The organism is Amycolatopsis sp. SB7-3, from assembly GCF_041021335.1.
Classification (GTDB): Bacteria; Actinomycetota; Actinomycetes; order Mycobacteriales; family Pseudonocardiaceae; genus Amycolatopsis; species Amycolatopsis japonica.
The window spans coordinates 679624-736461 of record NZ_JBFPJQ010000002.1 but is presented as its reverse complement, the minus strand read 5'-3'; the positions used below and the strand labels follow the sequence as shown (position 1 = coordinate 736461).

Sequence of the window (56838 nt, the reverse complement as noted above, 5' to 3'; positions counted from 1 at the left end):
GCGGTCGGAATGGCGCTGGGGCTCGCCCTCGTGCTCGGTCTGTGGAACGGCTGGCTCGTGGCGGTGCTCGGCATCCAGCCGATCATCGCGACGCTGATCCTGATGGTCGCCGGCCGCGGCATCGCCCAGCTGATCACCGGCGGCCAGATCATCACCGTCAACTCGCATCCGTACGAATGGATCGGCAGCGGCTTCACCTTCGGCCTGCCCAGCGCGATCCTCATCGCGCTGGCGGTGTTCGCCATCGCCGCCGTGCTGGTCCGCCGGTCGGCGCTGGGGCTGCTGGTCGAATCGGTGGGCGGTAACCCGGAGGCGGGCAGGCTCGCCGGGCTCCGGTCGGCGCGGCTGATCTGGCTCACCTACGTCTTCTGCGCGCTCTGCGCCGGTATCGCCGGCCTGATGATCAGCGCGAACGTGCACAGCGCCGACGGCAACAACGCCGGGCAGTTCATCGAACTGGACGCGATCCTCGCCGTCGTCATCGGCGGGACGCAGCTGACCGGTGGCCGGTTCTCGCTCACCGGTTCGGTGATCGGCGCACTGCTCATCCAGACGTTGACGACGACGGTCTACGCGCTCGGCATCGCGCCGCAGGCGATCATGCTGTTCAAGGCCGTGGTCGTGCTGGCGGTCTGCCTGCTGCAGTCGCCGGTGTTCCGCAGGAAGCTCGCCCGGCGGCGGAAAACGGCCCCGCCGTCGCCCGCCGTCCTGCCGGAGAAGGTGGAGGCCGGGGTATGACGACACTCGACCGCATCAAGGGTTATCGGCCGCGGCAACGGCATCTGCCGATCCTGGCGACGATGGCGATGCTCATCGGCGCCTACGTCTACGGGGCTTCGAGCTACACGGCGTTCGGCTCCGGGCAGGTCGTGCTCGACCTGTTCATCAACAACGCCTTCCTGCTGGTCGTCGCCGTCGGGATGACGTTCGTGATCCTCACCGGCGGGATCGACCTGTCGGTGGGCTCGGTGGTGGCACTGTCCACTGTGGTCTCGGCGGACCTGCTGCAGAACCAGGGCTGGCCGGTGCTCGCGGTGATCCCGGCGGTACTCGCGATCGGCGCGGCTCTCGGCTTCGGCATGGGCGTGCTGGTCCAGGTGTTCGAGATCCAGCCGTTCATCGCCACCCTGATCGGGATGTTCTTCGCCAGGGGGCTCTGCTACACGATCAGCACCCAGGCGTACTCGATCGACGATCCGACGGTCGCGAGTCTCGCGCAGACGCAGATCCCGCTCGGAGGGGAACTGCACATCTCGATCGGCGTGGTGGTCGCGCTCGTGGTGGTCGCGGCGGCGGCGTACGTCCTGTATGGAACGCGGTTCGGGCGGACCGTGTACGCGATCGGCGGGAATCCGAAGTCCGCGCTGCTGATGGGCCTGAACGTCGGCCGCACACGGATCACGGTCTATACGCTCAGCGGGTTCTGCTCGGCGCTCGGCGGGCTGCTCCTGGTGCTGTACAAGTCCTCCGGCGATCCGCTCAACGGTGTCGGGCTGGAGCTCACCGCGATCGCGGCGGTCGTCATCGGCGGCACGCTGCTCACCGGCGGCTCCGGCTACGTCCTCGGGACGGTGCTCGGCATCATGGTGCTGGGCATCATCCAGACCCTGATCACCTTCGACGGCACCTTGAACTCCTGGTGGACCTCGATCATCACCGGTGCGCTGCTGTTCGCCTTCATCGTGCTGCAACGCCTCGTCGGGAGACGGGCCACGTAAGACGGAACACGCGTGATCAGGGCCGTGACTCGCGTGATTGGAGCCGGACCGGCTTCAAACACGTGAGTTACGGCTCCAAACACGGGTGATCGTGGTTTTCGACCAGAAATGTGAACGCTAACAGTTGGAGAAGAAGTGAGTACAAGGGAGCCGCTGGTCGTCGGCGTCGACTTCGGGACGCTGTCCGGCCGGGCCGTCGTGGTCCGCGTCCGCGACGGCGCGGAACTGGGCAGCGCGGTTTCGGAGTACCGGCATGGCGTGATCGACCGGATCCTGCCGCGGACCGGCCACGGTCTGCCGCCGGACTGGGCGCTCCAGGTGCCGTCGGATTACGTCGACGTCCTTCGCACCGCCGTGCCGGAGGCCGTCCGTGCCGCCGGGGCGGATCCCGCCGACGTGATCGGCATCGGAACCGATTTCACCGCGTGCACCATGGTGCCGACGACGGCCGACGGCACGCCGCTCTGCGAATTGCCCGAGTTCGCCGACGACCCGCACGCCTACGTGAAGCTGTGGCGTCACCATTCCGCCCAGCCACAGGCAGACCGGATCAACGCGCTGGCGCGGAAGCGCGGTGAGTCGTGGCTGCCGCGCTATGGCGGGCTGATCTCTTCCGAGTGGGAGTTCGCCAAGGCACTGGAGGTCTACGAAGAGGCGCCCGAGGTCTACGCCCAGATGCGCCACTGGGTCGAACTCGCCGACTGGATCGTCTGGCAGCTCACCGGAACCTACGTCCGGAACGCCTGCACCGCCGGCTACAAGGGCATCCTGCAGGACGGCCGCTACCCGAGCACGGAGTTCCTGGAGGAGCTGGCTCCCGGCTTCGGGTCCTTTGTGGACGACAAGCTCGCGCATCCGCTGGGTGCCCTTGGTGCCAAGGCGGGGAGCCTGAGCGCTCAAGCGGCGGAATGGACCGGGTTGCCCGAGGGGATCGCGGTCGCGGTCGGCAACGTCGACGCGCACGTCACCGCCCCCGCCGTCCAGGCGGTCGAGCCCGGTCAAATGGTCGCGATCATGGGCACCTCCACCTGCCACGTGATGAACGGCGCCGAACTGCGCGAGGTACCGGGCATGTGCGGCGTCGTCGACGGCGGGATCGTGTCCGGGAAATGGGGCTACGAGGCCGGCCAGAGCGGCGTCGGCGACATCTTCGCGTGGTTCGTCGAACACGGCACGCCCGCGTCCTATGTGGACGACGCCAGGGAAGCGGGGATCTCCGTCCACGAACTGCTCACGCGGCTCGCTTCGGTGCAGGAGATCGGCGAGCACGGACTGGTCGCGCTCGATTGGCACAGCGGAAACCGGTCGGTGCTGGTCGACCACGAACTGTCCGGCGTCGTCGTCGGCCAGACCCTCGCGACCCGGCCCGAGGACACCTACCGCGCGCTCCTGGAGGCGACCGCGTTCGGGACCAGGACGATCATCGAGACCTTCGAACGCGCCGGGGTGCCGGTCACCGAACTGATCGTCGCCGGTGGCCTGGTCAAGAACCCGCTCCTGATGCAGATCTACGCCGACGTCACGAACCTGCCGCTTTCGGTGGCCGGCTCGGCCCAGAGCCCCGCGCTGGGCTCGGCGATCCACGCCGCCGTCGCAGCCGGGGCGCACGCCGACGTCCCGGCCGCCGCGCTCGCGATGGGCTCGGTCCGCCGGGCCGTCCACCGGCCGATCGCCGAGAACGTCAAGGCCTACAACGACCTCTACGCCGAGTACGCCGCGTTGCACGACTACTTCGGCCGTGGGGCCAACGACGTCATGCACCGGCTCGCCGCCCGCCGCCGTTCCGTCCGGAAAGGACCGCACCGATGAGCCTCGCCGTGGAGATCACGGACACCTTCGAAGAGCTGCGTGACACCGTCGCCCGCTTGCACAGCGAGCTGACCCGCTACGAGCTGGTCATCTGGACCGCGGGCAACGTGTCGGCGCGGGTCCCCGGACACGACCTGATGGTGATCAAGCCGTCCGGGGTGTCCTACGACGAGCTGAGTGCCGACACGATGGTCGTCACCGACCTGTACGGCGAGGTCGTCCACGGCGACCTCGCGCCGTCCTCGGACACGGCGGCACACGCCTACGTCTACCGGCACATGCCGGAGGTCGGCGGGGTCGTGCACACGCATTCGACGTACGCGACCGCTTGGGCCGCGGTCGGGGAACCGATCCCGTGCGTGCTCACGATGATCGCGGACGAGTTCGGCGGCGAGATCCCGGTCGGGCCGTTCGCGATGATCGGTGACGACTCGATCGGCCGGGGCATCGTCGAGACGCTGCGATCCAGCCGGTCGCCCGCCGTCCTGATGCGCAACCACGGCCCGTTCACTGTCGGCCGCACCGCACGCGACGCGGTCAAGGCCGCCGTGATGGTCGAGGACGTCGCCAAAACCGTCCACATCGCTTCCGCGCTGGGCAGGCCGGAGCCACTGTCCGAACAGGACGTGGACCGGCTCTACGCGCGCTACCAGAACGTCTACGGCCAGGGAGAGAAGTGAGCACACAACGCAAGACCGAGGTCTGGTTCCTCACCGGGAGCCAGGCGCTGTACGGCGAGGAGACCCTCGAACAGGTCGCGGGCCAGTCGTTGCAGATCCAGCGGATGCTGGCCGACACCGGCCGGATCTCGGCCGAGATCGTCGCGAAGCCGGTGCTGACGGAACCGTCGGCGATCCGGCGCGTGATGCTGGAGGCGAACGCGGACGACGCGTGTGTCGGGGTGATCGCCTGGATGCACACGTTCTCGCCGGCGAAGATGTGGATCACCGGGCTCGATGCGCTGCGGAAACCTTTGCTGCATCTGCACACCCAGCTCAACGAGGCGCTGCCGTGGCAGTCCATCGACATGGACTTCATGAACCTGAACCAGGCCGCGCACGGCGACCGCGAGTTCGGCTACATCCAGACCCGGCTCGGGGTGCCGCGCAAGACCATCGCCGGGCACGCCGCGGATCCCTCGGTCGCCGACCGGATCGACGCCTGGGTCCGCGCGGCGGTCGGGCGCCAGACCATCGGCTCGCTCAAGCTCGCGCGGTTCGGCGACAACATGCGCGACGTCGCGGTCACCGACGGGGACAAGGTCGAGGCGGAGCTGAAGTTCGGCGTCTCGGTGAACACCTACGGCGTCAACGAACTCGTCGCCCTGGTCGACGCGGTGCCTGACGCCGAGGTCGACACTCTCGTCGACGAGTACGCCGAGACGTACGCGCTCGCGCCGGAACTGACGAAGGCGGGGGAGCGACACGAATCGCTGCGGTACGCGGCCCGGATCGAGCAAGGGCTTCGCACGTTCCTGACGAGCGGCGGTTTCGGCGCTTTCACCACTAATTTCGAGGATCTCGGCGGCCTGCGGCAGCTTCCGGGTCTCGCCGTGCAGCGGCTGATGGCCGACGGCTACGGCTTCGGCGGCGAGGGCGACTGGAAGACGTCCGCGCTGCTGACCGCGGTGAAGGCGATGGGCCGCGACTCCGAGCGCGGGACGTCCTTCATGGAGGACTACACCTACCACTTCGGCCCCGGTGAACCGAAGATCCTCGGCGCGCACATGCTCGAGGTCTGTCCCAGCATCGCCGCTGCCCAGCCTTCGTGCGAGATCCACCCCCTCGGCATCGGTGGCCGCGAGGATCCCGTCCGGCTGGTCTTCGACGCCGCCGCCGGCGACGCGGTCGTGATCGGCCTCGCCGACCTCGGTGACCGGTTCCGCCTGGTGGCGAACGAGGTCGAGGTCGTCGCACCGGATGAGCCGCTGCCGAATCTGCCGGTGGCGCGCGCGGTGTGGAAGCCGGCGCCGTCGCTGGCGACGTCCGCCGAGGCCTGGATCACCGCGGGCGGGCCGCACCACACGGTGCTCACCCAGGCCGTCGGCGCCGAAACGATCCGGGATTTCGCCACCATGCTCGACGTCGAACTGCTGGTGATCGACCAGGCCACGACGCCCGCCGCGATCGCCGACCGGATGCGCTGGAACCAGGCCTACTACCGGCTCGCACAAGGATTCTGATCGGTCCCCACCGGAGAGAAGGAACAATGAAGTTCACGAAACTGGCCACACTGGCCGTGGCGGTCGGCCTCGGTGCCGCGCTCACGGCCTGCGGTTCGAGTGAGAAGACCGTCGATCAGCAGGCGGCCGCGGGAGGCGCGGCCGGCGGCCTCGTCGGCGTCACCATGCCGACCAAATCGTCGGAACGCTGGATCCACGACGGCGACAACATCAAGGCGGCGCTGGAGAAGCTGGGCTACCAGGTCGACCTGCAGTACGCCGAGGACGACATCCCCACCCAGGTGAACCAGATCGAGAACCAGATCACCAAGGGCGCGAAACTGCTCGTGATCGCCTCGATCGACGGCACCGCGATCACCACCCAGCTGCAGGAGGCCGCGGACAAGAAGATCCCGGTCATCGCCTACGACCGGCTGATCCGCAACACCCCGAACGTCGACTATTACGCCACCTTCGACAACTTCAAGGTCGGCGTTCAGCAGGCGACGTCGCTGCTCACCGGGCTCAAGGTGCTCAAAGAGGACGGTTCTCCCGGCGAGGGCAAGGGACCGTTCAACATCGAGCTTTTCGCTGGTTCGCCGGACGACAACAACGCGACGTTCTTCTTCAACGGCGCCATGTCCGTGCTGAAGCCGTACCTCGACAACGGGACGCTGGTCGTCAAGAGCGGCCAGACCGCCTTCAACGTCGCGGCGATCCTGCGCTGGCAGGCGGCGACCGCACAGCGGCGGATGGAAGACCTGCTGACCAAGACCTACAGCTCCGGCGACAAGGTGCAGGGCGTGCTCTCGCCGTACGACGGGCTCTCCATCGGCATCCTTTCGGCGCTCAAGAGCAACGGCTACGGAACGCCAGGCCAGCCGTATCCGGTGGTCACCGGCCAGGACGCCGAGGTCGCGTCGGTGAAGTCGATCATCGCGAACGAGCAGTACTCGACGATCTTCAAGGACACCCGCAAGCTCGCCGAGACCACGGTCAAGATGGCCGACGCGGTGCTCAAGGGCGGCAAGGCCGAGACCAACAACACGACGGACTACAACAACGGGCAGAAGGTCGTCCCGGCGTTCCTGCTGGAGTCGGTGATCCTCAACAAGGGCAACTACCAGAAGGAACTCATCGACTCGGGCTACTACAAAGCGGAACAGCTGAGGTAGCGACGTGACCGACGAAATCCTTCGGATGCGGGGGATCACCAAGACCTTCCCCGGGGTCAAGGCGCTGCAGGACGTCAACCTGTCGGTGCGCCGGGGAGAGATCCACGCGATCTGCGGCGAGAACGGCGCGGGCAAATCCACGCTGATGAAGGTGCTCTCGGGTGTCTACGCGCACGGCTCGTACGACGGTGAGATCGTCTTCGACGGCGAGCCGTGCGCGTTCTCCGCGATCCGCGACAGCGAACGGCGCGGCATCGTGATCATCCACCAGGAACTCGCGCTGTGCCAGCAACTGTCCATCGCGGAGAACATCTTCCTCGGCAACGAGAAGGCCCGCGGCGGGCTGATCGACTGGAACCGGACCAACGCCGAGGCGGGCGAGCTGCTGCGGCGCGTCGGCCTGCGCGAGAACCCGGTGACGCCGGTGCTGGACATCGGCGTCGGCAAGCAACAGCTGGTGGAGATCGCCAAGGCACTGTCCAAAGAGGTCAAACTGCTGATCCTGGACGAGCCGACGGCGGCGCTGAACGACGACGATTCGGCGCATCTGCTCGAACTGCTGCGAGGCTTGCGCGAGGACGGCGTCACCTGCGTCCTGATCTCGCACAAGCTCAACGAGATCGCCGCGATCGCCGACTCGATCACCATCCTGCGCGACGGCAGGACGATCGAGACGCTGGACGCGGGCGCGGTGACCGAAGACCGGATCATCGCCGGGATGGTCGGGCGGAAACTCGAGAACCGGTTCCCGCCGAGGGAACCGCGGATCGGCGACGAGGTCCTGCGGATCGAGGACTGGACCGTGCACAGCCCGACGCAACACGGCCGGGTCGTCGTGGACGGCGCGAGCCTGACGTTGCGGCGCGGCGAGATCGTCGGGCTGGCCGGCCTGATGGGCGCCGGGCGGACCGAACTCGCGATGAGCGTGTTCGGCCGCTCGTACGGCAAGGACATCTCCGGCCGCCTGATCAAGGACGGCAAGGAGATCGACGTGCGCACGGTCGGCGACGCCGTCGCGAACGGGATCGCCTACGCCACCGAGGACCGCAAACGCTACGGGCTGAACCTCATCGAGGACATCCAGCGCAACGTCTCCGGTGCCGCACTGGGCAAACTCGCGCGCCGCGGCTGGGTGGACGAGAACGAAGAACACCGTGTCGCCGAAGAATTCCGCAAGAGCATGAACATCAAGGCACCGGACGTGCGCAGCGTGACCGGCACGCTCTCCGGCGGCAACCAGCAGAAGGTCGTGCTGTCCAAATGGATCCTCACCGATCCGGACGTGCTGATCCTCGACGAGCCGACGCGCGGCATCGACGTCGGCGCGAAGTACGAGATCTACACGATCGTCAACCGGCTCGCCGAGGAGGGGAAGGCCGTGCTGGTCATCTCGTCCGAGCTGCCGGAACTGCTCGGGCTGTGCGACCGGATCTACACGTTGTCGGCGGGCCGGATCACCGGTGAGGTCGACCGGGCCGAGGCCACCCAAGAGGTCCTCATGCGGGCGATGACCAGGGAACAGGAGTAAGACATGAGCACCGCCTCCGCCGACACCGTCACCGGTGCCGGTGACCAGCAGGGAGCCGCGCCGGCCAGGGCGCCGCGCCGGATCTCGTTCAACCCGCGCGAGAGCGGCATCTACGTCGCGTTCGCGCTGATCGTCGTGTTGTTCTCGATCCTCACCGGCGGCGCGCTGCTGGAACCGCAGAACATCTCGAACCTGATCGTGCAGAACTCGTACGTGCTGATCCTCGCGATCGGCATGATCCTGATCATCATCGCCGGGCACATCGACCTGTCGGTCGGCTCGGTGGTGGCGCTGACCGGCGCGATCTCGGCCGTGCTGATGGTGAACCTCGGTGTGGCGTGGCCGATCGCGCTGCTCATCACGCTGGCCGTCGGCGCGGTGATCGGGGCATGGCAAGGGTATTGGGTCGCCTACTTCGGCATTCCGGCGTTCATCGTGACGCTGGCCGGGATGCTGATCTTCCGCGCGCTGACGCTCACCGTGCTCGGCAACCAGGGGATCGGCCCGTTCCCGGACGAGGTGCGCACGCTGGCGAACGGGTTCACCGGCGGCTATCTCGGCAACATCGGGCTCGGCCCGCTCGGCGGCGCCGACGTCGTCAGCCTGCTGGTGGGTGCCCTGGCCATCGCGGGAGCGATCGTTTCGCGGTGGCGCAAGCGGACGGCCCGGCTGAACTACCTGCAAGAGGTCGATCCGCTGCCGATGTTCCTGCTGAAGATCGCCGCGGCGGCCGCCGTCGTGCTGTTCGTGGTGGTCCAGCTGGCGCGGTACAAGAACCTGCCGTGGGTACTGATCCTGCTTTCGGTACTGGTGATCGGTTACTCGCTGGTGACGACGCGGGCGGTGTTCGGCCGCCACATCTACGCCATCGGCGGGAATCTGCAAGCGGCGACGCTGTCCGGCGTGAAGGTCAAGAGCGTGACGTTCTGGATCTTCGTCAACATGGGCGTGCTCTCCGCGCTCGCCGGGATCATCGTGGCCGGACGGCTCAACCAGGCCGGGCCGACCGCGGGCAACATGTTCGAACTCGACGCGATCGCCGCGGCGTTCATCGGCGGCGCCGCGGTGCAGGGCGGGGTCGGCAAGGTGGTCGGCGCGATCACCGGCGGGCTCATCATGGGCGTGATCAACAACGGCATGTCCCTGATCGGCGCGCCGACCGAGAGCGTGAACCTGGTGAAGGGATTCGTGCTGCTCGCCGCCGTCGCCTACGACATCTGGACCAAACGGCGGGCCCGTACCGCCGCCTGATCACTCCGGTTCCTCGCAACGTCGCGAAAGGAAGTGCTGTGCGCAGCAGATCAGTCCGGCTCGGTGTGCTGTCCCTGACCATCACCGCCGGTGTCCTCGTGCCCGTCCAGACCGCTTCGGGCCAGACACCGACGACCGACTACACCCTCGCCGTGGACGCGGCGGGACGCGGTGCCACGATCGACCGTTCGATGTACGGCGTCTTCTTCGAGGACATCAACCGCGCCGCGGACGGCGGACTGTACGCCGAACTCGTGCAGAACCGTTCCTTCGAGTACGACAAGGCCGACAACGCGTCGTACACCCCGCTGACCTCGTGGGCGCCCACGTCGCTCGACGGGGGAATCGGCACGGCGACGGTGGCCGACGACGATCGGCGCCTCAACGAGCGGAACCGGCGCTATCTCAAGCTCGAACTCACCCGTGGCGAGTACGGCGTCGCGAATTCGGGCTACAACTCGGGGATCCGGGTCGAGAGAGGCAAGCAGTACGACTTCTCGGTGTTCGCCCGGACGGATCGCGCGGCGGGCACCCCGCTCACGGTGGCCGTCACCGATCCGGCGGGGAAGGCGCTCGCCGATCCGCTGCGGGTCCAGGTCCGCGGCGACGGCTGGGTGCGCTACACCGGCACCGTCCGGGCGCGGGAGTCGAGCGCGCTGGGCAGGCTCGCGCTCACCGCGTCCGGCGGTGGCACGCTGCGGCTGGACATGGTGTCGCTCTTCCCGCGCGACACCTACAAGAACCGCCCCAACGGAATGCGTGCCGACCTCGCGGAGAAGATCGCCGCGCTCAAGCCCGGTTTCGTCCGCTTCCCCGGCGGCTGCCTGGTCAACACCGGCAGCCACCAGGGTTACGAGGCGCCGAACTGGGAGCGGAAGCGCTCGTACCAGTGGAAGGACACGATCGGTCCCGTCGAGCAACGGGCCACGAACGCGAATTTCTGGGGCTACAACCAGTCCTACGGCATCGGCTACTACGAGTACTTCCAGTTCTCCGAGGACATCGGTGCGATGCCGCTGCCCGTGGTGCCGGCGCTGGTCACCGGCTGCGGGCAGAACAAGGTGACCGACGATCCGGCGCTGCTGCGGCGGCATATCCAGGACACCCTCGATCTGATCGAGTTCGCCAACGGCCCGGTCACCTCGACTTGGGGCAGGAAGCGGGCCGAGATGGGGCATCCGGCGCCGTTCAACCTGACGCATGTCGGCGTCGGCAACGAGGAGAACCTGCCCGACGAGTTCTTCGCCCGGTTCACCGAGTTCCGCAAGGCGATCGCGGCGAAGTACCCGGGGATCACCGTGATCGGCAATTCGGGACCGGACGACACCGGCACGACGTTCGACCGGCTGTGGGACCTGAACCGGAACGCGAAGGTCTCGATGGTCGACGAGCATTACTACAACAGTCCACAGTGGTTCCTGCAGAACAACCAGCGGTACGACGCCTACGACCGCAACGGCCCGAAGGTGTTCCTCGGCGAGTACGCGTCGTTGGACAACAAGTTCGGCAACGCGCTGGCCGAGGCCGCGTACATGACCGGCCTGGAACGCAACGCCGACGTCGTCAAGCTCGCGTCGTACGCGCCCCTGCTGGCGAACACCGACTACGTGCAGTGGAAGCCGGACATGATCTGGTTCGACAACCAGCGCTCGTGGGCTTCGGCCAGCTACGAGACGCAGAAACTGTTCATGACCAACGTCGGTGATCACGTGGTCCCGAGCAGGGCGTCGGCCACGCCTGCCACGGTCGCTCCCATCTCGGGCGCGATCGGACTGTCCACCTGGGCGACGAGCGCGGCGTACGACGGCGTCAAGGTCACCTCGGCCGACGGCGCGCAACTGTTCTCGGACGACTTCTCCGGCGACGACTCGCGCTGGTCGAAGGTGACCGGGCGGGGATCGTGGGCGGTGTCGAACGGGGCCTACGTCCAGTCGGATCAGGCGGCCGAGAACACCCTCGTGACCGCGGGCGATCCCTCGTGGAGCAACTACGACTTCTCCGTGAAGGCGACCAAGACGGGCGGCAAGGAAGGCTTCCTGGTCGCGTTCGGCGTCAAGGACACCGGCAACAACTACTGGTGGAACCTCGGCGGCTGGAACAACACCGTCTCGGCCGTGGAGAAGACCGAGGGCGGCGGCAAGCAGACCCTCATCCAGAACGACACGAAGATCGAGACCGGCAGGCAGTACGACCTGCGGGTCGAGGTCAGGGGCCGTCAGGTGACGCTCTTCCTCGACGGGCAGAAGTGGGGCTCGTTCACCGACGACAAGGTCGCCGAGCCGTTCCGCCAGGTCGTCACCCGCGACGTCAAGACCGGGGAACTGGTGGTCAAGGTGGTCAACGCGCAGGCTTCCGCGGCCCGGACCCGCGTCGACCTCGGCTCTCGCGTCCAGCCTGGCGCGACCGCCCGCGTGACGACGTTGCAGGGCTCGCCGGATGACGTCAACACCGCTTTCACCACGCCGATCGCACCGCGCGAATCGCGATTCTCCGGCGTCTCGAACACCTTCACGTACACCTTCCCGCCGAACTCCGTGACCTTCCTGCGGTTCCCGGCCCGAGTGAGGGGATGACCATGACCATCGATCGTCGTGACCTGTTCAGAGCGGGAGGCGGACTGCTGGCCGCCACCGCCGTCGGAAGCCTGGCGCCGGGCACGGCCCAAGCCGCCGAAGCCGCTCCCGTGCCGTTGACCACGCGGAACCCGTTGGTCGAGCAGCGGGCTGATCCGTTCATCACCCGGCCGGTGAACGGGATGTACTACCTGACCGGTTCGGTGCCCGAGTACGACCGCATCGTCGTCCGCGGTGCCGCCACACTCGACGGCCTGGCCACAGCCAGGGAGACGACGATCTGGCGACGTCCGTCGTCCGGGAAGATGGGCGGCCACATCTGGGCGCCGGAACTGCACCGGATCGACGGGCGCTGGTACGTCTACTTCGCCGCAGGCGACTCCGACGACGTGTTCCGCATCAGGACGTACGTGCTGGAGTCCACTTCGGACGATCCGCGGGCAGGCACCTGGGTGCTGCGCGGACAGATGGTGACGAAGTGGGACACCTTCACCCTGGACTCGACGACGTTCGAGCATCGCGGCAAGCGGTACTTCGCCTGGGCGCAGAGCGAACCGGGGATCGCGACCAACAGCAATCTGTACCTCGCCGAGATGGCGTCACCGCTCGCGCTCAAGGGTGATCCCGTCCGGCTCGCGGTGCCGACGCTGCCCTGGGAGATCCAGGGGTTCAAGGTCAACGAAGGGCCGGCGGTGCTCGTCCGCAACGGGCGGGTGTTCATGACCTACTCGGCCAGTGCCACCGACGCCCGCTACTGCATGGGGCTGCTCACCGCCGACGAACGTTCGGATCTGCTGGACCCGCGCTCGTGGACGAAGTCGCCGCAGCCGGTGTTCACCACGAACGAGGCGACCCGGCAGTACGGTCCCGGGCACAACTCGTTCACTGTCGCCGAGGACGGCTCGGACGTCCTCGTGTACCACGCCCGCGACTACCGCGACATCACCGGCGACCCGCTGTACGACCCGAATCGGCACACCCGGGTGCAACGGCTGTACTGGAACGACGACGGGACGCCGAGTTTCGGTGTGCCGGTCGGCAAAGGCGGACCTTGCGTGCGACTGTCCCCGTTGGACGATCCCGCGTTGTACGTGCGGCATTACGAGTACCGGCTGACCGCCGATGGCAATGTCCGTGAGCTGGCGGATTCCCAGTTCCGCATCGTCGCGGGATTCCGTGGCGCGGGCACCGTCGCTTTGCAGTCGGTGAACTTCCCGGACCGGTACGTCCGGGTGGTGGACGCGACGACCGTGCGGATCGATCCGTACGACGAAAGCGACGCCTACGGCCGGGCGGCGAGTTTCACCCAGGTGCCGGGGCTTTCCGACCGGCTGGCGGTGTCGTTCCGCCTCCCGGGTGAACCTGCCACCTATTTGGCCCACGACAAGGGAAGGATCTTGGTCTTCCGTCCGGGTGCCACGGTGCGGGATCGTCAACGGGTCAGCTTCCGGCTCGGCTGAACTCCCTGGGAGGTTGAACGCAGTGCTGCGAACACGCCCCATCGTCCTGGTCCTGGCGATGCTCGCCGGGACCCTCGTCGCGACCGGCTCTCCGGCGGCCGCCGACGTCCAGTCCTATCTCGACGATCCACGAAAAGTCTCCGAAGGACAGGAGCCACCACACGCCCACCTTCGTCCGTACGCGGACGTTTCCTCCGCCGCCCGCCACGACGAACGCAGTCCCTACACGATGTCGCTCGACGGCAAATGGCGGATCGCCATGGCGGACAACCCCTCTCAGGTGCCGAAGGGTTTCCACGACGACGGATACGACGCGTCGCGCTGGCGTGAGGTGTCCGTGCCGCACACCTGGCAGACGGACGGTCTGGACCACCCGATCTTCCGCAACATCGCCACCGAGATCCAGCCCGACGACCCGCCGCGCGTTCCCCGTGACGTGAATCCGACCGGCGCCTACGTCCGCGATTTCACCCTGCCCGCCCAGTGGTCGGAACGCGAGACGTTCCTGCGCTTCGAGGGGGTCACGTCGGCGTACTTCGTCTGGGTGAACGGGACGTACATCGGCTACGACCAGGGCGGCTACACACCGGCGGAATTCGACATCTCGTCCGCGCTGCGGCCGGGGCCGAACCGGATCGCCGTGCAGGTGCACCGCTGGAGTGCCGGCGCCTACCTGGAGGATGTCGACCAGTGGCGGTACTCGGGCATCTTCCGCTCGGTGAACCTGTATTCGACACCGGGCACGTTCGTCCAAGACGTCGGGCTGACGACCGACCTCGACGCGACCTACACCGACGCCACCCTCAAGGCCGCGGTCGAGGTCGCCACCAAACCCGGCGGAACCGCGGGCAAGCACCGCGTCGGGCTCAGCCTGCGTGACGCGGCGGGCAAGGAGGTCGGGACCACGAGCGGGGAGGTCGACGCGGGCGGCAAGACCACGTTGAGCCTGCCCGTCCGCGACCCGGCGAAGTGGACGGACGAGACACCGAACCTGTACACGGCCGTCCTCACGCTGACCGCGCCCGACGGCCGCGTCACACACATCACCAGTGAGACGACCGGGTTCCGCGAGATCGAGATCCGCGACAAGCAGCTGCTGGTCAACGGGAAACGGGTGCTGTTCAAAGGCGTCAACCGCGCCGAGACCGACCCCGACCACGGCAGGCACGTGCCCCGGCGCGCACAGGAACGCGACGTCGCGCTGATGAAACAGCTCAACGTCAACGCGGTCCGCACGTCGCACTACCCGTCGGATCCCTATTTCTACGAACTGGCCGACCGGCACGGGCTCTGGATCGACGACGAGATCGACATCGAGACCCACAACCACGAGAACTGCGCCAGGTATTGCCAGGCGAACGACCCGGCCTGGCGGGACGCGTTCTTCGACCGCATGATCGGCATGGTCGAACGGGACAAGAACCATCCGAGCGTCTTCCTGTGGGACACCGGTAACGAGGCCGGTCTCGGCGCGCACCACTTCGCGCTGGCGGAATGGCTGGACGCGAACGAGCCGACCCGGCCGATCTACCACCAGTCGAACAGCCCGGACGGCGACGCGCCGTTCGCCGACGTCTGGGGGCCGCGGTATCCGTCGCCGGAGAAGTTCGCCGAGCAGGCGAAGAGCACCACCAAACCGCTGATCTTCGGCGAGTACGCGCACGCGATGGGCAACAGTCTCGGCAACTTCCGCGAGTTCTGGGACACCATCCGGGCGAATCCGCAGACCCAGGGCGGGTTCATCTGGGACTGGGCGGAGCAGAACATCCGGCAGCCGATCCGGCTCACGCCCGATTCGTCGGGCAACGCCATCTCCGCGCATCTCAGCGGAAAGCCGGATCTGGTCGAAGGTCATCGAGGCAAGGCGCTGGCGTTGTCGGGCCTCGACGACTTCGTCGAGGTCTACCGCGACCGGAAACTCGACATCACCGGGAAGGCGCTCACGCTCGACGCCTGGGTGAAACCGGGGAAGTGGACCGGTGACTTCCGCATCCTCGGCAAGGGCGACCACCAGTACGCACTGAAGATGAAGACGGAGGACACGCTGGAGTTCTTCATCCACAGTGGAACGTGGCAGGCGGTGCAGGCGAAGGTGCCCGCCGACTTCTACGGGAACTGGCACCGGGTGAGCGGTACGTACGATGGCACGGCCCTGCGGCTGTACCTCGACGGCAAGGAGATCGGGAGCAAACCGTTCACCGGCGCGATCGACTCGTCCTCGGCGGAGGTCAACATCGGCCGCGACTTCGAGACGTCGTGGAACGACCCGTCGACCATCGGCTGGATGGGCCGCGGAGCCGTCGACGACGTCCGCATCTACGACAAGCCGTTGTCCGCCACGGAGTTGTCAGGCGCGGCTCCCGCGGACGGGGCCGTGCTGGCGCTGGACTTCGACAGTGTCACGGAGCGGGGGAGTCACCTGTCGTACGGCTCCAGCCTGTCCGGTGTGGACGGTCTGATCGGCTCGGACCGGTCGGTGCAGCCGGAAACCGCGCAGCTGGCCTGGGCGCATCAGCCGCTGCGCTTCGCCTACTCGGGCGGCACGGTCTCGGTGACCAATGAGCGGCAGTTCAAGGGCACCGACGAGCTGAACCTGCGGTGGCGGATCCAGGAAGGCTCGCGGGTCGTCGCGCACGGGGAACAGCCGTTGCGGGTCGCCGCGGCATCGACTGGAAAGGTCACCGTTCCGGTGCCGCCGAATCCCGCGGACCGCGAACGGTTCCTCATCGTCGAAGCGGTGACGACCCAAGGCGAGCCGATGCCGGCGCGAGGACATGTCCTGGCGCACGATCAGTTCCCCCTGGGAGGGAAGCGGGTTCCGGGCCTGGACAGGACGCCGCTCGACGGGAAGTCCGTGGGAGTCGTCGAGGACACCACATCGGTGACGGCGACGGCGGCAGGCGTCACATATCGGGTCGACAAGACCAACGGAACGCTGGCCTCCATCCGGTATCAGGGCAAGGAACTGCTGAGCGGCGCTCCGAAGCTCGACGCTTGGCGGGCACCGATCAGCAACGAGACGTTCGCCTGGGGCAGGGCTGAGGGCGAGGACTGGCGCAAGGCCGGGCTCGATCGGCTGAAGACCACGGTCACGGGCGTCCGGGTCGAGCAGGACGGCTCGCGCGGCGTTCGGGTGATCGTCGACAGCCGGGTCGCGGCGCCGGACGTCGCCGGGGCGTGGTTCGACCAGACGATGACCTACACCGTCGACCGGACCGGGACGCTGAGCCTCGCCAACCGGGTGGCTCCGCAGGGGAGTGTGCGCACTCTGCCGTATCTGCCGCGGATCGGTGTCTCGCTGGCGGTGCCGGACCGGTATGACCGGTTCGCCTGGTACGGACGGAAAGCCGAGAGCTACGTCGACCGCAAGGACGGGACCCCGATCGGCGTGCAGTCGAGCACGGTGGACGAACAGTACGTCGAGTACCACCGGCCGCAGGACCACGGCAATCACACCGACAGCCGGTGGGCGCTGCTCACCGACGGCCGGACCGGTGGCCTGCTGGTCGGAGGCGCGAACGACGTCAGCGTGACACCGTTCGACGATCTCGACCGGGCGGCGTACCCGTTCCAGTTGCAGCGCAACAAGGGCTGGTTCACGCTCCACGCCAGTCACGCGGTGACCGGGGTCGGGGACACGCCCAACCCGGTGCGGGAACGCAGCCAGGTCCAGCCGGACAGCACGTACGAGTACACGCTGTCGTTGCGTCCGTTGACGTCGCAGGAGGCACGGGCGGGGCTGCCGACCGGCGGCTGACTCGGCGGGCCTCGTAAATGGGTGGTGAAGGCCTCCTTGCCTACTCTGAAGGTAGGGAAGGAGGCCTTCACGGCTGCCCGGCTAGCGGAACAACTTGTAATTGAGGACGATGTAGCCGGAATTCGCGGCGATCTTGACATCGTTCACGCTGAGCCATCCGGCCGTTCCCTGGGATGTCCTCAGACAATGTTGACCACCGGCGAATATCACCTCCGGTCCGGGGACCGGTCCCTTTCCCTCCGAAACGATCTTCGGGCACTGCGTCGCGGCTTCCTGCTCGGTTCCGTAGTAATAGAACAGGCCTGATCGATTGGAGGACAGATTGCTTCCGTCGAAGTGGAGGTCCATGTCGCCATTGGGGCCTGTCGCGGATGCCGCGGTGGCGCCGGGCTTGTCGAGGTCGAACGCCGTATCCGCGTCGAGTTTCACCTGCTCTGGGACGGCTTCGGCGGGTTTGTTCTCCTGGTGCTGTGTGCCGGTGGCACTCTGCGACGACGGCGTGGACGGCGTACTCCGGTCGTCGGCGCCTTTCGCCGGCTGCGCACTGGTGTTGATGAGTGCCACGAGCACCGCGCTCACCAAGCCCACCACCGCGGTTATGAGGGCCGCCAGAATTACTCCACGTCGGCTGACAAATGCCGCGGTCACCGCCGGATCCGAAGTTTTGACATTTCCCGGCCGGTTGGTTTTCTTCCGGTCGCGATCATTGTTCGTCAAGTGGTCTCCCCTGCCAAAAGATGCTGAAGGAGGCTACAACAAGATCAAGGACCAACCGGTGTCGAGACACGTACGGGCGGCCGCTGTCCGGGTGATGTCAGGCATGGGTCGGACTCTTCGTCCTTGCAGCCGCTAGTCTTGATCTTCGACTGCGAGGGAGACTGAATTCATGGCGGAATGGGCCGATCTGGTCGCGTTCGTACGACACGAATATCGGGTGATGAAGGACGAACCGGACGAAATTCGCATCCGGTTGTCCTACGGTGACGACGACTACGAAGAGCGGGCCCAAACCGTGGTCATCGCGCGGGAGATCTTCGACCGTCGCGAGGACTGGGTGCAGATCGCGACGCCTTTCGCCCGGGTAGACGAGGTCGACCTGGCGACCGTGCTGACCGAGATCGGCAACACCATCGTCGTCGGGGGATTGGTGGTCATGGGAGAGCATCTGGTGTTGCGCCATTCCCTGCCGCTGGTGAATCTCGACATCAACGAGTTCACCGACCCGCTCGAGCTCGTCGCGGGTTCGGCGGAGCTACTGGAGCAGCAGTTCACCGGACGCGACGACTACTGATCCCCGGGATCTCCTCGAAGGAGGTCACGCGTTCGCATTCCTCTTCGGAGAGCTTGTCGATGGCTGCCCGGTACGCCTGCGCTTGAGCCGTGCCGGGCAGCTGTCCGCCGAGGAGAAGCGGAAGCCCGAGCTCGAAACCACAGCGGGCCCGCGTCCCGTGGCGGTGCCGGGCGCGGGCGACCGCGGTGGCGACGCGGAGCCCGTGCTCGGTGCCCGGCGGCGTCGCGGGACGGTCGGTTTCGATGGCCGCGAACCGGAATCCGTCGGCCTGGTCGCATTTGTCGCACCCGACGGGCCCCGAGCCGAGGCGGCTGCCGCAGTCGGTGCAGGTCAGCCTGTCGTAAGCGGCGTCGACGACCCGCCACTCGAACAGGGAAGTGTCGACGACCACCGTTTCGGCGAGGTCGGTTTCCTCCGTGGTCCCAGCGGAGACACCGTATTCGGCGAGGAACAGCCGCCAGCGGTCTTCGATGCTCGCCTCGACGGCCGCCAAGGCCTCGGCGGGGCGCCCGCCGCGTGGAAGAGCGGTCATGGACAGGATTCTATTTCGCGCGGATGAGGGTGTCCGCGTCGATGCAGAGGCGACCGTCGTGCGGGACGACCGTCAGCTCATGCGTTTCCGTGGGGGAAGGACGGCCATCGCGATAATGCAGGGTGATCCGGACCCGGACGGTGGTCGCGGAGGTGGCCGACGCACTGTGCACGTCCACCGCGCTGATCCTGCCCCAATGGGCTTCGTAATCGCTCTGGCCGCGGCGCTGGAGGTTCGGGCCGATCAACGGCCAGCCGGCCCGGGTGTCGGGCATCAGGCGGTAATAGGCGGTGACGAACTGGGCGATGTCCTCGTTCGTGGCGGGCTGGGGCACGGTGGACGTCGTACTGGTCGTGGTGCTGGTCGTCGGGGTCGGCGCGATCACGGCGGGAATCGGTGTCCCGGCCGTCTGGAAGGACCCCGCGAAATGGACGCCCACGAAAATGGCCGCCAGCAACGAACCCGAGACCCCGAGGATCAGGAACACCAGCCAGGCGTTGACCTGTGAGTGCCGCACGTTGTAGACGTTCGTCGTTCCGGTGGTGCTCGGATTGGCGCCGTCACGGCGGACGAGTACCTGCGAGATACCGCTGATCAGCCCGGTCGCGAGGGTGAACGCGACCACCAGACCCCAGGCCAGGAAGTTGGTCTTGAGGTCGGTCGCGAAATTGATCGCGGTGCCGAGGGCGGCCGCGATGCAGGCGCCGAGCAAGGACCAGAACCATGTCGAACCCGCCCGGTTCAAGATCTTCTCCTCTGCCGAAGCCGTCGGCTTACAACTCGCGAGGCGGCGAGGCCTTGTTACGACAGGCGTCATCCGTGGCCCTATCGTGATCGGCTTAGGCGGTTTGGGGGAGCGAATGACATCTTCGCGCTGGGGTGGTCTCGCGGCTCTGCTGGCGGGATTCTTCGTGCTCCTGCTGGACACGACGATCGTCGCCGTGGCGAGCCCGAGCATCCAAGCCGACCTCGGCGGGGATGTCGCCGCGTTGTTCTGGGTGACGGCGGGCTACCTGCTCGCGTTCTCGGTTCCGTTGCTGGTGGCCGGCAGGCTCGGCGATCTCTTCGACCCCAAGCGGGTCTACCTCTTCGGCATGGGAGGCTTCGCCCTCGCCTCCGCGCTGTGCGGGATCGCGCCGTCGATCGGCTGGCTCATCGCCTTCCGGATCCTGCAAGGCCTGGCCGCGGCCGCGATGTCGCCTCAACCGCTCACGCTGATCCGTCGGCTCTTCGCCGACGATGAGCGAGGTCGCGCTTTCGGTATCTGGGGCTCGGTGGCGGCGGCCGCCACCTTGCTCGGTCCGGTGCTGGGCGGACTGCTGACCGCGAGCTTGGATTGGCGCTGGATCTTCTGGGTGAACGTGCCGCTCTGCGCCGTGGCCGTCGTCATGGGTGTTCGCCTGATTCCGGGAAGCCGGGGAGGCACCGCCCGTTTCGACCTGCTCGGCGCCGCGCTGAGTACGGCCGGCCTGAGCCTTCTCGTCTGGGCGCTGCTGTCGTGGAGCCCGCTCTCGCCGCCTGCCGCCGTCCTCGCCGTCGTGCTGTTGGCTGGCTTTTGGTTCCAAGAACGCAGACAAGGCGCGGACGCGCTCGCGCCTTTGCGCCTCTATCGTTCGTCCGGGTACTTGTCCGCGAGCCTCGCGATGGCGTCGCTCGGCGCGACCGTGCTCGCGATGGCGCTTCCCACAATGCTGTACATCCAGGAAATGCGACGCTTCGGACCGATCGAGGCGGCGCTGGTCCTCGCACCGGACGCCGTCGTCGCGATCCTGCTGTCACCACCGGCCGGCCGCTGGGTCGACCGGGTGGGTGGGCGCCGACCGGCGATCCTCGGCATGAGCCTGCTCGCGACGAGCCTGCTGCTCATCGGGCTGGTGGTGGTGCTGAACCTGAATCCGTGGTGGATCTCCGTGGGCGCCGCGCTGCTCGGTGCCGCCAACGCGATGGCGTGGTCGCCGCTTTCCGCCATCGCGATGGCATCCGTCGATCCGGAGGCCGCGGGTGGCGCTTCGGGCCTGTTCAACACGGTGAGGCAGGTGGGTGCGGTGGGCGGGGTCGCGGTGACCGGGGCGATTCTGGCGGGGTTGGAATCTCGGCCGGGGTTGGGTTTTGGCGTTGTGTTCGGGTTCGTGGGGATTGTTGCTGTGGGTGGGGTTGTGGCGGCGTTTCGGTTGCCGGGGGTTGTGCGGGTCGAGGTTGGTTGATTCGGTTTCTGTCGGGTTTGTTGCCGGGGTACGCGAGGGTGACCGGGCCGGGTGAGCGAGCCTAATCAGATCACTCTCCAGTGTTGTTCGTGAGTTTTTGATTGTTGCTTAAAATTACGAACGCATGTTCGATTTCTTCGGGTATTATGGAGTTGTGTCCGAGACCTTCCTTCCCGAGTTGCCGCAGGAACTGTGGCGCGCTGGCAAGCTGGAGCTTGCACATGGCGTGCAGCACGCTTTGCAGGTGATCCGGATGGCGACCGCCTGCCTGGGGCGGTTCCTGGCGGAGATCGAGGATCGCGGCGTCAAAGACTTGTACGGGCATGGCAGTACGGCGAGCTGGTTCGCCGAAATCGCGGGACTATCACGCGGCGAAGCGGGTGCGGTGGTGAAGCGGGCGATCGCCCTGAATCCCACCCGGGCTCTGGATGGCACGGAGGTTCCGCCTGTTGCTCCCGCCACTGCTGCGGTCGCGGCTCAGGGATTGGTCGGGGATGAGCGGATCGATCAGATCCTGGAGATCTTGAAAAACCTCCCAGCCGAGATTTCGGCTGAGGAGCGGGCGGGCGCGGAGCAGATCCTCGCCAACCTTGCCCCGACCGCCGGACCCCGCCAACTCGCCGGCGCCGAAGCGAAACTGCAGGGCTGGCTCAACCCCGACGGCAACGAACCCAAAGACCCCGAACCCAAAGAACCACGCCGCGAGATCACCCTGGAACGCCGCAAAGACGGCTTCTGGAAACTCACCGGTCTGCTCGATGACGAGACCGGTGCCCGCACCGCCGCCGCTCTGGAAGCACACGCCCAGCCACGGCCGGTCGACGAATTCGGGCAAGCGGATCTGCGGATGAAGTGCGAGCGCATGGGAGACGCCTGGGCCGAGCTACTCGACCTGGCGATCGCGTGCCCAGACCAACCGGGTACCAGCGGCTACCGGACCTTGGTGCACGTGACCATCGGGCTCGAGGAACTCAAATCCGGCCTCGGCACCGCCTGCCTCGACTACGTCGGAACGATGACCGCGCGGGACGCCCGGCTAGCCGCTTGTGACTGTCTGATGTTGCCGGTGGTGATGGGTTCCTCGGGTGAACCTCTGGACATGGGCCGCCTAAGACGCTTCGTCACCCCCGGGCAGCGGCGTGCGTTGAATATCCGGGACGGTGGTTGCGCATTCCCGGGATGTCATCGGAAACCCAAGAATTGCCACGCTCACCACATTCATCACTGGGCGGACGGCGGCCCGACCGATCTCCGGAACCTCGTACTGCTCTGTGGTTTCCATCATCGGCTGATTCACCACGGTGACTGGGAAGTACGGATGGCCGCCGATGGGCTACCGGAGTTCATCCCACCCCAGTATCGAGATCCGCTTCGAAAACCTCGGCGCAACACCCTGCACCACGTCTGACCACCGAGGAGCCCGCCAGCCATTCAGGCGACGGGCCCCTCGGCATGCCCAGCGGACAAAACCGGGGCTGCCCTATGGGTTATTGCCGGTGGTCAGGTCTGCTTGGTCAGCTTGCGGGTGAGATCGTCCAGACAGGCGCTGAGTTCTTCGGGACTGGAGAGGTCAAGGTGCACGCAGTCGACGACGCCGGTATCGAGGTTTCCGACCTCGAGTTCGGCTTCGCCGCTGGTCCAGATGCAGAACCAGCCCACCATGTCGCCGGTCTCGCAGACAACCGAGGCCGTTCCCTTCTCGTGTTCAGCGCCGAGAGTGAGTTGCCATTGGACCGCGGTAGCTTCCCACTTCGGTGCGTAGGCATGGACGACCGCGACGAAGTGGGCGAGTTCGATCACCTGCCTATGCTATGCGCCGCGTTGACCAGCAACCCGCCCTAAACCGCCGAATCCCACCAGTTCAGCACCGATGTCGCGGCCAGGTGGGCCTTCGAAGTGATCCGCGGGTCGTGGTCCACGGCACGATGACCGGAACCGGTCGTCGAGTGCACGGACGAACGTCGAGAACCCGAGACCCATTCGCAGCTCCAGCCACGGAGCATGCCTAAGACCTTAGGCCTGATGCCGCCGCGCGAGCGCCTCCGAACCTTGGGCCAGCAGCGTGACGTCAGCGCCGACCAGGACGAACGAGGCACCGGCGTCGAGGTAGCGCTGCGCCTGCGCCGGGTCGAACGCGTTGACGCCGACCGGCTTTCCCCGAGCAAGAACGGCCTCGAAGGTGCGCAAGACGGCCGCGGTGACATCGGGGTGCGTCTGCTTCCCGAGCAGGCCCATCGAGGCGGCCAGATCGGACGGTCCGACGAACACCCCGTCGACGCCGTCGACCGCGGCGATCTCGGCGGCGGCCGCGACCCCCGCCGTCGACTCGATCTGGACGAACAGCGACGTGAACTCCTCCGCCTTCGCGAGGTAGTCCTCGACCCGGTTCCAGCGCGCGGACCGGGAGAGGGCGCTGCCGACACCGCGCACGCCTCGCGGCGGATAGCGGACGGCCCGCACCACGGCTTCCGCCTCCTCGGCGCTGTCGACCATGGGCACCAACAGGTTCTGGGCGCCCAGGTCGAGCAGTTGCTTCAGCGCCACCGCGTCACCGGACGGAGCGCGCACCACCGGCGTGATCGGATACGCGGCGATCGTCTGCAGCAACGACTGCACGGTCTCCAGTCCGGCGGGGGAGTGCTCGGTGTCGACGAGCAGCCAGTCGAGCCCGGAACCCGCGCAGATCTCCGCGACGACCGGACTGCCCGACGTGACCCACATGCCGATCCGCGGCCGCTCGCCCAACCGATCCCGGAACGGCGGGTCTAGACGAAGCGGCATGTGATCGCCCCCAGATCCCGGTAATCGGCGGTCACGGTGTCCCCGGGGTGCACCCACATCGGCCGCGTGAAAGACCCGGCCAGCACGATGTCTCCCGGATCGAGCTTGTCACCGTGTTGAGCGAGTTTGTTCGCCAGCCAGGCGACACCGTTCGCGGGGTGGTTCAGCACCGCGGCGGCGACACCGGATTCCTCGATGGTCTCGTTCCGGTACAGCAGCGCCGAAACCCACCGCAGATCGACGGCGTCCACGGCGACCGGGTTGCCGCCGTAGACCATGCCGCCCATGGCCGCGTTGTCGCTGATCGTGTCCACGATGGTCCGGCCGGCCATCTCGATGCGCGACGAAAGGATCTCCAGCGCGGGTACCACGTACTCGGTCGCCCGCAGCACGTCGAACACCGTGGTGTCCGGTCCGGCGAGGGAGTCACGGAGCACGAAGGCCAGTTCGACCTCGATGCGCACGTTCGAGAACCGGCTGTGTTCGATCACGGAACCGTTCTCGAACACCATGTCCGCGAAGATGGCGCCGTAGTCGGGTTCGGTGATTCCGGTCGCGGCCTGCATGACCTTCGACGTCAGCCCGATCTTGCGGCCGACCGGACGACGACCCGCCGCGATGCCCCGCCGCCGCCATTCGTTCTGCACGGCGTACGAGTCCTCGACGGTCATGTCCGGATAGCGCGCCGTCAGCAGCGGGATCGTCTCCCGTGCCTCCTCCGCGGCCGCCAGTTCGTCGGCGATCGCGGTGATCGTTTCCTGTTCGAGCATCTCTCCCGCCTCAGAGCTGGTTGCCGAGTTTGTACTCGCCCTGTTTCCACGCCGGCAGTTCGCCTTCGTCGTCACCCTTTCGCGTGTACGAGAAGCCATCGGCGCCGATGGTGACCTCCAGCTCGCTGTCATCGGTCCGCGCGACGACGGGCTGCGGCTTGCCGTCGAGGTCGAGCACCAGCGAGGCGTCGGTGTACCAGGACGGGACCACCGGCGTGCCCCACCAGTCGCGGCGCTGGTTGTCGTGCACGTCCCAGGTGACGACGGGGTTGTCCGGGTCGCCGGTGTAGTAGTCCTGCGTGTAGATCTCGACGCGGTGCCCGTCGGGGTCGCGAAGGTACAGGTAGAACGCGTTCGACACGCCGTGCCTGCCCGGTCCGCGTTCGATGTGGTCCGACATCCGCAGCGAACCGAGTTTGTCGCAAATGGACAGGATGTTGTGCTTCTCGTGCGTGGCGAAGGCGACGTGGTGCATCCGCGGCCCGTCTCCGCCGGTCATCGCGGTGTCGTGCACGGTGGGCTTGCGGCGCATCCAGGCCGCGTAGGTCGTGCCCTGATCGTCCTGGATGTCTTCGGTGACCCGGAAGTTGAGGTCTTCCATGTGCTTCACCGCGAGCGGGACGTCCGGCGTGACCTGGTTGAAGTGGTCGAGCCGCACCAGCGCACCCGGCAGGTGCAGGTCGTAGCGCCAGCCGAGGCGCTCCACGTGCTGGACGTCGTGGAAGAACTCGATGGGGAAGCCGAGCGGATCCTGCACCCGCACCGAGTCGCCGATGCCCTTGGTGTAGCCGTCCGCACGACGTTCGACCCGGCAGCCCAGTTCGGTGTAGAACGCGACTGCCTTGTCCAGGTCCTCGGGCGACCGCACCCGGTACGAGAAGGCCGCGACCGCCGCGACCGGTCCCTGGCGCAGCACGAGGTTGTGGTGGATGAACTCGTCGATCGTGCGGAGACTGATCGTCGTCTCGTCCTCTTCGGTCACCGTCAGGCCGAGGACATCGGCGTAGAACGCGCGCGAGCGCGCCAGATCGGTGACAACGAGTTCCATGTACGCGCAGCGCAGGACGTCCGGCGGCGGCGATTTGGGGGTGGGGATCGGCTTCATTGCGTCATCCTTTGTGGACAGTGGAGGTGGGGTCAGCCCTTACCGAAGGCGGGGTTGTGCACCTCGCCGAGATTGATGTGCACCGCCTGCTGGTCGGTGTAGAAGTCGATCGAGCGGTAGCCGCCCTCGTGCCCCAGCCCGGACGCCTTCACCCCGCCGAAGGGCGTGCGCAGATCGCGGACGTTGTTCGAGTTGAGCCACACCATGCCCGCCTCGACGGACTGCGCGAAGTTGTGCGCCCGCTTGAGGTCGTTGGTCCAGACGTAGGCCGCGAGCCCGTACTTCGTGTTGTTCGCGAGTTCGAGCGCCTCTTCCTCGCTGTCGAACGGCGTGATCGCGACGACCGGGCCGAAGATCTCCTCCTGGAAGATCCGGGCGTCCGGTTTGACGTCGGCGAACACCGTCGGCGCCACGTAGTTCCCGGTCGGGAAGCCGTCCGGACGGCCGCCGCCGGCGACGAGCCTGCCCTCGGTCTTGCCGATCTCGATGTACTTCATGACCTTGTCGTAGTGCTCGGGGTGCACCAGGGCGCCGACTTCGGTCTTGGGGTCGCTCGGGTCGCCGACCACGACGCGTTTGGCCTGCGCGGCGTAGCGCTCGACGAACTCGTCGTAGATCGCGCGCTCGACCAGGATGCGGCTGCCCGCGGTGCAGCGTTCGCCGTTGAGCGAGAACACGCCGAAGATCGTCGCGTCGATCGCGGTCTCCAGATCGGCGTCGGCGAAGACGATGGCGGGCGACTTGCCGCCCAGTTCCATCGACAGTCCTTTGAGGAACGGCGCCGCGTTGCCGAAGATCAGGCTGCCGGTGCCACTCTCGCCGGTGAACGAGATCAGCGGGACGTCCGGATGCTTCACCAGCGCGTCGCCGGCGTCTTCACCGAAGCCGTTGACGAGGTTGAAAACCCCCGCCGGCAGTCCGGCCTCCTCGAAGATCTCCGCCCACAGCGACGCGGAAAGCGGCGTGAACTCCGCGGGCTTGAGCACGACGGTGTTGCCGGTCGCCAGCGCGGGCGCGAGTTTCCACGACTCCAGCATGAACGGCGTGTTCCACGGCGTGATCAGCCCGGCGACACCGATCGGCTTGCGGTTGACGTAGTTCACCTGGCGGCCGGGCACCTTGTAGGTGTCGTCGGCCTGCGCGACGATCAGGTCGGCGAAGAACCGGAAGTTCTCCGCGGCCCGCCGTGCCTGGCCCAGCGCCTGCGAAATCGGCAAGCCGGAGTCGAAACTCTCCAGCGCCGCCAGCCGCTTGTCCCGCGACTCGACGAGATCGGCGATGCGGTTGAGCACCCGCGAGCGCTCGCGCGGCAGCAGCTTCGGCCAGGGGCCCTCGGTGAACGCCTTCCGCGCGGCGGCGACGGCGCGGTCGATGTCGGCCTTCTTGCCCGCGGCGGCCTGGACGTAGACCTCGTTGGTCACGGGGTCGATCACGTCGAAGACGGCGCCGTCGGCCGAATCGACGAGTTCGCCGCCGATGTAGTGCCGGATCCGCTCCGGGACACCGTCCGGGATCGGCCGGGGAGTCGTGCTGGTCAAGATTCCTCCTCAGTCAGCGCTTGGCGCGCTCTCGAGCGTCCAAAAAGGCCTGCATGGTGGCCCAGCGGTGATTGCGCGCGGCGAATTCGATGTCGAGCGGGTCGGCTTTCGCGGAGATCAGCCGGAGGATCTCTTCGTGCTCCTCGACCGACCGGTGAGCGCGGTCGGGGACGAACGCGAACGTGGAGTCGCGCAGCCCGGACAGCCGGGTCCAGCCCTGGTGCACGAGGTCGAGGATCTGCGGGTTGGGGCAGCATTCGAAGAGCAGCGAGTGGAACTGCTGGTTCAGCGCGGTGAATTCGTGCGCGTCGAAATGGTCCAGCAGCGCGATCATGCGCTCGTTCACCCGCCGCGCCCGCGCGATGTTCTCTTCGGACAGCTGCGGTGCGGACAGCGCGGTGGCGACGCCTTCGACGACGCCGAGCGTCTGCATCGCGTGGACGTACTCGTTCTGGTCCACCATCGCCACACGCGCGCCGACGTTGCGTTCGAAGGTCACCAGCCGTTCGGCCTCCAGCCGCCGGATCGCCTCGCGCACCGGGACGACGCTCATGTCGAGCGCGCCGGCGATCTCGGCGAGCACCAGTCGGTAGCCGGGTCCGTACTCGTGCCGGGCGATCCGCTCACGCAGCCACTCGTAGGCGAGTTCTGATTTGCTGGTCGTCTTCACTGCTTCTTCTGCCATGCCTCATACCTTTCCCGCCACAACGGGTTCAGCGGGAAGAGCCCCTCGATCGGGCGGCCCTGTCCGACCTGCTCGGCGATCCAGGAGTCTTCGTCCTCCTGGACGAGCGCCGCGTCGGCGATCTCTTCGGCCAGCGACGGCGGGATGACCACCACGCCGTCGTCGTCGCCGACGATGATGTCCCCGGGCAGCACGGTCGCCCCGCCGCAGGCGACCGCGACGTCGGTGTCCCACGGCACGTGCTTGCGCCCGAGTACCGCCGGATGCGCGCCCTGGGAGAACACCGGCAGCCCGGTCGCGGCGACGGCTTCGAAGTCGCGGACCCCGCCGTCGGTGATCACGCCGGCGGCGCCGAGGTACCGCGCCCGCAATGCCAGGATGTCGCCGAGCGTGCCGGAACCCTTGTCACCGCGGGCTTCGATGACGATCACCTCGCCGGCGCCGACCGAGTCGAAGAGCCGCTTCTGGGCGTTGTAGCCGCCACCGTGGGATTTGAAGAGGTCCTCGCGGTTCGGGACGAAACGCAAGGTGCGTGCCGTGCCGACGACCTTCGACCCGGGCAGGTTGGGGCGCACGCCGTCGATCGCGACGTTGTTCAGCCCTCGCTTGCGCAGCTGGGCGGACAGACCCGCGACGGGCGCACGCAGCAACTTGGCGCGCAGTTCCTCGCTCAGCGCGGGAGCGTCCTCCTCGACAGGTGTTTCGACGGGCGTGCCCCAGGCTTCGGCGCGCTGCTTGTCGTCGACCTCGGGCAGGCTGCCGATGTCCGAAAAGGCCCGGATGCCCTGGGAAACGGTGGTGTGGAGCCGTCCGCTGCTCAGCGAGGTGCCGGGAACGTCCACTTCGACCACGACGACGTCGCCGGGGGAGACCACGGTCGAGCCGGCGGGGGTTCCGGTGAGGATGACGTCGCCCGGTTCGAGCGTGAAGTGCTGAGAGAGATCGGAAACGAACTGCCGCAAGGGGAACAGCAGCCCGGCGGTGGTGTCCTCCTGCACCAGGTCGCCGTTCACCCACGTGCGGACGCGCAGCGACGACGGATCGACGTCGCGCGCGTCGATGAGGCCGGGGCCGAGCGGGGTGTAGCCGTCGCCGCCCTTGGACCGGACGTTGGAGCCCTTGTCCGCGGCGCGCAGATCGTAGAGGCCGAAGTCGTTCGCGGCGGTCACCGCGGCGACGTGGTCCCAAGCCTGGTCCGGTTTGACCCAGCGGGCCGTGGTGCCGATGACCAGCGCGATCTCGCCTTCGAAGGCCAGCAGTTCGGTGCCCGCCGGGCGTTCGACCGTGCCGCCGGACGTGCCGATCGAGCTCGACGGCTTGAAGAAGTACGACGGGTTCGCCGGACGCCGTCCACGCTGCTCCGCGCGGGAGGCGTAACTGAGATGGACGGCGATGATCTTGCCCGGCCGGGTCTCCAACGGACCGGACGGCGATGTTGCCTCGTAAGTGCCCATGTTCCCCTGAATCCTCGACCCTTGCTTCGTATCTAATAACGTATATGATTCCGTGCCACAGTGGCAAGGTGGCCGACGACAAAGGAGTCCACGTGTCGAACCCAGCCCAGGATGAACGCCTATCCGGCCGGTCCGCCCCACCGTCCTCCGACCGGCGCCGGGTCGCCTTCGCGACCGTCGTCGGCACCACCGTCGAGTGGTACGACTTCTTCGTTTACGCGTCCGCGGCCGGTCTCGTCTTCGGCAAGCTGTTCTTCTCCGGCCTCGGGGCGAACAGCACGCTCGTTTCCTTCGCCACCGTGGGCGTGAGCTTCCTGTTCCGTCCGCTCGGCGCGTTCCTCGCCGGGCATTTCGGCGACAAGTACGGCCGTCGCGTGGTCCTGGTGCTCACCCTGATCCTGATGGGTGCCGCGACCACGCTGATCGGGGTGCTCCCGACGTTCGACCAGATCGGGGTCCTCGCGCCGGTACTGCTGATCCTGCTGCGGATCCTGCAGGGGATTTCGGCGGGCGGGGAATGGGGTGGCGCCGTCCTGATGGCGGTCGAACACGCGCCGTCGAAGCGACGGGGGCTCTTCGGCGCCTCACCGCAGATCGGCGTCCCGCTCGGGCTGCTGCTGGCGTCCGGTGTGCTGGCGCTGACCAGCCTGCTCGTCCCCGGGCAGGCGTTCCTCGACTGGGGCTGGCGGATCCCGTTCCTGCTCAGCGTCGGGCTGATCCTGGTCGGTCACTACGTGCGGCGCCGGGTCGAGGAGAGCCCGGTCTTCCGCGAGATCGCCGAACGTCGTGAGCAGACCCGGACGCCGATCATCCAGCTGTTCCGCAAACACGCCGTGCTCGTCGTGGTGGCCGCGCTGGTGTTCGCGGGCAACAACGCCGTCGGCTACATGACCACCGGCGGCTACATCCAGAACTACGCGACCAACCCGAAGGGCCCGATCGGGCTCGACCGCGGCCCGGTGCTCTGGGCGGTGACGGCGTCCGCGGCGACCTGGCTGATCTCGACGTGGGCGGCGGGCGCGGTCTCCGACCGCATCGGCAGGCGCCGCACCTACGTCGTCGGCTGGATCGCGCAGCTCGCCGGTATCGCGGTGCTGTTCCCCTTGGTGGACACCGGGAACATCGTGCTGCTGGCGCTGGGGTTGATCATCCTCAGCGTCGGGCTCGGATTCACCTACGGCCAGCAGGCGGCGTTCTACGCGGAGCTGTTCCCCGCGTCGATCCGGTTCTCCGGCGTGTCGATCTCGTATGCGCTGGGCGCGATCCTCGGTGGCGCGTTCGCGCCGACGATCGCCACCGCACTGGTCGACGCGACCGGTACTTCGGTGTCCGTCGCCGTCTATCTGGGCGGGATGACCGTCGTCGGTCTCATCGCCACGTTGTTGTTGCGTGACCGGTCGGGAATCCCGCTCGGGCCCGACCACGAAGCCGAGCAGGCGGTCAGCCCGCTCCGCTTCGCCAAGTGATCCCGCCGTCCGTGACGCTCACCCGCCGAGAGCGTCACGGACGGCCTTCGCCGCCGCCTTGAGCCGCTCCGCGAGCTCGGCGGGGGTTCGTGTGCTGGACAGGTAGACGACCGCGAGCGCGGCCGGAGCGTGCCCGCGCAGGGGGAGTGGCACGGCCACCGAGCTGAGGTTCTCGATCACCTCGCCGTGGCTGTCCGCGTAGCCGCGGTCGACGACTTCCCGGACATCGGCCGGCCGGTCCTCTTCCGGAAGCTGCGAGAGAATCGCGCGGCCCGGGGCGCCCGCGGTGAACGGATGCCTGGACCCCGGGCGCTGCGCGACGGACGCGACGGCGTGCCGGGGTTCCACGCTGACCAGGGTCACGCATTCCTCGCGGTCCATCACCGCGACGAAACACGTCATGCCGAGTTCGTTCGCAACGGCGGTCAGCTCGGGCAGCGCCGCGGCCTGCAGATCGTGTTTGATCCCCGCCGCCAGCGCGGCCAACCGCGCGCCGAGTTCGTATTTCCCGGCGGGTTCCCGCGTGAGAAGCCCGTGCTCTTCGAGGGTGCGGATGAGCCGGTACGCGATCGACCGGTGCACCTCCAGTCGTTCGGCGATCCGGTCGACGCTGAGCGGTTCTTGGGCGTCGGCAAGCACTTCGAGGACGCGGATGCCGCGGCTGAGCGTCTGGGACGTGCTCGCGGTCTTGCGGGAGTCCGAAACCATCGTATACGATCCATTTCGATAGTTGAACTGGCTGTTCGATTATAGAACAGGAACCGGACGATGATGTCACGCAAAACCAGTTTTCCGCCGGGATCGAGCCTCTATCGCCCGCCCGCGCAGTTCTTCCGAGGCTGTCTGGGCCGGTTCGCGACGGGTGTCGCGGTGGTGACCTTCGACGCCGCGACGAAACGACACGGTCTGACGGTGAACTCCTTCACCGCGGTCTCGATGGATCCGCCGCTCGTCCTCGTTTCGATCCAGCGCACCGTGAAGAGCCACGATCTGCTCAAGGACCGCCCGTTCGCGGTCAACGTCCTCGGCGCCGAGCAGGAGGCGCTCGCGATGAACTTCGCCGGCCGTCCGACTCCGGAAGGCGCGCCGACGTGGGTCGAGGGCGGGCACGCGCCGAGGCTCGGCGGCGTTCTGAGCTGGTTCGACTGCACGCCGTGGGCCACCTACGACGGTGGTGACCACACCTTGTTCCTCGGTGAGGTGCGGGAGTTCGACTACCGCTCCGGTGACGCGCTCGGTTTCGTCGACGGGCGGTTCTCGACGATCCACGAATCCGCGCAAGGTCACGAATCCCTGTTCTGACAACGACGTCCACCCGAGAAGGAGCACGACATGGGAGCCCGTACCGGACAGCAGTACCTCGACAAGCTCAACGCGATGACGCCGGAGCTGTACGTCGACGGCGAGAAGGTGACCGCCAAGGTCGCCGAGCATCCGGCGTTCCGCAACAACGCGCTGACCTACGCGAAGCTGTTCGACCTCCAGCACGATCCGGCGCACCGTGACGTCCTGACCTACGAATCGCCGACCACGGGGGAGCGGGTCGGCATGTCGTTCCTGGTGCCGCGCAGCGAGGAAGACCTCAAGCGCCGCCGTGCCGCCTTCTCCGTATGGGCCGAATACTCCAACGGTTTCCTGGGTCGCACCGGCGACTACATGAACTCGTCGCTCACCGCCCTCTCGACGGCGAAGAAGTTCTTCTCGCAGGCCGATCCCGTCTACGGCGAGCGCATCGAGAAGTACTACGAGATGGCGCGCGAGAACGACTTGCTCGCGACGCACACCTTGATCCCGCCGCAGGTCAACCGATCGGTTTCGGGCAGCCAGCAGGGTGGCGGGAACTTGTCGGCGAAGGTGGTGGAGGAACGGGAGGACGGCATCGTCGTCCGCGGTGCCCGGATGCTCGCCACGATCGCGCCGATCGCCGACGAACTCCTGGTCTTCCCCTCGACCGTCCTGCGCGGAACCCCCGAGGACGCCCCGTATTCCTACGCTTTCGCCGTCCCGAACGACGCGCCAGGGCTGAAGTACTTCTGCCGCGCCGGGCTCGACCACGGCCGCTCGACCTTCGATGAACCGCTGGCCTCCCGGTTCGAGGAGATGGACGCGGTCGTGGTGTTCGACGACGTCTTCGTCCCGAACGAGCGGGTCTTCCTGCTGGGGCATCCGGAACTGTGCAACGCCTGGTACTCCGAGACCGGCGCCGGCGCGCTCATGACCCACCAGGTCGTCACGCGCACGCTGGCCAAGACGGAGTTCTACCTCGGACTCGCCAGTGAGATCGCCGCCGCGATCGGCATCGGCGGCTTCCAGCACATCCAGCAGGACCTCTCGGAGCTGATCTCCTACGTCGAGATCGAGAAGGCCGTGCTGCGTGCGGCGGAGGCCGACGGGAAGCTCAGCGAGGACGGCGTCTTCCTGCCCAAATGGGAAGTCCTGAACGCCGCCCGGAACTGGTACCCCACGAAGGTCTCGCCGCGGCTGACCGAGATCATCCGCAAATTCTCCGCGTCCGGCCTCATGGCGCTGCCGGGCGAGGCGGACTTCGAGGCGGAGGGTCGCCCCGACATCGACACCTACCTCCAGTCGGCCACCCTGCCCGCCAAGGACCGCGCGCGGCTGTTCAAGCTGGCCTTCGACGCGTCGGTCTCGAGCTTCGCCGGACGGGAATCGCTGTACGAGTACTTCTTCTTCGGCGACCCGGTGCGGATGGCCGGAGCGCAGGTGAACGCGTACCCGAGGGAAGCACTGCAGGAACGGGTCCGGGAACTCTTGGCACGCGAAGGCCGGTGAGTGCGGATTTCGCCGAAATCGCCGTGAATTCGAACGGATAGCGACAGTCGGAAAGCGTCCGTCATCCATTGGGTGACGGACGCTTTTTCACGTCGTGCGGCGGACGAGTATGTATCGACCATGATGTGTCCTGCTTTTGTCCAAATTCCCGTCATCACGAATCCGTGAGCCGGTTACGACGTTCGAGTTAATCTCCGCATCGACCATTCAAGTCCGCCATGACCGTGCGCAAAAATCCAGGTGCTCTGCTCGGCGAAGGCCAGGACGAAGCGAGGCGGCGGGGGAGACATGATCGAAACCATGCAGTGCGCGGGCGCGGACTTCTGCGAAGAGCTTTCGGGTTCGGATGACACCTCCTTCGCCCGTTTCTACGAGGGCGACCCACCGTCCCGGCTAATACATTCAACAGAAAACTTGACGCTGCTGGCCGATATGTCGCCGCTCGTACTCGGACATCTCCTGCTCCTGCCGTCGAACCATCACTTGTCGTTCGCGCAGGTGCTTTCCCGTCACCAGGACGAGGTGTGCGGCCTCGTCGACGATTTCATGCCGCTGTACCGCGAGACCTTCGGCGAGCCGCTGATCCTCGAACACGGGTCGAGCGCCGGACAGGAGAGCCACGCGTGCATCACGCACGCGCATCTGCACTTTCTCCCCGTCGACGGCGACGCCGTGGACGATCTCCTGATCGGAGACGGCCTGTTCCATCGGGATCTGGATTCACTTGGGGAACTCGCGCTCGCCCCGTGGCCGTCTTCCGCCTATTTTCTTCGCGTGTACCGGGAGAAAGTCCGGGTATACCTGCCGACCGGCGCGCAGAAAAGGCAGTATCTCCGCTCGATCGTCGGTGCCGTACTGGCGATCGAGGATCCGGAATGGGACTACGCGGTGGTGATGCGGAAAAGGGATCTTCGCGAGACCCTGCGAATGGTGGATTACTGGCCTGGGAAACTTCGTGGCGACGATCTGGAGCTGTCCTGTGGTGAGTGAGAAATTCTCGGACGAACCGACGAGACTGGCCACGACGATCGTGCCGTTGTTCGCCGGGCAGGCGCGCGAGTTCGTCCCGGTTTCGTCCCCGGACGGCGGCCGGGTGGAACTGACCGCGGGTGCCGACGCCCAAGACGACTGCGCGGTGTTCCGGCTGGCCGGGCAGCACGACCTCGTGGTGGGGACCGATTACGTCCGCGGCCCCAAGTTCAGGCTCTACGAGATGGGGCATCTGGACGAATACGACCTGGGGTACTACCTGGTCGCCGCGAATCTGAGCGACGTCGCGGCGATGGGCGCGAAGCCGATCGGGCTGCTTTCCGTCGTGCGGTATCCGGCCGAAATGGACGACGCGTTGTTCGGTCTCGTCATGCGCGGCATCCGGGACGCGTGTGCCGCGTTCGGCTGTCTCAACGTGGGTGGCGACATCGGCGGCGCGGAACGCCTGATCCTCTCGGCGTCGGCGCTGGGGGTGTGCCCGGCGGGCCGGGCGCTGCTGCGATCCGGCGCGAAACCCGGCGACGTCGTCTGCCTCACGGCGCCGACCGGACCCGCCGGAGCGGCGATGGCGTACCTGCGTTCCGGTGTCCCGGACCTGGTCATCGACAGCCTGGTGCCGTCGCTGCTTTCCGCATGGAAGCGTCCGGTGGCCAGAGTGGACGAGGGACTCGCGCTCGGCGCCAGCGGGATGGTCACGAGCTGTCTGGACACCTCGGACGGGCTGAAGGCCGCTTTGCTGAGCATCGCCGAGTCGAGCGGGGTCGGGATCGACGTCGACGAGCGGTCCGTCCCCGTGCCCAAGGCGGTGGCCGCGGTGGCCGCACACGTGGGCGTGGAGCCGTTGAGCCTGGTCATGGGCGACTCGGTCGACTTCGAACTCGTCTTCACCGTGCCGTCCGCCAGGGTGGACGACCTCGCCGAAGCGGTGAGTTTCCACCGGATCGGTGTCGTCACCGAGCGGCCCGAGGTCGTCTTGACCGGATACGACGGCGAACGGGCGGACCTGCCGGGCGAGGCGTGGCGGCACCAGCGTGACGGAAAGGCATGAGCCGGAAGGCGGCCAAGTTCGCGGACAAGGCGATTCTGCTGTCGGCGACGCTCTTTCTGGCAGGCAAGGCGTACAACGTACCGACGAAGGCCTTCTGGGGCGACCTTCTGAACGACCGCTCGTACCTGCTGCTGGTCGCTCTCGTCACAGCCGGGATTTTCGGGGCGTTCGCACCGTTCGAGAGCTGGCAACGACGGGCTTTCGTGGACCGGAACGTCATGATGCGCAGGCGCGTGTTGTCCACGTTCGGCAGATTGCTCGAGATCAGCGCGAAGATCGATCCTCCACTCGACACCGGCGACCTGGCACTCCACGTGTGGCGGAAGACGCGCACGCTGAGGCATCCGATCCACGGTGTGCTGAAACGACTTTCCTCCTATCGGATGTCATCCTTTCCGGCGACGCGGAGTTTCGCGCCGGTGCGGGGCATCGGCGCGGTGGGACTTTGCTGGCAGCGCGATCGTGAAGTGACATTCGACGTCGCACCGTTGGCGGCCCGCCTCACCGACGAGGCGAAGTTCGACGACCACGTGGCACGCTTCGGTGCGGAATCGGTGATGAACCTGACGTGGGAGGCGTTCCAGGCTCTCAAGCATCGGACCGCGCTGTTCGTCACGCCGATCAGAAGCGGGCGCAACAAGTTCGTCGGCTGCGTGAGCGTCGACGCCGGCCGCGGCTTCGAGGTGCTCGACCGGAGGGAACTGCTGGAGGAGATGACCAATCTCGGGATGGCCATCGGTCGCGAGGATTTCGAATGCACCTGAACGACACGAACCTGCGCGGCTTGGTGTCGAGTACTCGACGAGCCTACGACGAGTGTGCCGAGGTGTACGTCCGGTCCACCGGCACGCTCGACCTGTTTCCCGGCCTCGACCAAGAACTGGACCGCTTCTTCGATGCCCTGCCCGGAAGCTCGGTGCTGGACCTCGGCTGCGGTGGGGGCCGGGACGCCGAATACCTGATAGGACGCGGCGCGAGCGTGGTGGCGGCCGACCTCAGCGAGGAGTTGCTCCGGTACACCCGATGTCGTTGTGCGGTGGCCGGCACGGTGCTCTGCGATCTCATGGCCTTGCCGCTGGCAGCCGGAGTGTTCGACGGCGTCTGGGCTTGTGCCAGCGTCGTGCATTTGCCGAGTGCGACGCATCCGCACGTCTTCTCCGAAATCCATCGCGTGCTCGCGCCCGGCGGTGTCACGGCGATCAGCCTCAAGGAAGGGAACGGCGAAGGATGGGCGCGAAGCGTCCGAATGCCGTCCCCGAGGTGGTTTTCGTTGCGCAGCCCCGAAGCCGTGACGGAGGAATTGGCCGCCGTCGGGTTCGTCTCGGCCCAGGTGTGGCCGAGCGGACGCGGCAGCTGGTTCGTGGTGGAGGCGAGGAAAGGGCTATCGGCCGAGCCATTCGTCGGGATTGGTCCCCGGTAGTACATGACGGATACCGCCCCGCGGATCCGCCACATCGCCCTCGTACCGTGGGATCAGGTGGATGTGCAGGTGGTCGATCGTCCGGCCCGCCGCTTGCCCTTCGTTCACGCCGATGGTGTAGCCGTCCGGCTGGAACTGGTCCTGGATCCGGCGCCATGCCCGCTTGATCAGCGCGTAGACTTCGGCGTGCTCGCTCGCCGTGAGCGAGAAGTAGGACTCCACGTGTCTTTTCGGGACGACCTCGACATGCCCCTTGGCGGCCGGGAAGTTGTCCCACCGCACATAGATCTCGTTTCCGGTGAACAGTACGTCATTCACCGAGGTGTCATCGAAATGACAAAAGAGGCAATCGGTGTTCGCCGGTTCGGCTTCGTTTTCCTTCGCCATCGCCGGTCTCATAACCGATACTCCTCGTCATTGATCGATCACCTGAAGTCATACCCATGGTCAACTTAGCTTCGTCGCAGACAAAGCAGAAGCGTACTCGCACTAACGGTTGATCTCTAAGCCTCTGTTCCGACACGCCGAAGTCATCAGCCGTAGTACCTGCTCGACGGTGAGCTCGGTGGTGTCGATTCTGATGGCGTCCTCGGCGGGGACCAACGGCGACGTCGTCCGGGACATATCGGCCTCGTCGCGGCGGATCACGTCGTCGAGAACGTGTTCGTAGGACGCCGCCCGCTCTTGCCGTACTCGCCGCATCGCCCGCACTTCGGGTTTGGCGGTCAAGTAGAACTTCACGGTCGCGGCCGGAAAGATGGTGGTGCCGATGTCCCGGCCTTCGATGACGCATCGTGGCTGTGCGCCGGCCCAAAGCCTGATGAGGCTGGTCACCCGCTGGCGGACCTCGGCGATTTTGGCGACGGCGGAAACGGCCACGTTGACCCGGGTCGCACGCAGTTTGTCCTGGGCGTAGCGGTCGGAGGTCAGCAGGCTCTCGGAACGGCTCGCCGTGATCAATTCGTCGCAGAGTCCGGTGACTTTCGTGGCGTTTTCGACGGGAATGCGACGTTGCAGGGCCTCGAAAGCGATGATGCGATAAGTCCTTCCGCTTTCGAGATAGCGTAGATCGAACGATTTCGACAGCGCCAGACAGGTGGTGGTCTTGCCCGCCGCCGCCGGGCCGTCCACCGCCACGACGGTGCCGAGACCTTGTTCGGGCATGGTTTTCCCTTGCTGGTGCACGATGGGTGAAGCCGGACTGTGGGGAACAGGGCGCAGACGCTACCACGGGGGAAGCGTGCCGTGGACGGCCGTGCGAGTGGCCCTGTAGCTGCGGAGACTTCGAAAATCATTCCCTGGCAAGGGTTTGTGTCACTCGGAGGGAGGTGAGCGCGGCCGCGTTCGGCAACGCTCCGGCGCGGCCTCTCACTCGACCAGGGTATCGCGGGGGCACCGGTTTGTGTTTGGAGTACGCGGAAAACCTGCTGTGGTGGTGGAGATTCCCTTTCGTGGGTGCAAGTTTCATCCGGATTTCGCACCTTCGGGTAAGCGTGCGGTCCAGACCAGTTCGGGGATATCGCGAGACGCTTCGCAACGCGTTTTCGTCCCGGTTGTTCGTCGAAGAGTGAAATTCGTGACGGGATCTGTAACGAAGGCCACGGCGACGGCGTCGTCAAGGGTGACCGCCCCTCCGGCCCCAGGCACGCGAGGTCCGGCGCCAGGCGCGACTGTGCGGGGTCGAGACACGCCCGGGATCCTGCGAACTTGATTCATTCCAGAAAATGGGCCAGACTGCGGCCGTGCCCACGATCCCGGAGTTCGAGCGGATGCTGCGCGGGGCCTCCCTGCGCGTGACGCGTCCCAGGGTGGCCGTGCTGACAGCGGTACGCGACCATCCTCACGCCGACACCGACTCGATCATCGGTGCCGTGCGTGCGGAGCTCGGCGAGGTCTCTCACCAGGCCATTTACGACGTGTTGCGGGCACTGACCGCCGCGGGTCTCGTACGGCGGATCCAGCCGTCGGGGTCCGTGGCACGCTACGAGTCCCGGGTCGGGGACAACCACCATCACGTCGTGTGCCGGACCTGCGGTGCCATCGCCGACGTCGACTGCGCAGTCGGCCCCGCACCCTGTTTGACCGCGTCGAACGACCAAGGCTTCCTGATCGAAGAGGCCGAGGTCATCTACTGGGGCCTGTGTCCCGACTGTGCGATCGAACCCCGTTCCTGAGCCCTGCAGTTCTGATTCCCGGAAGGATTCCCGTGTCTGACAGCCCGGACGCCGTCATCGGCGAAATGAACGAAGAGAGCGCGGGCGGCTGCCCCGTCTCGTCGGGCCGCCGCAACCACCCCACCGAAGGCGCGGGCAACCGTGACTGGTGGCCGAACCAGCTCAACCTGAAGATCCTCCGGAAGCACTCCGCCGCCTCGGACCCCATGGACGCCGGGTTCGACTACGCCGCCGAGTTCAAGACCCTCGACCTCAATGAACTCGCCAAGGACGTCGACGCCGTCCTCACGACTTCGCAGGACTGGTGGCCCTCGGACTTCGGCCACTACGGCGGCTTCATGATCCGCATGGCGTGGCACAGCGCCGGCACCTACCGGATCGAGGACGGCCGCGGTGGCGCGGGCGCGGGCATGCAGCGCTTCGCCCCGCTCAACAGCTGGCCGGACAACGGCAACCTCGACAAGGCCCGCCGCCTGCTCTGGCCGGTCAAGAAGAAGTACGGCCGCAAGATCTCGTGGGCCGACCTGATGATCTTCACCGGCAACCGCGCGCTGGAGACCATGGGCTTCAAGACCTTCGGCTTCGCCGGTGGCCGCGCCGACGTCTGGGAGCCGGACGAGGACGTGTACTGGGGTCCCGAGCGCACGTGGCTCGGCGACGAGCGCTACAGCGGTGACCGCCAGCTCGAAGGCCCGCTGGCCGCCGTGCAGATGGGTCTCATCTACGTGAACCCGGAAGGCCCGAACGGCAACCCGGACCCGCTGGCCGCGGCCCGCGACATCCGCGAGACCTTCGGCCGGATGGCGATGAACGACGAGGAGACCGTCGCGCTGATCGCCGGCGGCCACACCTTCGGCAAGACCCACGGCGCGGCCGACCCGGACAAGTACGTCGGGCCCGAGCCCGAGGGCGCTTCCATCGAGGAGCAGGGCCTCGGCTGGAAGAACAGCTTCGGCAGCGGCAAGGGACGCGACGCGATCACCAGTGGCCTGGAGGTCACCTGGACGCCGACCCCGACTCAGTGGAGCAACTGGTTCTTCCACAACCTCTTCGAGTACGAGTGGGAGCTGACCAAGAGCCCGGCGGGCGCCCACCAGTGGACGCCGAAGGACGGCAAGGCGAAGAACACCGTGCCGGACCCCGAGGACGGCAAGCTCAACCGCGCGCCCGGCATGCTCACCACCGACCTGGCGCTGCGTTTCGACCCCGTCTACGAGCAGATCTCGCGCCGGTTCTACGAGAACCCGGACCAGTTCGCGGACGCCTTCGCCCGCGCCTGGTTCAAGCTGACCCACCGCGACATGGGCCCGATCCAGCGCTACCTCGGCCCGCTGGTGCCGCAGGAGACGCTGATCTGGCAGGACCCGGTGCCCGCCGTCGACCACGAGCTGATCGACGACGCGGACATCGCCTCCCTCAAGGAGAAGCTGCTCGCTTCGGGCCTGTCGGTCTCGCAGCTGGTCTCCACCGCGTGGGCGTCGGCCTCGACCTTCCGCGGCAGCGACAAGCGCGGTGGCGCGAACGGTGCCCGCATCCGCCTCGAGCCGCAGCGTGACTGGGAGGTCAACGACCCGCAGACGCTGTCGCAGGTGCTGCGGACCCTCGAAGGTGTCCAGGAGGCGTTCAACGGCGCCCAGACCGGCGGCAAGAAGGTCTCGCTCGCCGACCTGATCGTGCTGGGCGGCGTCGCCGCCGTCGAGCAGGCCGCCAAGGACGCGGGCCACGAGGTCACCGTGCCGTTCACGCCGGGCCGCACCGACGCGACGGCGGAGCAGACCGACGTCGAGTCGTTCGCGCCGCTGGAGCCGACCGTGGACGGGTTCCGCAACTACCGGGGCAAGGGCCACCGTCTCCCGACGGAGTACCTGCTCATCGACCGCGCGAACCTGCTGAACCTGAGCGCGCCCGAGATGACCGTGCTCGTCGGCGGTCTGCGTGTCCTCGGCGCCAACGCCCAGCAGTCGCAGCACGGCGTGTTCACCGAGAAGCCGGGGGCGCTGACCAACGACTTCTTCGTGAACCTGCTCGACATGGGCGTGCAGTGGACGGCCACGTCCGCCGACGCGGAGGTCTTCGAAGGCCGCGACTCGGCGACCGGCGAGGTCAAGTGGACCGGTACCCGGGCCGACCTCGTGTTCGGGTCGAACTCCGAGCTTCGCGCGGTGGCGGAGGTCTACGCCAGCGACGACGCCAAGGAGAAGTTCGTCCGCGACTTCGTGGCGGCGTGGGACAAGGTCATGAACCTCGACCGCTACGACGTGGCGTGATCTAGGTCTGAAAAAGTTCGGGCCCGTCGCTTCCGCGGCGGGCCCGGACTCTTTTCACTGGTGCTGTAGATCCGGTTCCGGATAGTCGCCCGCCTTGCGTTCGAGCGCTGTCGTGAAGACACCGAGCGCCATCATGCCGACGCCGAGGCCCAGATGCAGCCAGTTGTCGGCGACGTTGAACGGGAGGAAGTTTCCCGGGCTGCTCTGCGGGATCGCCAGGCCGACGATCCACAGGAGCAGGTAGATACCGCCGCCGACCATGAGGAAGACGCGGGAAGCGGCGCGTTTGCGCGCGGCGAGCACGCCCACCACGCCGAACAGCAGGTGCACCAGGTTGTGCAGGATCGACACCGCGAAAACGCCGAACAACCGGGCTCCGGAATGGTGTCCGGCGAACTCCAGCCCGTCGTAGCCGGTGGTGATGCCCGGGATGAAACCGAGGACGCCGACAAGCAGGAACGCCGCGCCGACGACGAGTGCCGCCACCTGCGGCGGACGCCGCGCGTCACCCCGCTTGAAGCTCTTGCGTTGCTCCGCCGGGCGGGAATCGCGCGCCGTGTCTTCTCGTTCCATGGCGGCCGGGTACCCGGGCCGCTTGGGCGTAATCCTCCGGCGCGCGTCCGGCCACCTGGTCGTCCAGACTGAGGTGTCCGGATTTCGAGCGAGGGGGAATGTGTGGCGGATCTGCTGGCGGCGGGAGGCTGGGGCCTCCTGGCCGGATCGGCGCTGCTGCTCGGGGCCGTGGCCGGTTTCCTGGTCCGGATTCCGGGCAGGGTTGTCGCAGGCGTCATGGCCTTCGGAAGCGGTGTGCTGATCTCCGCGGTCTCCTTCGAGCTGATCGCCGAGGCGCACGAAAAGGGCGGTTTCCTGCCGACCGCGCTCGGTGCGCTCGGCGGCGCGGTGATCTACACCCTCGCGAACGTCGGACTCGCCCGGCGAGGTGCCCGTCATCGCAAACGCTCGGGTGACCAGCAGCCGTCCGAAGCCGAGCAGGCGGGCTCAGGTACCGCCATCGCGCTCGGCGCCCTGCTGGACGGGATCCCCGAATCGATGGTGATCGGCACCAGCCTGCTCGGCGGCGGAAGTGTCAGCGTCGTGACCGTGGCCGCGGTGTTCATCAGCAACGTCCCGGAAGGGCTGTCCAGCGCCGCCGGGATGAAGCGGGCGGGCCGGAGCCCGCGCTATGTCTTCGCGCTCTGGGGTGGCATCGCCGTGATCAGTGGCGTGGCCGCGTTGCTCGGTTACGGCGTTCTCGGCGAAGCTTCCGGTGCCACTCTCGCGGTGATCACCGCGATCGCGGGCGGCGCGATCCTCGCCATGATCGCCGACACGATGATCCCCGAAGCCTTCGGCGACGCGGGGTTGTGGACGGGGCTGATCACCGTGGCGGGCTTCCTGACCGCGTTCGGTCTCTCCCACATCGGGTGATCAGCCGCCGTCGGTTCACACGTCGCCGGACGCCAGCAGGGTCAGCAGTTCGGCGTGCCCGGCCTGGGTGATCAGGCTGGCGGCGTCGAAGTAGATGCGCTCGTTGGTGATCCGGTCCCCGTCGAAGAAGAACACGGCGATGATCGGCACCCGGAACGCCTTGCCGGTCGGCGGACGGCCGTAGAACTCGCCGAGGTTGGTGCCGAGCAGGTCGAACTCGACGATGACCGACTCGTCGGCGAAGTGGTACCGGACGTTGTCGTGCCGCTGGTCCGGAAAGGCCGTCCGGGTCATGCGGTAGTACGCCATGACCTCTTCGTCGCCGTCGAAGATCTGCCCGGTCGCCATGATCTCGTAGTGCGGATGACCGTTGAAGGTGCCCAGCGTGCGGTCGAACTCGTGGGCCACCTCGGTGTCCATGTGCTCTTCGATGATCTTGTGGCGGCGCTCGCGCAGGTCTTCGCTGATCACTGGTCCTCCGGGTCGTTCCTGGTCGCGATCCGGAGCCTACCGCCCGCGGCCTCGTCGTCGGTGCCGTAGAGCAGGCTGTCGCACGAGCGGGAAAGGCAGGTCATGGCCTCGATCTTGTGGCCGGGGAAGTCGCCGATCCGCACCGGAGCGGGGGAGAGCGCGATCGAACCGTCGGCGCGGAGCACGCCTGCCGCGTAGACGGCCGAATCGAACGGTCCCTCGTCACCCGGGTCGGAGGCCGCCGAGACCAGGACGCGGTCGTCCGCGGTGATCTCGACGTCCGACGTGTGCCGGACGTCCGCGGCCGGGTACGGGACCCGGAACGGGATCGACTTCGGCTTCTTGAAGGACAGCTTCGAGACCGAGAACTCCGCGGAGTAGAGCGTGGCGGGCCGGGTGTCCTGACCGCGGTCCGCCCAGACCGCGAACAAGCGGTCCTTCACCTTCTTCAGCGCGAAACCCTCGTAATTGTCGTCCGGATCGCCTTTCGGTACCTGGAAAGTGCCGAGCACCTTGAGGTTCCGGTCCTTCAGCTTGAAGTGGAAGCCCTTGCCGTCGCTGGCCAAAGCGATGAATTCGCCGGTCTTTCCCGGCACCGCTTCGGCCGCTTCCAGGTCGACCGGGAGCTCGCCCGGCCAGTCGATCGAGTCCACCTTGGACACTTCGCCGCGATCGAGCCGGACCCGGGCCGCCCGGTTCTGGCCGGGTTTCTTGTTGTCCCGCAGGACAAGGGCGTCGATCCGGTCGTCGTCCCGGTCGAGGACGGCGATACCGCTGGCGCCGGAGGTCATGCCGGTGCCGATGGATTCCCAGCCGTCACCCGCGAGCGCGACGGACGGGAGGAGCAGGGGTAAGACCAGAGCCGGAAGAATCGCGAGGGAGGCGAGTTTCATGGAGCACCCCATTCAGCCGCAGGAGAGGGTGCCGGCGCGGAGCGCGTGGCCGCTTTCGTTGCCGTCGTCTGCCCAGACCACCTGCTTGCTCCCGGAGGCGCACGTGGCCGAAATCGCGAAGCCTTCGTTGTTGTAGTCCGGCATTCCGCTCGGACGGTCGTAGGTGGCCGTGACGGCGAACGCGCCCTGCGCGTCGACGGCGAGCGTCGCCGAGTCGCCGCCGCAGTTGTCGTCGCAGACCGCCCACAGCTTGCCGGTGGAAGCCTCGTACTCGAGTTCCATGATCGAGTCGAGCCCGCTCGCGAAGCTCGCGACCCGGGTGTACTTCCCGCCGGCCTGGTCCAGCGCGTAGGCGTAGATCATCCCGTTGCTTTCGAGGCCGACCAGGTAGAGACCGGTCCCGTGGCCGGGGTAGCTGCCCGGGTTGTACGGCGCCTTCGTGCGCTGGTCGACGAACCCCTTGGCGGTGAGGGCGCTGTCCGGGATCCACGAGACGGCTTCGAGACCGTCGTTGGCCGACACCTTCGGGAGATCCGCCGTCAGATCCCATTCGGCCTTGGCGCTGAGGGTCTTGGCCGTGCCGGAGACGTCGTACCGGAGCACCTTGAGCGCGCTCGTCTTGCTGTTGTCGCCGTCGCGTTCGGTGGCCGCGACCACGCCGTCCGGGGTGGCCACGACGGCTTCGGCGTCGGGGTCGCCCTTGCCGCCGCGGTAGCGCAACTGCTTGCCCGACGACCAGCCGTTGACGGTGTCCGGCTGCCATTTCGAGCCGTTGCGCACGAGGCGGTACAGCGTGCCGGGGCCGTTCTTGACCGCCCAGAGGACGTCCGGGCCGCCGAACGACAGGCCGCTCATGTTGCCGCCGAGGACGTTCGACCCGTCGGCGTTCGTGACGGCCGATCCGCCCGGCCACGGGCTGTTCGCCGTCGTGGACGCGGTGGCGGTGGTGGCGGGCAGGACCAGCAGGGTCGCGGCGACGGTGGCCACGGCGGCGGGTCGGATCCGGCGGGATGATCTGGGCATTCGCGCTCCTTCGAGGCGGACGAAGTGGGTCGCGGCGGGTCATCACAAGTTAAGTAAGTTTCCTTACGAATACAAGATATCGCCAGATTCTCACGAAATGAAGCAACGCTGGGTTTACAAAAGGTGGCCTCTTGTCAAACTGGGTGTACATCACCTATGGTTTTGTAAACCCAGCCAATGGAGGAGGGTGCGATGAGCGAGATGACGGGCACGATCCCGGCGGGCTCGACCGAACGCTGGACCGACGGCAAGCGGTATCTGTGGCTGATTGGCCTGGTGGTGCCTTCGCTCGCGTTCCTGGCCATCGGCCTGCACGCGGCCACCGGCTGGGGGGTGTGGTTCTGGATCGGGCCGATCGTGATCCTGGTGATCGTCCCGCTGATCGATCTGGTGGCCGGGCTGGACCGCAGCAATCCGCCCGACGACGTGATCGAACGGCTGGAGCGGGATCGCTACTACCGGTGGATCACCTTCGCCTTCCTGCCCATCCAGTACGCGGGTTTCGTGGTGGCGTTCTGGCTGATCGCCCGGGGCGACCTGTCCGTCGCGGACAAGATCGGCCTGGCGATCTCGATCGGCTGCATCGGCGGGATCGGCATCAACACCGCGCACGAACTCGGGCACAAGAAGGAGAGCCACGAGCGCTGGCTGTCGAAGATCGCGCTGGCGCAGAGCTTCTACGGCCACTTCTACATCGAGCACAACCGCGGCCACCACGTCCGGGTGGCCACCCCCGAGGACCCGGCCAGCAGCCGGGTGGGGGAGAGCTTCTACCGGTTCTGGCCGCGCACCGTGTTCGGCTCGCTGAAGTCCGCGTGGGGGCTGGAGCGCAAGCGCTACGCCCGGCGCGACCGGCATCCGTTCCGGATCGGCAACGACGTGCTCAACGCCTGGCTGATGTCGGCGGTGCTGTGGGCGGCGATGGCCGTATGGCTGGGGCCGGGGATCCTGCCGTACCTGGTGATCCAGGCGGTGGTCGGGTTCTCGCTGCTGGAGGTCGTGAACTACATGGAGCACTACGGCATGCGTCGGCAGATGGTCGGCCCGCCGAACCGACGGCGGTACGAACGCGTGGACCCCAGCCACAGCTGGAACTCCAACAACATCGCCACCAACGTGCTGCTCTACCACCTGCAGCGGCACAGCGATCACCACGCCAACCCGACCCGCCGCTACCAGACGCTGCGCGATTTCGCGGAATCGCCGGTGCTCCCGACGGGCTACGCCGGGATGATCGTGCTGGCGCTGGTCCCGCCGGTCTGGCGGCGCGTGATGGATCCGCGGGTGCTCGCGCATTTCGACGGCGACATTTCCCGCGCCAACATCCAGCCGTCGAAGCGGGCCAAGGTGCTGGCGCGGTACGGAACGCGGGTCACCGCGCCGTCGCGGCACGTCGCCGACACGCACGGCGACGCGACCGAGGGCGGGATGTGCCCCGGCTGCGGCTATGTGTACGACGAGAAACTCGGCGACCCGCGGGAGGGTTTCCCCGCCGGGACCCCGTGGTCGGCGATCCCGGACTCGTGGTGCTGTCCGGACTGCGGCGTGCGGGAGAAGGTCGATTTCGTGGCACCGGGAAGGGTCGGAGCATGATGAAGATCGAGGCGGACCGCGCGAAATGCGACGGGCTGGGCATGTGCGAGGCGATGGCACCCGACTTCTTCGAAGTGGGCGACGACGGCACGGTCGTGGTGCTCGACGAACAGCCCGGTGAGGAACACCGCCAGGACCTGTCGGCCGCCGTCGACGCCTGCCCGGTCCTCGCCCTGAAGCTGCGGGACTGATCATGGCACTGGTCGTCGTGGGCGCGTCGCTGGCCGGGTTGCGCGCGGTGGAGGCGGCGCGCCGGGACGGATACCGAGGGCGGATCGTGCTGATCGGCGCGGAGGACCATCCGCCGTACGACCGGCTCCCGCTGTCGAAGTCGTTCCTCGACGCGGAAGGACGCGGCGAGGTCGAGCCGTTCCACGGCGAGGACGCGTTGCGCGACGAGTTCGGTGTCGAGCTGATGCTCGGCGCGCCCGCGGACGGGCTCGACACCGCCGCCCGCGAGGTTTCGGTGGCGGGAAGGACGGTTCCCTACGAGGCATTGGTGATCGCGACCGGCGCCACCGCGCGGCGGCTGCCCGGCAGCGAGGGGATCGCCGGCGTCCACACGTTGAGGACGGCCGAGGACGCGCTGGCGGTCCGTGCGGCGCTCGACGCCGGGGCGCGCACGGTCGTGATCGGCGCGGGCTTCATCGGCTCGGAGGTCGCGGCCGCGGCTCGGAAACGCGGGCTGCCGTCGACGATCGTCGAGACGCTCGACGTCCCGCTCGTCCGGTCCGTCGGCGCCGAGGCCGGCGCGGTGTGCGCCTCGCTGCACCGGGAGGCGGGCACGGAACTGCGGTTGTCCACCACGGTCACCGGCCTGGAGTCCGACGGCGGCGCGGTGACCGGCGTCCGGCTCTCGACCGGCGAGGTGCTGCCCGCCGATCTGGTGGTCGCCGGCATCGGCGTCGTCCCGGCCACCGGCTGGCTGGCCGGAAGCGGGGTACCGCTGCACGAGCGCGACGGCGGCGTGGTGTGCGACGCCACGCTCGCGACCGGGGTGCCCGGCGTGTATGCCGCCGGGGATGTCGCACATGCCGCGAATCCGTTGTTCGACGGCGAGTCGATGCGGCTGGAGCACTGGACGAACGCCGCGGAGCAGGGTGCCGCGGCCGCTCGTCACGCGCTCGCGCCGGAAGCGGCGAAGGCGTTGTCGCCGGTGCCGTACTTCTGGTCGGACTGGTACGACCACCGGATCCAGTTCGTCGGCACCCCGCGTGCGGACGAGGTGGTGGCCGCCGTCCCGGAGTCCGGTGGTTACACCGCGCTGTACCGGCGCGGGGACCGGATCGTGGGGGCGCTGACCGTCGACCGGCCGCGGGAGATCATGAAGTACCGTCGGCACATCGCCGGGCGGGCGCCGTGGCGTGAGGCGCTGGCGTTCGCTGCGAAGATGGCGGCCTAGAATGACGATCATGAGTGAGGCACCGGTTACGGGAGGTCCGTACCGTCAACCGATCGTCGCGTCGGCGATCGAGCTGACCGTGCGTTCCGGCTGGTCCTCGGTGACGATGAGCAAACTCGCGGAGATCGTCGGCGTCAGCCGCCAGACCGTCTACAACGAACTCGGCTCGAAGACCCAGCTCGCCGAAGCGATGATCTCGCACGAACTCGCGCGGTTTCTTTCAGTGGTCCGGGATGCCTTCGAGCGGCACCCCGAAGACCTCGTCGAGGCGATCCACGACGCCGTCCGCGGTGTCCTCGAACTCGCCGACGACAATCTCCTGCTGCGTGCCATCGTCTCGGCCACGCACGGCGCCGACACCGAGTTGCTGCCGCTGCTGACGGTGCGGGCCGGGAGCCTGCTGAGCGAAGCGACCGTCATGCTGCGCGGCCGTGTCCGCGCGTACGGGCCGCCGCTGGACGCCGCGCAGCTGGACGTGGCGATCGACGTCGTGGTCCGGACCGTGCTGAGCCACATCATGCAGCCGTCGGACACTCCGGCGCGCACGGCCGACGCCCTGGCGTGGATGGCTTCGCGGGTGCTCGGCGCGACGACGACCCGTTCATTGCGGCATCTCTCGGAGAATTAGCGCCGCGGTCTCCGCCGGGGCCAGCCGGGTGTTGTCGATGCGCACGTGATCGTGCCGCTCGATCAAATCCTGGGCGTAGGTGCGCCGCGTGTCGTCGGTGTTCATGACGTAGTCGCGGTCGAGTTCGAGCAGATTGGCGCGGGAGAAGTCGAGGTCGCGCTTGCTGGGTTTGCGGTCGAGGCGGAGTTCGGTGGTGTTCCGTTCGAGGCGTTCGTCGAGATCCGCGTACAGCTCGACGAAACGCGTCCTGCCACCCCGCGACCGGACGATGTCGACGTACGAGGCGATGAGGTCGGTGTCCTCGGGGAGATCGAGACCCCATACGTAGGTGAAGACGAGGCCGGGCAACGCGGCGTCGGCCGCCTCCTCGATGACGCGGCGGCGGAACTCGTTGACGAGCCTGCCGAACGGCGGCGAGCCGAACGGGAAGATGCCGAGCACCGGCTCGACGGTCATGTGGTTGTGGAACAGCTTGAACCCGGTGAGCTCGCACAACTCCTCGCCGACGGTCATCTTGCCGACGGCGGGCGGTCCGAAGATCACGACGAAGTCCACTCGGCCACGGTAGCGGGCTCCCGATTCGGGGCGCGCGAAATTTGTCGGTGCCGTGTGCGACGCTCCACCGATGATCGTCGTGTTCGATGCCGAGCTCTGGGTCTGGGACGCCCGCCGTGGGGAGACCTGGACCTTCGTCAGCCTGCCCCAGGACATCTCCGAGGAGATCCGCGAGATCACCGACGGGCCGCGCCGGGGGTTCGGAGCGGTCCGGGTCCAGGTCGGTATCGGCGGCAGCAAATGGAAGACGTCGATCTTCCCGGACGCCAAACAAGGTGCCTATGTACTGCCGGTCAAGAAAGCGGTTCGCAAGGCCGAAGGAATCGAGGAAGGTGATATGGCGAAAGTGACCGTCGAGCTGATCGATCTCTGACCGTCAGAGGAGGCGTTCACCGAGCGGCGTCGTCCGGTAGAGGACGCCGCGGCCGGAGCGTTCACGCGTGACGAGTCCGCTGTCCCGCAGGACCTTGAGGTGCTGGGAGACCGCGCTCGGCGTCACACCCAAGGCGCGCGCGAGGTCGGTCGTGGTCGCGGGGGAGGACAACGCGGTCAGGAGAGTGGCTCGCGTCCGGCCGAGAAGTCGTATCGTCGTGGACCCGGGTGCCCGGGTTCCGGCGGCCCACAGGGTGCCGGTTCCCCGCGCCGGATAGCGGATCGTGGTCTGGGTCGACGTGTTCTTCTTGACCAGGACGTACGGCGAGCCGAGGACGACGGGGATCAGCACGAGACCGCCGGGTCCTCGCGTGACGACACTGTGCCGATTCCGCCAGCGCTCACCGGCGAGCGTCACCCGGTCGTCGTGCCAGCGCAGATCCGGATGCAGATCCGCGAACAACCGCTCGGCCCCACCCGCGGTCAGTTGCCGCGCGCGGAACCCGATGTCGGCGTCCAGTGCCGCTCGCATCCGCGGCCAATGCGGCGCGACGAGACGGTCGTGGGCTTCGCGCAGTTCGTTGGCGATTTCGCGCAGGCCGGATCGCGGGTTGTCGGCCAGTGCTGCCGCCGCGCGGGGAAGCTTCGCGCCGAAGACCCGGTCGAGGCTGGCTCTCACCCGGGCTTCGGGGGTTCGCCGCACCGCGTCCAGGTCGTTTTCGAGCGAAGCTCCCGAACCCCGCGGAGCAGGGACGAGGAACTCCGGCCAGCTGAGCCTGCCGTTGACGAGCAGCGGCCAGGTCCGGGGAAGATCGAGCGGCGCGCGATCGAGTTCCTCCCGTGCCCACCGTAGCCAGGGCAGATTGACCGGATTCCGGTCGAGGCCGGCGATCTGCAACAGGCAGGCCACGGTCTCGGACAGTGGCGAGATCGCGAACCGGGTCGCGGCCAGCTCGGAGACGCCCAGCTCGATGGTCATCGGCATCGCCCGAGTATGTAGCCATGAGCTAAATGGTGTCTCCGGAACACCGGACGTCGCCACGATCCGACCATGCCCGACCTACCCCGCGCTTACCGGCGGCTTTGGTGGGCCACCGGGATCGACAGCCTCGGCAACGGCGTCTTCGCGGCGGCGCTGCCCTTGCTGGCGGTGACGGTGAGCCACGACGCCAGAGACGTCGCCCTGGTCTCCGCGGCGACGTACCTGCCGTGGCTTCTGCTGTCGCTCACCGCCGGTTCCGTCGTCGACAAGGTCGACCGAACGACCCTAATGTGGCGAACGCAGACACTCCAAGCCCTGATCGTCGGTGTGCTCACCGCGCTCGTCGCGGCAGGGGCCGTCACCGTGCCCGTGCTCGTTCTGCTCGCGTTCGCGCTGGGGGCGTGCGACGTCTTCTACGACAACGCGGCGCAAACGGCGGTTCCGGATCTCGTGCCGAAAGGCCTGCTGCACCAGGCGAACGGCAGGCAGCAGGTGGCGATGATCGTGGGCAGGCAGTTCCTGGGCCCGCCGCTCGGGAGCCTGTTCTTCGCACTCGCCTGGACGTTGCCGTTCGCCGTCGACGCCGCGTCCTTCGTCGTCGCCGCGGTGCTCCTGGCGAAGCTGCCCGGACGAGGCGGTCAGGCGGAAAGCGCGAAGGTCCTCGATGGGGTCCGGTGGCTGATGAGGCACCGGTTGCTGCGCGCTCTCGCGTTGCTGTTGGGCGTCAACACCTTCTGTGGGCAGCTCGGGAACGCGACGCTCGTCCTGTTCGTGACCGACGTGCTGCATCTCGGCGCGGGGGTGTTCGGTCTCCTGCTCGCCGGTGCGGCGATCGGCGGTGTGGTGGGCGGGCTGGTGGTCACCAGGCTGGTCGCCTGGCTCGGCGACCTCCGCGCGCTGCTCGTCTCGCTCGCCGTGAACGCCGTGGTCTTCCTCGGAATGGGGTTCAGCCCGAACATCGCCGTACTCGGCGGGTTCTGGGCGGTGAGCAGTTTCGTGACGACCATCTGGAACGTCGTCACCGTCGGCGTCCGGCACCAGGAGGTGCCGTCCGCTCTGCTCGGCCGGGTCAACAGCGTCTACCGGCTGCTCGGCTGGGGGCTGATGCCGCTCGGCGCGCTGACCGGAGGGCTGCTCGCGCACAGGTTCGGGCTTCGCGTTCCCTATCCCGTCGCGGGCGTCGTGCGCGGCCTCGCGCTCGTGGCCGCGCTTCCGGTGATCGTTCCGGCGATGCGGGGCACTACTCCTCGGTGAGCTCGGCCAGCTGATCCGCGGCGTCCTGGTTCCCGGCCGCGGCCAGCCTCCGCAGTTCGTCCAGTGCGCCCAGTTCGGTCGCCGTTTCGATCAGCTGGTCCGCCGCGTCTCTGCTGCCGCCGTCGGCCAGCCGCCGGAGTTCGGCCAGGTCGCCGCTTTCGGCGGCGGCCTGGATCCGCTCGTCGATGGCGTCTTGATCAGCGCTCATGGTCACCAGGTTACGGGCACGATGTTCATTCCCGGCCGGTCTTCGCCAGTTTCGACGGCCACCAGATCTTCCGTCCGACGTCCACCGCCAGCGCCGGTACCAGCAGGGAGCGCACCAGGAGCGTATCGAGCAGGACGCCGAACGCGACGATGAAGGCCAGCTGCGCCAGGAAGAGGATGGGCAGGACGGCGAGGGCGGCGAAGGTCGCGGCGAGTACGACACCCGCGGACGTGATCACGCCGCCGGTGACGCGCAGACCGCGCAGCGTTCCCTCCCGAGTGCCGATCTTGCCCGCCTCTTCGCGGACCCTGGTCATCAGGAAGATGTTGTAGTCGATCCCCAGCGCGACGAGGAAGACGAAGCCGAACAGCGGGACGACGGGGTCCGCTCCGGGGAAGTCGAAAACGTGGTTGAACACCAGCGCCGAGACTCCCATCGTCGCGGCGAACGACAGCACCACCGTGCCGATCAGCAGCAGCGGTGCCAGCAGTGACCGCAGCAGCAGCGCGAGCACGAGGAAGATCACGGCCAGGACGATCGGGATGATCACCGTCCGGTCGTGCTCGGAGGTCTCCCGCGTGTCGAGCAGGGTGGCCGTGGGCCCGCCGACCTTGGTGCCGTCGACGGTGTGCACGGCGTCGCGGATCCGCTGCACCGTCGCGACGGCCGCGTCGGAGTCCGGGGGATCGGCGAGAACGGCGTCGATCTTCGCGAGCCCGCCCGCTTCGGTGCTTTGGCGGACGTCCGAGACGCCGGGGACACGCGCCAGCGTGGTGACGGCCTGAGCCTGGCCGGCGGGAGTGATGATCACCGTCGGCGAGCCGGAGCCGCCGGGGAAGTAGCGCGAGAGGACTTCCTGGCCCGCGACGGAATCGACCGGGGTGAGGAAGACGTCGGACTGCGCGGTGCCGGAAGCCTTGAGCTGGGGGAGGAACGCTCCGCCCGCGAGCAGGACGACGGTCGTGACGATCCAGATCGTCCGCGGTGCGCGGGAGACCAGGCCGGAGACGCGTGCCCAAAGCCCGCCGGTCTCGTCGCGCGGCGGGGCCACCGCCGGACGGAAGGGCCAGAAGGCGTTGCGCCCGCACAAGGCCAGGACGGCGGGCAGGAACGTGATGGTGGTGAGGAAGGCGGCGCCGATGCCGATGGCGGCGACCGGGCCGAGTCCCTTGTTGGAGTTCAGATCGCTGAACAGCAGGCACAGCACGCCGAGGATGACGGTCCCGGCGGAGGCCGCGATCGGCTCGATGGTCGAGCGCCAAGCCGTCCGGAGCGCGGTGCGCGCGTCGTCGGTCGTCCGGAGTTCTTCGCGGTAGCGCGAGATCATCAGGAGCGCGTAGTCGGTGGCGGCGCCGAAGACGAGGATGAACAGGATTCCCTGGCTCTGCCCGTTCAGCGCCAGCACGTCGTGCTCCGCGAGCAGGTACACCGCGAGACTCGCCGTGCCCAGCGCGAACACCGCCGACAGCAGCACGAGCAGGGGGAGGAGCGGGCTCCGGTACACGATGATCAGGATGAGCGCGACCACCGCGCCCGCGACCAGGAGCAGCAGCCCGTCGATCCCGCCGAACGCCTCCTTGAGGTCGGCGACCTGCGCGGCGGGGCCGGTCACGAGCACTTTCAACCCGTCCGGGGTGTCACGGGCGAGAGACTCCCGCAAAGCCTCGACGCCGTCACCGGGGTCGGTCGTGGCGTCCAGGAGCACGACCACCTGCGCGCCCGCGTTGCTCTGCGGAGCCGGGACGAGCCGTGCGTTCGACGTCCGGTCGGCGAGGAACCGCTTGTCGGCCTCGGTCAGGCCCGACGGCCGCTCGGCGACGACGATCGCCGGGATGACGGCGGCGCTGGAGAACTGCTTCTGGAGCTCGCCCACTTCGGTCGCTTCGGCCGACGCGGGCAGGAAACTGCTGCTGTCGTTCTCCGCGACCTGGCTGAGCTTCCCCGCGTACGGGCCGCTGAAGCCGCCGAAGATCAGCCAGGCGACCGCCACCAGGGCCGGCAGTAGCCACCGCAGACGTGACCGGGTGCGGGCGGGACGTTCGACTTCCGAGATCATGAGCGGATGGCTCCAGTGCTACTTCGACGAGTGAATAGTTCGACCATCGAAATAGTAGAGTGGTCATCCGGGCGGGGCAACGTGAGGGGAGCTACCCGACATGGCTGAGGACGCCGAACAGGTCACGGACGACCTGCTCGTACTCCTGCTGCGGCAGCTGACCGTCGAATCGGACCGGTTCGCGGAACTGTTCGGAGAGAAGCACGGCCTGCACCGGACCGACCTCAACGCGCTCGCGGTGATCATGGACGCCGCCAGGATGGGGGCGCCGATGAGTCCGAGCACACTCGCGAGCGCGTTGCACCTGAGCGCGTCGGCGACCACGGCGGTGCTGGACCGGCTGGAGCGGGCCGGGCACCTGCATCGCGACCGGAGCGCGACCGACCGGCGCAAGGTCGAGTTGCGGATGCACGAGAAGGCGCGCGAGATCGGGGCCGAGTTCTTCCTGCCCCTCGGACGGCGCTACGCCGAAGCCTGGCGGGAGATGGGGGAGGACGAGCGGCGGGCGGTCGCCCGGTTCCTTCGGGGCACCATCGCCGCGACCGTCGAAGTGCGAGGCCGGCTCGCACCGTGAAGACTCGGGAGCATGCGATGTGTGGTGCTCGGGGCGACGGGATATGTCGGTGGACGGCTGGTGCCGCAACTGCTCGAAGCGGGGCACGAGGTCCGCGTGGTGGCCCGGTCGCCGGAGAAGGTCGCCGAGGAGCCGTGGCGTGACCGGGTCGAGGTCGAACGCGGCGACGTCACGGATCCGTCCTCGATCGAGACGGCGCTGACCGGCTGCGAGGTCGTCTACTACCTCGTGCATTCGTTGGCGCGCAAGGACTTCGTCGACGTCGACCGCGAGGGGGCCAAGACGGTCGCCGAGGCCGCGAAGACGGCGGGCGCGCGGCGGCTGGTGTACCTGGGCGGCATCGTGCCGGACGACGAGGAGTTGTCGCCGCACCTGGCCTCACGCGCCGAAGTGGGCCGGGTCTTGCTGGACTCCGGGGTGCCCGCGATCGTCCTGCAGGCCGCGGTGATCATCGGCTCCGGCTCGGCGAGTTTCGAGATGCTGCGCTACCTGACGGAGCGGCTCCCGGCGATGGTCACGCCGCGCTGGGTGCGCAACCGCATCCAGCCGATCGCGATCCGGGACGTGCTGCACTACCTCGTGCACGCGGCCGAACTGCCGTCCGAAGTGAACGGTGCCTTCGACATCGGCGGACCCGACGTGCTGACCTATTTGGACATGATGCGCCGCTACGCCGTCGTGGCGGGCTTGCCGCGACGTGCCGTCGTCCCCGTGCCGGTGCTGACCCCTTGGCTGTCCGCGCAATGGGTCAACCTGGTCACGCCCGTGCCGAAGGCGATCGCGGTGCCGCTGATCGAGTCGCTGGTGCACGAGGTCGTCTGTCACGACCACGCGATCGCCGAGCACATCCCCGATCCGGAGGCGGGGCTGACCCACTACGAGCGCGCCGTCGAACTGGCGCTGTCCCGGATCCGCAACGCCGACGTGCCGACCCGCTGGTCGGACGCGTCGGGTGACGTGGCGCCCTCGGATCCGCTGCCGAGCGATCCGGACTGGGCGGGCGGGACCGTGTACGAGGACAAGCGTGAGCAGCGGACGGACGCCTCGCCGGAGGCGCTGTGGGACGTCATCGAGTCCATCGGCGGGGAACACGGGTGGTACTCGTTCCCGCTGGCCTGGTCGGTGCGCGGCTGGGCGGACCGGCTCGTCGGCGGTGTCGGGTTGCGGCGCGGCAGGCGGGATCCGCGACGGCTGCATCTCGGTGAGGCGCTGGATTGGTGGCGCGTCGAGTACCTCGACCGGCCGCGGCTGCTGCGGTTGCGGGCGGAGATGAAGCTACCGGGCCGTGCCTGGCTCGAACTCGGCGTCGAGTCCGATGAGGACGGTCGGACGATCTACCGGCAGCGCGCGGTGTTCGAGCCGCACGGGCTGGCCGGGCACGCGTACTGGAAGGGGATCGCGCCGTTCCACGGCGTCGTCTTCGGTGGCATGGTCCGCAACATCACCGGT

At 67.6% G+C, this 56838-nt stretch carries 53 protein-coding genes (2 of these 53 cut by a window edge); 32 read left to right on the top strand and 21 right to left on the bottom strand.

The genetic code is table 11. The features are described from left to right. The 11 genes from AB8M46_RS21590 to AB8M46_RS21540 all read left to right on the top strand — a co-directional run. A protein-coding gene (locus AB8M46_RS21590) for an ABC transporter permease (RefSeq protein ID WP_125733718.1) crosses the window boundary here: on the top strand, positions 1 to 738 show its 3' portion. The gene continues 300 nt to the left of window position 1, outside the view; 738 of the gene's 1038 nt are visible here — the last part of the coding sequence; its start codon lies off the left edge, out of view; it ends in the stop codon at positions 736 to 738. Further along, on the top strand, positions 735 to 1718 hold the full coding sequence (gene yjfF, locus AB8M46_RS21585; protein ID WP_350594210.1) for a galactofuranose ABC transporter, permease protein YjfF: 984 nt from the start codon (positions 735 to 737) through the stop codon (positions 1716 to 1718). The genes AB8M46_RS21590 and yjfF overlap by 4 nt, the downstream gene beginning before the upstream one ends. Before the next feature lie 135 nt (positions 1719 to 1853). Continuing rightward, a complete protein-coding gene (gene araB / locus AB8M46_RS21580; protein WP_394361342.1) occupies positions 1854 to 3527 on the top strand; it encodes a ribulokinase in 1674 nt (557 codons plus the stop codon). Continuing rightward, positions 3524 to 4207: an L-ribulose-5-phosphate 4-epimerase gene (locus AB8M46_RS21575; RefSeq protein ID WP_394361341.1), complete on the top strand. Its 684-nt coding sequence runs from the start codon at positions 3524 to 3526 to the stop codon at positions 4205 to 4207. Before araB ends, AB8M46_RS21575 begins: the two co-directional genes overlap by 4 nt. Then, a complete protein-coding gene (gene araA / locus AB8M46_RS21570; RefSeq protein WP_394361340.1) occupies positions 4204 to 5709 on the top strand; it encodes an L-arabinose isomerase in 1506 nt (501 codons plus the stop codon). Before AB8M46_RS21575 ends, araA begins: the two co-directional genes overlap by 4 nt. A 26-nt stretch (positions 5710 to 5735) precedes the next feature. Beyond that, positions 5736 to 6863, top strand: coding sequence for a multiple monosaccharide ABC transporter substrate-binding protein (gene chvE, locus AB8M46_RS21565; protein WP_125733723.1), 1128 nt, complete (start codon positions 5736 to 5738; stop codon positions 6861 to 6863). A 4-nt stretch (positions 6864 to 6867) separates the two neighbouring features. Further along, positions 6868 to 8391: a multiple monosaccharide ABC transporter ATP-binding protein gene (gene mmsA / locus AB8M46_RS21560; RefSeq protein ID WP_394361339.1), complete on the top strand. Its 1524-nt coding sequence runs from the start codon at positions 6868 to 6870 to the stop codon at positions 8389 to 8391. 3 nt (positions 8392 to 8394) lie between these two features. Next, the gene (gene mmsB / locus AB8M46_RS21555; protein WP_378421691.1) at positions 8395 to 9642 is read left to right on the top strand and encodes a multiple monosaccharide ABC transporter permease; all 1248 of its coding nucleotides are present in this window, start codon (positions 8395 to 8397) and stop codon (positions 9640 to 9642) included. Positions 9643 to 9680: 38 nt separating this feature from the next. Beyond that, positions 9681 to 12215, top strand: a complete 2535-nt coding sequence (locus tag AB8M46_RS21550) for an alpha-L-arabinofuranosidase C-terminal domain-containing protein (protein WP_394361338.1) — start codon at positions 9681 to 9683, stop codon at positions 12213 to 12215. Positions 12216 to 12217: 2 nt separating this feature from the next. Further along, positions 12218 to 13675 (top strand): family 43 glycosylhydrolase, encoded by a 1458-nt coding sequence (locus AB8M46_RS21545; protein WP_394361337.1) that lies wholly within the window; start codon positions 12218 to 12220, stop codon positions 13673 to 13675. A 22-nt stretch (positions 13676 to 13697) separates the two neighbouring features. Beyond that, complete coding sequence (locus tag AB8M46_RS21540; protein ID WP_394361336.1) at positions 13698 to 17432, top strand: glycoside hydrolase family 2 TIM barrel-domain containing protein; 3735 nt, start codon at positions 13698 to 13700, stop codon at positions 17430 to 17432. A gap of 81 nt (positions 17433 to 17513) precedes the next feature. Here the strand turns inward: AB8M46_RS21540 and AB8M46_RS21535 are convergent, their stop codons facing one another. Further along, positions 17514 to 18149 (bottom strand): hypothetical protein, encoded by a 636-nt coding sequence (locus AB8M46_RS21535; protein ID WP_394361335.1) that lies wholly within the window; start codon positions 18147 to 18149, stop codon positions 17514 to 17516. A 169-nt stretch (positions 18150 to 18318) separates the two neighbouring features. Here AB8M46_RS21535 and AB8M46_RS21530 point away from each other — a divergent pair, with 169 nt between their 5' ends. Beyond that, a complete protein-coding gene (locus AB8M46_RS21530; protein WP_394361334.1) occupies positions 18319 to 18723 on the top strand; it encodes a hypothetical protein in 405 nt (134 codons plus the stop codon). Here AB8M46_RS21530 and AB8M46_RS21525 read toward each other — a convergent pair. Beyond that, a complete protein-coding gene (locus AB8M46_RS21525; protein ID WP_378421681.1) occupies positions 18701 to 19255 on the bottom strand; it encodes a hypothetical protein in 555 nt (184 codons plus the stop codon). The two genes, AB8M46_RS21530 and AB8M46_RS21525, sit on opposite strands and share 23 nt — an antisense overlap. Positions 19256 to 19265: 10 nt before the next feature. Beyond that, positions 19266 to 20000 (bottom strand): serine/threonine protein kinase, encoded by a 735-nt coding sequence (locus AB8M46_RS21520; protein ID WP_394361333.1) that lies wholly within the window; start codon positions 19998 to 20000, stop codon positions 19266 to 19268. A gap of 115 nt (positions 20001 to 20115) precedes the next feature. Here AB8M46_RS21520 and AB8M46_RS21515 point away from each other — a divergent pair, with 115 nt between their 5' ends. Beyond that, positions 20116 to 21459, top strand: coding sequence for an MFS transporter (locus tag AB8M46_RS21515; protein WP_394361737.1), 1344 nt, complete (start codon positions 20116 to 20118; stop codon positions 21457 to 21459). Between the two features lie 154 nt (positions 21460 to 21613). Beyond that, entirely contained in the window at positions 21614 to 22867 is a 1254-nt protein-coding gene (locus AB8M46_RS21510) for a DUF222 domain-containing protein (protein ID WP_394361331.1), read from the top strand. A 92-nt stretch (positions 22868 to 22959) separates the two neighbouring features. On the opposite strand, the gene AB8M46_RS21505 is transcribed toward AB8M46_RS21510, so the two are convergent. The 7 genes from AB8M46_RS21505 to AB8M46_RS21475 all read right to left on the bottom strand — a co-directional run bounded on the left by AB8M46_RS21505 (position 22960) and on the right by AB8M46_RS21475 (position 29792). Next, the gene (locus tag AB8M46_RS21505; RefSeq protein ID WP_394361330.1) at positions 22960 to 23259 is read right to left on the bottom strand and encodes a hypothetical protein; all 300 of its coding nucleotides are present in this window, start codon (positions 23257 to 23259) and stop codon (positions 22960 to 22962) included. Positions 23260 to 23472: 213 nt separating this feature from the next. After that, positions 23473 to 24240, bottom strand: a complete 768-nt coding sequence (locus AB8M46_RS21500) for an HpcH/HpaI aldolase/citrate lyase family protein (protein WP_394361329.1) — start codon at positions 24238 to 24240, stop codon at positions 23473 to 23475. Next, positions 24225 to 25010: a 2-oxo-hept-4-ene-1,7-dioate hydratase gene (hpaH, locus tag AB8M46_RS21495; protein WP_125695198.1), complete on the bottom strand. Its 786-nt coding sequence runs from the start codon at positions 25008 to 25010 to the stop codon at positions 24225 to 24227. The genes AB8M46_RS21500 and hpaH overlap by 16 nt, the downstream gene beginning before the upstream one ends. A gap of 10 nt (positions 25011 to 25020) precedes the next feature. Next, positions 25021 to 26115: a 3,4-dihydroxyphenylacetate 2,3-dioxygenase gene (hpaD, locus tag AB8M46_RS21490; RefSeq protein ID WP_360084932.1), complete on the bottom strand. Its 1095-nt coding sequence runs from the start codon at positions 26113 to 26115 to the stop codon at positions 25021 to 25023. Between the two features lie 32 nt (positions 26116 to 26147). After that, positions 26148 to 27653, bottom strand: a complete 1506-nt coding sequence (gene hpaE, locus AB8M46_RS21485) for a 5-carboxymethyl-2-hydroxymuconate semialdehyde dehydrogenase (RefSeq protein ID WP_037338660.1) — start codon at positions 27651 to 27653, stop codon at positions 26148 to 26150. A 13-nt stretch (positions 27654 to 27666) separates the two neighbouring features. Next, a complete protein-coding gene (locus AB8M46_RS21480; protein WP_037338657.1) occupies positions 27667 to 28338 on the bottom strand; it encodes a GntR family transcriptional regulator in 672 nt (223 codons plus the stop codon). Beyond that, a complete protein-coding gene (locus tag AB8M46_RS21475; protein ID WP_394361328.1) occupies positions 28320 to 29792 on the bottom strand; it encodes a fumarylacetoacetate hydrolase family protein in 1473 nt (490 codons plus the stop codon). The genes AB8M46_RS21480 and AB8M46_RS21475 overlap by 19 nt, the downstream gene beginning before the upstream one ends. 92 nt (positions 29793 to 29884) lie before the next feature. Here AB8M46_RS21475 and AB8M46_RS21470 point away from each other — a divergent pair, with 92 nt between their 5' ends. Continuing rightward, positions 29885 to 31258 carry an MFS transporter gene (locus tag AB8M46_RS21470; protein ID WP_394361327.1) on the top strand — a complete coding sequence of 458 codons (1374 nt, stop codon included), beginning with the start codon at positions 29885 to 29887 and terminating at the stop codon, positions 31256 to 31258. Between the two features lie 18 nt (positions 31259 to 31276). On the opposite strand, the gene AB8M46_RS21465 is transcribed toward AB8M46_RS21470, so the two are convergent. Further along, a complete protein-coding gene (locus tag AB8M46_RS21465; RefSeq protein ID WP_350594173.1) occupies positions 31277 to 31966 on the bottom strand; it encodes a helix-turn-helix domain-containing protein in 690 nt (229 codons plus the stop codon). Between the two features lie 60 nt (positions 31967 to 32026). On the opposite strand from AB8M46_RS21465, the gene AB8M46_RS21460 reads away from it, so the two are divergent. The 6 genes from AB8M46_RS21460 to AB8M46_RS21435 all read left to right on the top strand — a co-directional run bounded on the left by AB8M46_RS21460 (position 32027) and on the right by AB8M46_RS21435 (position 37509). After that, positions 32027 to 32560, top strand: a complete 534-nt coding sequence (locus AB8M46_RS21460; RefSeq protein WP_037338641.1) for a flavin reductase family protein — start codon at positions 32027 to 32029, stop codon at positions 32558 to 32560. Positions 32561 to 32590: 30 nt separating this feature from the next. After that, complete coding sequence (hpaB, locus tag AB8M46_RS21455) at positions 32591 to 34051, top strand: 4-hydroxyphenylacetate 3-monooxygenase, oxygenase component (RefSeq protein WP_125733736.1); 1461 nt, start codon at positions 32591 to 32593, stop codon at positions 34049 to 34051. Positions 34052 to 34339: 288 nt separating this feature from the next. After that, positions 34340 to 35041 (top strand): hypothetical protein, encoded by a 702-nt coding sequence (locus AB8M46_RS21450; RefSeq protein WP_125733737.1) that lies wholly within the window; start codon positions 34340 to 34342, stop codon positions 35039 to 35041. Beyond that, on the top strand, positions 35034 to 36089 hold the full coding sequence (thiL, locus tag AB8M46_RS21445; RefSeq protein ID WP_394361326.1) for a thiamine-phosphate kinase: 1056 nt from the start codon (positions 35034 to 35036) through the stop codon (positions 36087 to 36089). The genes AB8M46_RS21450 and thiL overlap by 8 nt, the downstream gene beginning before the upstream one ends. After that, positions 36086 to 36853: a hypothetical protein gene (locus AB8M46_RS21440; protein WP_394361324.1), complete on the top strand. Its 768-nt coding sequence runs from the start codon at positions 36086 to 36088 to the stop codon at positions 36851 to 36853. Before thiL ends, AB8M46_RS21440 begins: the two co-directional genes overlap by 4 nt. Continuing rightward, positions 36844 to 37509 carry a class I SAM-dependent methyltransferase gene (locus AB8M46_RS21435; RefSeq protein ID WP_394361323.1) on the top strand — a complete coding sequence of 222 codons (666 nt, stop codon included), beginning with the start codon at positions 36844 to 36846 and terminating at the stop codon, positions 37507 to 37509. The genes AB8M46_RS21440 and AB8M46_RS21435 overlap by 10 nt, the downstream gene beginning before the upstream one ends. Here the strand turns inward: AB8M46_RS21435 and AB8M46_RS21430 are convergent. Beyond that, positions 37471 to 37896, bottom strand: coding sequence for an HIT family protein (locus AB8M46_RS21430; RefSeq protein ID WP_255355333.1), 426 nt, complete (start codon positions 37894 to 37896; stop codon positions 37471 to 37473). The genes AB8M46_RS21435 and AB8M46_RS21430 overlap by 39 nt on opposite strands. Before the next feature lie 102 nt (positions 37897 to 37998). Further along, the gene (gene cmk, locus AB8M46_RS21425; RefSeq protein WP_394361322.1) at positions 37999 to 38673 is read right to left on the bottom strand and encodes a (d)CMP kinase; all 675 of its coding nucleotides are present in this window, start codon (positions 38671 to 38673) and stop codon (positions 37999 to 38001) included. 560 nt (positions 38674 to 39233) lie between these two features. Here cmk and AB8M46_RS21420 point away from each other — a divergent pair. Together AB8M46_RS21420 and katG are read left to right on the top strand one after the other, a co-directional pair. Further along, complete coding sequence (locus AB8M46_RS21420) at positions 39234 to 39683, top strand: Fur family transcriptional regulator (RefSeq protein WP_394361321.1); 450 nt, start codon at positions 39234 to 39236, stop codon at positions 39681 to 39683. A gap of 32 nt (positions 39684 to 39715) precedes the next feature. Next, positions 39716 to 41950, top strand: a complete 2235-nt coding sequence (gene katG, locus AB8M46_RS21415; RefSeq protein WP_394361320.1) for a catalase/peroxidase HPI — start codon at positions 39716 to 39718, stop codon at positions 41948 to 41950. A gap of 54 nt (positions 41951 to 42004) precedes the next feature. On the opposite strand, the gene AB8M46_RS21410 is transcribed toward katG, so the two are convergent. After that, on the bottom strand, positions 42005 to 42523 hold the full coding sequence (locus AB8M46_RS21410) for a DUF4383 domain-containing protein (protein WP_378421657.1): 519 nt from the start codon (positions 42521 to 42523) through the stop codon (positions 42005 to 42007). Positions 42524 to 42625: 102 nt separating this feature from the next. Between AB8M46_RS21410 and AB8M46_RS21405 the strand changes: the two genes are divergently transcribed. Beyond that, positions 42626 to 43378, top strand: a complete 753-nt coding sequence (locus AB8M46_RS21405; RefSeq protein ID WP_378421655.1) for a ZIP family metal transporter — start codon at positions 42626 to 42628, stop codon at positions 43376 to 43378. 15 nt (positions 43379 to 43393) lie between these two features. On the opposite strand, the gene AB8M46_RS21400 is transcribed toward AB8M46_RS21405, so the two are convergent. From AB8M46_RS21400 to AB8M46_RS21390, 3 genes are read right to left on the bottom strand one after another with little or no spacing between them, the layout of a single operon-like run. Next, positions 43394 to 43849 carry an ester cyclase gene (locus AB8M46_RS21400; protein WP_037338611.1) on the bottom strand — a complete coding sequence of 152 codons (456 nt, stop codon included), beginning with the start codon at positions 43847 to 43849 and terminating at the stop codon, positions 43394 to 43396. Further along, complete coding sequence (locus tag AB8M46_RS21395; RefSeq protein ID WP_394361319.1) at positions 43846 to 44742, bottom strand: hypothetical protein; 897 nt, start codon at positions 44740 to 44742, stop codon at positions 43846 to 43848. The genes AB8M46_RS21400 and AB8M46_RS21395 overlap by 4 nt, the downstream gene beginning before the upstream one ends. 12 nt (positions 44743 to 44754) lie before the next feature. Then, positions 44755 to 45765: a hypothetical protein gene (locus AB8M46_RS21390; RefSeq protein ID WP_394361318.1), complete on the bottom strand. Its 1011-nt coding sequence runs from the start codon at positions 45763 to 45765 to the stop codon at positions 44755 to 44757. 192 nt (positions 45766 to 45957) lie between these two features. On the opposite strand from AB8M46_RS21390, the gene AB8M46_RS21385 reads away from it, so the two are divergent. The 4 genes from AB8M46_RS21385 to AB8M46_RS21370 are packed head-to-tail and all read left to right on the top strand — an operon-like array spanning position 45958 to position 49388. Further along, positions 45958 to 47358 carry a fatty acid desaturase gene (locus AB8M46_RS21385; RefSeq protein ID WP_016334611.1) on the top strand — a complete coding sequence of 467 codons (1401 nt, stop codon included), beginning with the start codon at positions 45958 to 45960 and terminating at the stop codon, positions 47356 to 47358. After that, positions 47355 to 47549 carry a ferredoxin gene (locus AB8M46_RS21380; protein WP_037338602.1) on the top strand — a complete coding sequence of 65 codons (195 nt, stop codon included), beginning with the start codon at positions 47355 to 47357 and terminating at the stop codon, positions 47547 to 47549. The genes AB8M46_RS21385 and AB8M46_RS21380 overlap by 4 nt, the downstream gene beginning before the upstream one ends. 2 nt (positions 47550 to 47551) lie before the next feature. Next, complete coding sequence (locus AB8M46_RS21375) at positions 47552 to 48760, top strand: NAD(P)/FAD-dependent oxidoreductase (RefSeq protein WP_394361317.1); 1209 nt, start codon at positions 47552 to 47554, stop codon at positions 48758 to 48760. Position 48761: 1 nt separating this feature from the next. Next, positions 48762 to 49388 (top strand): TetR family transcriptional regulator, encoded by a 627-nt coding sequence (locus tag AB8M46_RS21370; protein WP_037338600.1) that lies wholly within the window; start codon positions 48762 to 48764, stop codon positions 49386 to 49388. Here AB8M46_RS21370 and AB8M46_RS21365 read toward each other — a convergent pair. Continuing rightward, a complete protein-coding gene (locus AB8M46_RS21365) occupies positions 49362 to 49943 on the bottom strand; it encodes an AAA family ATPase (protein WP_394361316.1) in 582 nt (193 codons plus the stop codon). The two genes, AB8M46_RS21370 and AB8M46_RS21365, sit on opposite strands and share 27 nt — an antisense overlap. 70 nt (positions 49944 to 50013) lie before the next feature. Here AB8M46_RS21365 and AB8M46_RS21360 point away from each other — a divergent pair, with 70 nt between their 5' ends. Further along, on the top strand, positions 50014 to 50316 hold the full coding sequence (locus AB8M46_RS21360) for a DUF1905 domain-containing protein (protein ID WP_037338595.1): 303 nt from the start codon (positions 50014 to 50016) through the stop codon (positions 50314 to 50316). Between the two features lie 3 nt (positions 50317 to 50319). Here the strand turns inward: AB8M46_RS21360 and AB8M46_RS21355 are convergent, their stop codons facing one another. Next, positions 50320 to 51300 (bottom strand): metalloregulator ArsR/SmtB family transcription factor, encoded by a 981-nt coding sequence (locus AB8M46_RS21355; protein WP_394361315.1) that lies wholly within the window; start codon positions 51298 to 51300, stop codon positions 50320 to 50322. A 66-nt stretch (positions 51301 to 51366) separates the two neighbouring features. Between AB8M46_RS21355 and AB8M46_RS21350 the strand changes: the two genes are divergently transcribed. Then, a complete protein-coding gene (locus AB8M46_RS21350; protein ID WP_394361314.1) occupies positions 51367 to 52551 on the top strand; it encodes an MFS transporter in 1185 nt (394 codons plus the stop codon). On the opposite strand, the gene AB8M46_RS21345 is transcribed toward AB8M46_RS21350, so the two are convergent. After that, positions 52538 to 52759, bottom strand: coding sequence for a hypothetical protein (locus tag AB8M46_RS21345; protein ID WP_125733751.1), 222 nt, complete (start codon positions 52757 to 52759; stop codon positions 52538 to 52540). The genes AB8M46_RS21350 and AB8M46_RS21345 overlap by 14 nt on opposite strands. A 25-nt stretch (positions 52760 to 52784) precedes the next feature. Continuing rightward, positions 52785 to 54815, bottom strand: a complete 2031-nt coding sequence (locus AB8M46_RS21340) for an MMPL family transporter (RefSeq protein ID WP_394361313.1) — start codon at positions 54813 to 54815, stop codon at positions 52785 to 52787. Between the two features lie 100 nt (positions 54816 to 54915). Between AB8M46_RS21340 and AB8M46_RS21335 the strand changes: the two genes are divergently transcribed. Together AB8M46_RS21335 and AB8M46_RS21330 are read left to right on the top strand one after the other, a co-directional pair. Further along, entirely contained in the window at positions 54916 to 55389 is a 474-nt protein-coding gene (locus tag AB8M46_RS21335) for a MarR family transcriptional regulator (protein WP_037338589.1), read from the top strand. Between the two features lie 12 nt (positions 55390 to 55401). Next, positions 55402 to 56838, top strand: the 5' portion of a protein-coding gene (locus tag AB8M46_RS21330) for an SDR family oxidoreductase (RefSeq protein WP_378421631.1). 30 nt of this gene lie beyond the right edge of the window; the window shows 1437 of its 1467 coding nt (coding positions 1-1437); the start codon lies at positions 55402 to 55404; its stop codon lies off the right edge, out of view.

Excerpts from the sequence above, each read along its gene's own strand:
- AB8M46_RS21440 (WP_394361324.1), top strand. The coding sequence starts at position 36,086 with ATGAGCCGGAAGGCGGCCAAGTTCGCGGACAAGGCGATTCTGCTGTCG.
- AB8M46_RS21530 (WP_394361334.1), top strand. The coding sequence starts at position 18,319 with ATGGCGGAATGGGCCGATCTGGTCGCGTTCGTACGACACGAATATCGG.
- AB8M46_RS21370 (WP_037338600.1), top strand. The coding sequence starts at position 48,762 with ATGACGATCATGAGTGAGGCACCGGTTACGGGAGGTCCGTACCGTCAA.
- AB8M46_RS21475 (WP_394361328.1), bottom strand. The coding sequence starts at position 29,792 with ATGGGCACTTACGAGGCAACATCGCCGTCCGGTCCGTTGGAGACCCGG.
- AB8M46_RS21525 (WP_378421681.1), bottom strand. The coding sequence starts at position 19,255 with ATGACCGCTCTTCCACGCGGCGGGCGCCCCGCCGAGGCCTTGGCGGCC.
- AB8M46_RS21360 (WP_037338595.1), top strand. The coding sequence starts at position 50,014 with ATGATCGTCGTGTTCGATGCCGAGCTCTGGGTCTGGGACGCCCGCCGT.
- hpaB (WP_125733736.1), top strand. The coding sequence starts at position 32,591 with ATGGGAGCCCGTACCGGACAGCAGTACCTCGACAAGCTCAACGCGATG.
- AB8M46_RS21355 (WP_394361315.1), bottom strand. The coding sequence starts at position 51,300 with ATGCCGATGACCATCGAGCTGGGCGTCTCCGAGCTGGCCGCGACCCGG.
- yjfF (WP_350594210.1), top strand. The coding sequence starts at position 735 with ATGACGACACTCGACCGCATCAAGGGTTATCGGCCGCGGCAACGGCAT.
- AB8M46_RS21450 (WP_125733737.1), top strand. The coding sequence starts at position 34,340 with ATGATCGAAACCATGCAGTGCGCGGGCGCGGACTTCTGCGAAGAGCTT.
- AB8M46_RS21575 (WP_394361341.1), top strand. The coding sequence starts at position 3,524 with ATGAGCCTCGCCGTGGAGATCACGGACACCTTCGAAGAGCTGCGTGAC.
- AB8M46_RS21430 (WP_255355333.1), bottom strand. The coding sequence starts at position 37,896 with ATGGCGAAGGAAAACGAAGCCGAACCGGCGAACACCGATTGCCTCTTT.
- AB8M46_RS21545 (WP_394361337.1), top strand. The coding sequence starts at position 12,218 with ATGACCATCGATCGTCGTGACCTGTTCAGAGCGGGAGGCGGACTGCTG.
- mmsB (WP_378421691.1), top strand. The coding sequence starts at position 8,395 with ATGAGCACCGCCTCCGCCGACACCGTCACCGGTGCCGGTGACCAGCAG.
- AB8M46_RS21515 (WP_394361737.1), top strand. The coding sequence starts at position 20,116 with ATGACATCTTCGCGCTGGGGTGGTCTCGCGGCTCTGCTGGCGGGATTC.
- AB8M46_RS21480 (WP_037338657.1), bottom strand. The coding sequence starts at position 28,338 with ATGGCAGAAGAAGCAGTGAAGACGACCAGCAAATCAGAACTCGCCTAC.
- AB8M46_RS21375 (WP_394361317.1), top strand. The coding sequence starts at position 47,552 with ATGGCACTGGTCGTCGTGGGCGCGTCGCTGGCCGGGTTGCGCGCGGTG.
- AB8M46_RS21500 (WP_394361329.1), bottom strand. The coding sequence starts at position 24,240 with ATGCCGCTTCGTCTAGACCCGCCGTTCCGGGATCGGTTGGGCGAGCGG.
- AB8M46_RS21335 (WP_037338589.1), top strand. The coding sequence starts at position 54,916 with ATGGCTGAGGACGCCGAACAGGTCACGGACGACCTGCTCGTACTCCTG.
- AB8M46_RS21380 (WP_037338602.1), top strand. The coding sequence starts at position 47,355 with ATGATGAAGATCGAGGCGGACCGCGCGAAATGCGACGGGCTGGGCATG.
- AB8M46_RS21390 (WP_394361318.1), bottom strand. The coding sequence starts at position 45,765 with ATGCCCAGATCATCCCGCCGGATCCGACCCGCCGCCGTGGCCACCGTC.
- cmk (WP_394361322.1), bottom strand. The coding sequence starts at position 38,673 with ATGCCCGAACAAGGTCTCGGCACCGTCGTGGCGGTGGACGGCCCGGCG.
- AB8M46_RS21350 (WP_394361314.1), top strand. The coding sequence starts at position 51,367 with ATGCCCGACCTACCCCGCGCTTACCGGCGGCTTTGGTGGGCCACCGGG.
- AB8M46_RS21385 (WP_016334611.1), top strand. The coding sequence starts at position 45,958 with ATGAGCGAGATGACGGGCACGATCCCGGCGGGCTCGACCGAACGCTGG.
- hpaH (WP_125695198.1), bottom strand. The coding sequence starts at position 25,010 with ATGCTCGAACAGGAAACGATCACCGCGATCGCCGACGAACTGGCGGCC.
- AB8M46_RS21340 (WP_394361313.1), bottom strand. The coding sequence starts at position 54,815 with ATGATCTCGGAAGTCGAACGTCCCGCCCGCACCCGGTCACGTCTGCGG.
- AB8M46_RS21345 (WP_125733751.1), bottom strand. The coding sequence starts at position 52,759 with ATGAGCGCTGATCAAGACGCCATCGACGAGCGGATCCAGGCCGCCGCC.
- AB8M46_RS21465 (WP_350594173.1), bottom strand. The coding sequence starts at position 31,966 with ATGGTTTCGGACTCCCGCAAGACCGCGAGCACGTCCCAGACGCTCAGC.
- AB8M46_RS21395 (WP_394361319.1), bottom strand. The coding sequence starts at position 44,742 with ATGAAACTCGCCTCCCTCGCGATTCTTCCGGCTCTGGTCTTACCCCTG.
- AB8M46_RS21420 (WP_394361321.1), top strand. The coding sequence starts at position 39,234 with ATGGGCCAGACTGCGGCCGTGCCCACGATCCCGGAGTTCGAGCGGATG.
- AB8M46_RS21435 (WP_394361323.1), top strand. The coding sequence starts at position 36,844 with ATGCACCTGAACGACACGAACCTGCGCGGCTTGGTGTCGAGTACTCGA.
- AB8M46_RS21410 (WP_378421657.1), bottom strand. The coding sequence starts at position 42,523 with ATGGAACGAGAAGACACGGCGCGCGATTCCCGCCCGGCGGAGCAACGC.
- chvE (WP_125733723.1), top strand. The coding sequence starts at position 5,736 with ATGAAGTTCACGAAACTGGCCACACTGGCCGTGGCGGTCGGCCTCGGT.
- hpaD (WP_360084932.1), bottom strand. The coding sequence starts at position 26,115 with ATGAAGCCGATCCCCACCCCCAAATCGCCGCCGCCGGACGTCCTGCGC.
- AB8M46_RS21460 (WP_037338641.1), top strand. The coding sequence starts at position 32,027 with ATGATGTCACGCAAAACCAGTTTTCCGCCGGGATCGAGCCTCTATCGC.